The organism is Pseudoalteromonas sp. BSi20439, from assembly GCF_000241165.1.
GTDB lineage: Bacteria > Pseudomonadota > Gammaproteobacteria > Enterobacterales > Alteromonadaceae > Pseudoalteromonas.
Genome location: NZ_BADW01000106.1, coordinates 1 through 41,789, shown reverse-complemented (window position 1 = coordinate 41,789; position 41,789 = coordinate 1). Strand labels below are relative to the sequence as shown.

The window sequence follows — 41,789 nt, the reverse complement described above, 5'->3', positions numbered from 1 at the left end:
ATTTAAGTAATCAGTAAATGCAAACAGTACACCCGACACAACAAAGGTCACGTGTATCAGCACTTTCCAGAGTAATTCATCATTTGAATGAGATGCAGAGCTTATAAACACCTTTAGTAGCTCAACGGCTGAAATGGCGACTATTGCACTAATCAGTTTCATTTTTAAACCAGAAAACCCTACTTTTCCCATCCATACGGGACGGTCCTCATGATTTTCGATATTAAGCTTAGAGACAAAGTTTTCGTAGCCACTGAATATAATAATTAATAAAAGTCCAGCTAACAAAGCGGTATCAACCAAAGTTAATATACCCACCAACAACTCTTGATTACTGGCAGTAAACGTTGCGATCCCCATCAAATACAGCTGTTTAAAAAATTTTATTAGTAATAAAACCACAGCAAATAGTAAACCGACAAAAAATGGGGCTAATAACCAGCGTCCTTTGAATATAAACGACTCAAGAGCATGCTCTACTTTATGAACAGGTTGTATTTTTTTATTTATATTATTTGTATCTGGCTCTGGCATAAGAACACCTAAAAATTAAAACGCGACATTAGCCTAAATTTAGCTGTAACACAATTAGTTAAGGTTAAACACTTTTACGTGATACGCTCATCTTGACGATAAAAATATTTCGTTTCCCTTTATTTTATATTCGATTAAAAATCAATATACCAACAGAGATGTTCTGGCTTGGTTACACTTGTTTTATGTAGGCATTGTATGAATACATAACTCGATTGTTACTCCATTTTTAGGAATAAGAAAATGAATAAAGCATTACTCGCGTTAATCGTTGCACCATTTTTCGTTTTATCTGCTGCTAATGCAGTGGCAAACGATGCTACAGACGCTTCAACTGAGACGATTCAAGAATTCACAGAAATGTGTGTTAGTTGGGCTAAAGAAGACGACGTAAGCAATGAAGAGCTTTATAACTATGTTTTAAAGTGTGTGAATGATGAACTAACATCTGAAGGCTATAACAAAGTCACTGCTGTTAAGATTTAATGAATAATTGAGTGAATTGAACCTAAATTGGTTACATTTTTTAATCCTGTAAAGTAAAAAATCAGATTAGAAATGCCATTGCGATAGGTTTGATTTGACAAAAAAACCGGAACTGTCACAGGCTGTGCGTTCCGGTTTTTTATTACTTAAAGCGGTGAATAATTAATTATTTATCGTCTTTTTTTACTTTTGCTTTCGCTTTACTTTTAGCAGGCGCTTTTTTAGCGGCGGCTTTCTTTTTAGGCGCGGCTTTTTTCTTAGCCTCTTCTACCCATTTGCCACCTTCGTAGTGTGCCGTCCAACCAGTTGCTTTGCCATCAACCTCAGTCATTACATACTGTGATTTATTCTTACGACTGTAACGCACAACAGCAAGATTACCATCAGGATCTTTAGCTGGTGCATCAGCTAGGTAGTAAAACTTAGGCGAAATACGATCTCTAAAACGCTGTAACTCTTCTACTTTGGGGGCGCGTGTTTCTCGTGATTTAGGGAACGTATTTGCTGCTAAGAAAATACCTGCAGCACCGTCACGTAATACAAAATAGGCTTCAGACTTTTCACATTCTAATTCAGGAATATGAACGGGATCTTCTTTTGGTGGCGCGGCTTCGCCATTTTTTAATAACTTACGGGTATTTTTACACTCGTCATTGTTACAGCCAAAATACTTACCAAATCGACCTGATTTTAATTCCATATCAGCGCCACATTTATCACATTCAATAATAGGGCCGTCGTAACCTTTAATTTTAAACGTACCCTCTTCAACCACATGCCCATGACACGCTGGGTTATTACCACACACGTGTAGTTTACGGGTTTCATCGATAAGGTATGAATCCATCGCTGTTTCACAAATTGGACAACGCTTCATTTGCATTAATGTTTCTGTTTCAACGTCTTCAACATCAGCTGCAACCGCTTCATCACCCGACACTAAGTTCATAGTGGTAGTACAGCGCTCTTTAGGTGGCAGGTTATAACCAGTACATCCTAAGAATACGCCCGTTGAAGCAGTACGAATACCCATTTTTCTGCCACACGTTGGGCAGTCAATGTCGGTTTCTACCATTTGATTAAGACGCATACCGCCTTCATCGGGTTCACCTTTGGCAATATTCAATTGCGTTGAAAAATCAGCGTAAAACTTATCGAGAACTTGCGTCCAAACACGCTCACCTTCGGCGATATCATCTAAACGGCCTTCCATTTTAGCGGTAAAATCGAAGTTCATTAAATCGGTAAAGTTTTCAACAAGGCGATCGGTGACAATCTCCCCCATTTTTTCAGCGAAAAAGCGACGATTCTCTACTCGTACATAACCACGGTCTTGTATCGTTGATATAATAGAAGCATACGTGGAAGGACGACCAATCCCACGTTTCTCAAGCTCTTTAACTAAGCTTGCTTCACTAAAACGAGCCGGTGGCTTAGTAAAGTGCTGCTTAGGATCAAGCTCAACTAACGTGAGCACCTCGCCTTGCTTAACAGCAGGCAGCGATTGATCTTCTTCATTCTTTTTACGTACTGCCGGTTGCACTTTAGTCCAACCATCAAAGCGAAGCACACGCCCTTTTGCCTTTAATGTAAAATCATTGGCGGCAACGGTTAATGTAGTTAAGTCGTACTCAGCAGGCACCATTTGACAGGCCACAAACTGACGCCAAATAAGCTCATAAAGCTTTTTCGCATCGGCATCCACACCTTCAACATGCCCAGAAAGCACTGATACGCTAGAAGGACGAATCGCTTCGTGCGCCTCTTGTGCATTACCTTTAGAGCTATAGTTAATCGGATCAGCAGGTAAATACTTGGCACCAAACTCATTGGTTACGTATTCGCGACACATTTCAACCGCATCTTTCGATAAATTAGTTGAATCGGTACGCATATAAGTAATATAACCCCCCTCGTATAAACGCTGGGCAAGCATCATGGTCTTTTTAACGCCATAACCTAATCGGGTACTTGCTGCTTGTTGCATTGTTGAAGTAATAAATGGCGCACTTGGACGGCTCTTACTTGGTTTCTCTTCAACGCTGACAACTTTATATTCGGCATTCTCAAGGCTTTTAACTGCTGCACTAGCCTGAGCTTCATTTACTGGCTTAAATGGCTTGTCTGCTTGTTTAGTGACTTCTAAACGTAGGTCAGACTCGCTATTTTTAACATCGGCATGAATGTCCCAAAATTCTTCAGGAATAAATGCTTTAATTTCACGTTCGCGTTCAACTAATAAACGCACTGCAACAGATTGCACTCGTCCTGCCGATAAACCTCGTGCAACTTTAGCCCACAATAAAGGCGAAACCATAAAACCTACAACACGGTCTAGGAAACGACGGGTCTGCTGTGCATAAACCATATCGGTGTTCAATTCACCCGGAGTTTCAAACGCTTGTTGAATTGCATTTTTAGTGATTTCGTTAAACACAACGCGCTTATACTTTTCAGGCTCACCGCCTATCAGCTCTTGAAGGTGCCAAGCAATTGCTTCCCCTTCTCTATCCAAATCCGTTGCGAGATAGATTTGATCAGCATTTTGGGCAAGCTTTTGTAATTCTTGAACAACCTTTTCTTTACCCGGCAATACTTCGTAATGTGGTTCCCACCCTTTTTCAGGATCGATGCCCATACGCGCGACTAAGTTAGAATAGTCACGTTGCTGTTTATACGCTGCTTTCTCATCAGGTGGCATTTTACGAACCTCAGCAGGTGTTTTGCTTGCTGGTACTTTGTTTTTGCCCGATCCTGATGTAGGTAAATCTCGTACGTGTCCAATACTGGACTTAACGATAAAATCATTACCTAAGTATTTATTAATTGTTTTAGCCTTAGCAGGTGACTCTACAATTACTAGCGATTTGCCCATAGTTGCCTATTTCTAACCTAGTTTTTTAAATGTGTTTAGCCGACTCATGCGGCGCGAATATTTATAGGTATATCTACAAACACTAGTTCTTACAAGCTTTTAATACAAACTTTTCAGTATTTACTGAATAAACAAACAATTTCTGTTGTTAATTTAAACAAACCAGCGTTTTTTGAATAATTGATGTGGAATATATAGAATAGAAACAAAAATGCCAACCTTATTGGTTGGCATTTAGCTGATTAAATATTATTTGTCGTCAAATATGGCTATCCCTTTTTTGACAGTTTTAGTCACTCCAGTCTGAGTGGTGAACTCAAATGTAACAGATAAAACACCATCCACTTTATCGTTACCTTCAGCTTCACGTGATATTCGCACATCAGAATACATTGGTTTATCTCTATTGGTATTTGGTATCACATCATTTGTTTCAATAATAGATAAATCACCATTAGAGGTTGAAAGAGTCACTGTCGTCCCGGCAGGTAAAGGGTTACCAAATTCATCGGTGTAATGTATGCGGATACCAATACCAGTCAACCCTATATCAATTGTTGCGGGTATAGTTAGATCTGAACCATCATATGCTGGATTAGCAACATTCTCAGCCGATAAATCAATTGAGTTTACATCACAACGATTGTTTGTGTCAGATATCTCAAATACACCAGCAAAAGTGCTTGAACAATCAGCGGGAACAAAAACCTGATAAGGGACAGGTAAAAGCTCCGTCGTTTTTAGCACTGAGAATCTGAGGTATGGGTCGTCTCCTGACATAACAAGCTCAAAGTTTTTTCTAACTTCAATTAATTCACGAGAACACTCATCAATAGCTTCTGCAGCCGCACTACACAATAAACCATTGTATTTTCCATCGGCGCTATCATAGATGCCATTGTTGTTCAGATCACGCCATGTTTCATCATGTCCACCTCTTGAATTTAGTTCGGAACATGCATCTGTTGCTGGATCGTTCGCATCACCACAGTTTGCCTTATCAAATGCAGCATTTTCATTGTGATCAATAAACGCCTCAGGCAAGTCATAGCTTGCATAATATTCGCCGATATCAAATAGCCCATTGCGACGTTGAACATCGGTAGTTGACTGTTCATCAACAAAGTTTTCTTGGCCTTTAGTAATAGCTAGAATACTCACGCGCGCCCCCATAACAACCCCATCTGGGTCATTTTTAGCACGCTTAATTCCGTTAATACACGGTGCAGCCAAGCCAAAATATGGGTCACAGTTTACATCACCAGTTTTGGGGTTTACCCCTTCGGTTGTAGTAGGATCACCGTCAATTTCACCTATCCGGTTACCCCATTTTTTATCATAAAATGGGCGTTCACCTTGCGATCGCCAAGTGACTGTACATGTTGCATTTGTGGTTTTACATGTCTCTTCTCGGTTAGCGGTACCTATAACACCTGCCTCAGCTAAGATAGTCGATTCAACACCATCACCATTGTAGTTATTAAATTGATCACCAAAGTAAACCGATATGTTAGTTGTTACTCCGTTATAATTAAGCGAATTTGTATTGTAAGTAACAGGGCTTGCGTCAAAACTATTTTGATCAGTAACACCTGATGCTAACGTTAATTGAGAAGATACTGAGCTAATTTGCTCTGATAACGGAACTAAACTGAGAGTTCCAGTTGGACAACGAGCATTTAACGGGTTAGTTTGACAAAAATCGAATTCATCAACCCAACAAGTTAAATCATCACCAGCAGGGAGACTGTCTAAGTCTTCTTTTGGTATAAAACATGCCTTAACTACCAATGGGCCAGGTACAATTCCTGATGTAACCGTTGTTTGTACAAAGCCACTGCTATCAGTACTTGCACTAGAAGATGTTAATTTTGCTAAGCCTGTTGAATCAGTTAATTTGAAGTCTATACGCTGCTGGGTTGCTGCAATACCATCGGCATCTAACAATTTGAATCTTACGATTGATTGAGTTGGTGCACCACCTTCACCTGGTGGAAGCGCAATAAACGTTTCACTTACATCAACAAATTGAATTGATTGAACGGCTGACGTTTCAACTGGAATAATAGTTGATTCAGTGAAGTTCTTTCCACCCGTTTCAACGGTAATATTTATATCATCATCGATACCACAACCTGTTGCTCGGTATGTTGAGGTTGCAATACCACCTGAAGATTTAACAGAGGCATCTATTACAGATTGGTTGCTACTAACACAGGTAGAAGTAAACTCTACATCAGTAGGTGTTAAGTATAGATTGCCATCCTCATCGCGAAGCGTGACTTCAATAACGGTACTTCCACCTGCTTTTAGTGGGATTATATTGCCGTTACTGTCGGTATTTAATCCATTGTCAACTTCAAGTGTTAAATCGGCAATACCAACAGCAAAATTGGTAGCACCGCTGATACCTAAAGCAGATACTGAAATAGTGCCCGCCCCACCTGTATTACCAGGCTGTAATTTTAGCAAGGCAATACCAAAATTATCTGTCAAAGACGTACCTGATGAGGGTAAAACAGAGCCAAGATTAGTTTGCGTATTAACGAGCGCATTTTTTACGCCTACACCGTTTTGCTCATCAATTACTTCAATAAACACTTCACCAAGTTCTGATGAAGAAATCGTATTGGTAACAGTACATCCTGTATTTGGATCTGTTGGATCTAACGCTATATTATTTCGATTACTATCCCAACCAGCATTACATCCCGTTAATAAACTTACTGAAAGTGAGTATTGGGCAAGATCGGTCGGTGCAGAATCACCTGAAGAATAAAAGACACCTGTGTTACTCAGCTGCTGTGAATTAGCTTGAGCATAAGTTGCAACAACTTGCCCTGCCCCTTTAAAGTTACCACTTGAAAGTGTTACACGCGCTTCACCAGCAGTATTTGTAATAGCCGTTCCAAGCTCTGGGGTAATTTTACCCGTAAAGTTTGTTTTAAATGTAATTAGCTCCTCGCTAAGCGCAACACCATCTTTTTTCAAAGTAGCTACAACCGTTCCCGGGTTGATAGACGTGACAGGGTTTGCTTCGGTAAACTTTTCACCCATTTTATCTGTAATAGTCACTGATAAAGTAGTTGAACCAGAAATGCCTGAGTCTCCGCCTTGGCCACCCGTTGATTGAAATGCGAACGACGCTTCGTAACTATCACCATCAAGAGTGTAAGTAGCGGTGACAACTCCAGCACCAGCATCTGTTCCTGCCCCTAACTCTACAGTGGCAACACCATCGGTTTGAGTCAATGCTGAAAGCGGTGATAATTCTCCAATTTCATCTACTAGTGAAAAAGTAATACGTTCACCCGCTACGATAGCATCATCTTTTTTCAAAGTAGCTTTTATATCTAAAGGAGATTCGGCTGTAACTTCGTTAGATTGTGTTCCATCAAGTTGTGTATAGCCTTTAATCGTTAAGATGTATGAAGGTGTATCAGGTGTTGTTCCACCATTGTTACCACCGACGCTGCCCTCTTTCTCAAGTGAGCCACCACCGCCACAAGCGATGAGTAATGAGCTGAGCAATATAATGCTGAGCAAACGGGTTAAAGGCATAGGTTTCTCCACTGGACAGTTACTAAGTTAAACTTATTTACTTAATGTTAACCTATAACTTAGTCTAAAATCTCAGATTTTTACTCTTTTTTGCGATAAAAATTTTTAAAAAGTTGACGTTTTTTCTGTAAAAAAAATTACATGCTGTTAGTCTATGCCAAATTTATAAAAAATAGATTGGAAATATGTCTAAAATCCGTTCAATGAGTTTAACCACTCGCATCATGATTGGTATGGTGCTTGGTGTTGCAGTAGGCTTTATATTTCAGGCTATATTAGCTGGTGAAGACGATTACCTAATCCCTCTTGGGTTATTCTCTTTGCCAATTAAAGCTTTTTTTGTTGATGGCCTATTTCATGTAGGTGGGCAAATATTTATAGCTAGTTTAAAAATGCTAGTTGTTCCCTTGGTATTTGTATCTCTTGTGTGTGGTACTTGTAGTTTAAGCGATCCTAAAAAATTGGGCCGTTTAGGTGGAAAGTCGATTGGTTTATATCTGGTGACCACAGCAATTGCTATTACAGTGGCAATTACATTAGCGCTATTATTTAACCCAGGTGAAGGTATTGGTTTACCCTCTCAAGCAAGCTACGACGCAAAAGAAGCGCCTACTTTAGCTCGTGTTATCATTGATATGTTCCCTACCAACCCATTTGAAGCAATGGCAAAAGGAAACATGCTACAAGTTATTGTGTTTGCTTTGTTATTTGGTATTGCAATGGCGCTTAGCGGTAAAGCTGGTAAACGTGTAGCAACGGTATTTGAAGACTTAAACACGGTTATCTTAAAACTAGTTACTTTGCTAATGAATATTGCTCCTTACGGTGTATTCTTCCTAATGGCTAAGTTATTTACGACTATTGAACTTAACTTAATTGTAAGCTTAGCTAAGTACTTTGGCGTCGTTGTTTTAGCCCTGTTATTGCATGCATTCGTAAACTACACACTGCTGTTAAAAGTGCTGACTGGATTAAACCCACTTACTTTCTTAGCTAAAATGAAGCACACCTGTTTATTTGCTTTTAGCACCTCAAGTTCAAGCGCTACGATGCCTATCACACTTGAAACTGCGACTAAGAAGCTCGGTGCTAATAACTCAGTGGCCTCATTTACTATTCCATTAGGCGCAACCATTAATATGGATGGCACTGCAATTATGCAAGGTGTCGCTACGGTATTTATTGCTCAAGTATTTAGTGTTGATTTAACTATTTCTGATTACTTAATGGTGATACTAACGGCAACGCTTGCCTCGGTTGGCACAGCAGGTGTTCCTGGCGTTGGCTTGATAATGCTGGCTATGGTATTAAACCAAGTAGGCCTACCTGTTGAAGGCATAGCAATTATAATAGGTGTTGATAGACTGCTTGATATGACCCGCACCGCAGTAAATGTAACCGGTGACTGTATGGTAACTTGTGTTGTCGCTAAAAGTGAGGGTGAACTAGATGAAAATATCTTTAACGACCCAAATGCAGCTAAAGATTTAGAAGACTATCACAAGTCAATTGACTAACAGCTTCTATCGTTAGTTATAAAAAAAGCCTTGCTTACTTTTTAAGTAACAAGGCTTTTTTATTGTCTATAAGCTATCAAAGTATTAAGGGTTTAACGCCTTGAATTTTGACATTAAGCTCACACCTGCTTTATTCACGCTATGGCTAAGTCCTATTGCAAACTTATCACTTAGCCCTTTTTTAATTTTGTATTGCACCTTGTATATCTGATGCTGATGTTGCTGCTCTAATAAGGCATCATCACTGGTTTTAATGGTATCAACTAACCCTTTCTCAATAGCTTGTGTTGCAAACCAGTGCTCACCCGTGGCTACTAAATCCATATTCAAACTTGGGCGCTGCGTGCTAACAAAGGTTTTAAATAACACATGGGTTTGCTCTATCTCTTCGCGGAATTTTTCGCGGGCTTTATCTGTATTTTCACCAAAGAGTGTGAGTGTACGTTTAAATTCGCCCGCCGTAATTTGTTCAAAATCTACGTCATTCTTCTTTAAAATTTTATTAAAGTTTGGAATTTGTGCAATCACACCGATAGAGCCAACAATTGCAAACGGTGCGGCAATAATATGATCTGCAACACAAGCCATCATGTAACCACCACTGGCGGCGACTTTGTCTATCGATACTGTTAACTCAATACCAGCTGACTTAAACCGTTGTAGTTGTGATGCAGCTAACCCATAACCATGTACCACGCCACCACCACTTTCAAGGCGAACTAACACCTTATCTTTTTCGGGATCCGCGATTGAAATAATCGCAGTCACTTCTTCACGTAAACTCTCTACTTCATGTGCATCCATACTACCATTAAAATCAATAACGTAGAGTCGTGATTTAGGGGCTTCTTTTTCAGCTTTTTTTTGTTCTACTTTTTGTTGTTTTTGATAGGCTTTTAACTCTTTTTTACCTAGCGTATTATTTAAAAAACTTTCTTTTATATTGGTAAGTTGCTCTGATAAGTCATCTATTTCTATCTCACCTTTTTTTGCTTTTGGCTTAACAGCCGAGCTTACAATTAAGGTTAAAATAACAGCGATAGCAATAACAAAGGTAATGGTTTTAGCAAAAAACAAACCGTACTCGTATAAAAATTCCAACAGTGTTCTCCATTTATAAATTTCAGCCAATTTAGCATGCTTTAAAAATAAAAAAAAGCCACTATACAGTGGCTTTTAGTACTTAATTGAATGGTTGATTATTAATTCGTCACAATCTCAGTGTTTTGCACCATTAAAAGGCGACCTCTTGAAGCTAGGTAAGTAGCAACCTGCAATTGCATTTCAGCATTCGCAGCTGCACTACCCGCAACTGTAGACGACTCACCTTCATCTTGTGCTGGCGTTAATATTGACCCATGATGACCTTGAGTAAATTTAACTAAATAGCTAGAGCCCATTTCTGTTGGCGCTTGAGTGGTACTCACCGTGTCTAACCCCATAAAGTTAGCCAAAGGGACGGTACCTGCAATTGGGTTATTGGCAGTCATCGGCGGAATAACTTGATCTGGCTTGTTATTATCTGTGCCATCACCTACCACTACGTTCATGTATACAGGTGTTTCTAGTGCTTTAACCGTTGCTGCATAGTTGGTTGGGTCGCCACTATCTAATGCTGTTTGAGCTGCAAATACAAACTGCGTCATCACGCCCTTGATATTAGCAAGTTTATCAGTTTCTCCCGCCATCGTTAGCGATGTTGCAAACTCATTAAAACCACAGCTTAAGAAGTCCTGCATATCCGGTAACAAAGCGCCACAGTTTGATAGCGCACCAGCGTTTAAGAATGCATTAAATTCGTCTGATTCAGCAGTACCTGCTTGAGAAAGTACAGAGCCTTGAATAAATGGACCGAATGCAGCGGATTCTAGTAAGAAGCTTGCAATACCGCCACCACCACTTGCTAATGCTACAGCGTTAACCTTAAATAATGGGTCTACTTGGTCGGCCAATGGGCTATTAGTTTGTGCAATAAACGCAGGCGCTACAATTGATCCCAGAGAGTGTCCAATGTAAGACACATCTTGTGAATTCATTGCGCTATCACCGCTGAAGTTTAGACCTAAACGTAAACCAAGTAAGTCAGCACTTGACTGGCGTAGGCTATCTCTAGCTACTAATAATGAGCTCAAGTTCATGTAACTAAGTACAGAGCCTGTCGTTGCGTTAAAGTCATCGTTGCCATCAACATCAACATCTACACCACGTTCTCCATGGCGAGGATGGTCAATTGCAACCGTAGCAAAACCTTGCAGTGAAAGCTGCGCTGTTAGCGTTAGCATGCTTTCTTTTTGTGTGGTAATACCATGTTGCATAATAACGACTGGCCAACCACCTGCTGGCATAGCTGCAAAAGGCTCTAAACCTAAGCCTGAACGGTACGCATTAACGACCGGTAAAATAGGTTTAGTAATTTGCACTGGCACATTAGCCATACTCTGCATTTTAGGAATAGAATTATACTTCGTTAGGTGACGCGTACTGTCTAAACCTAGATCACGAAGCTGTCCACCACTTAAAGCGGCACATGTTGCATCGTTTACACTTATAGGATCAGTAGGGAATGCTTCACCAGCTTGAGCTTTATACCCTAAAATAGCGACAGCGTTATCACACATACCTTGCCAGTAGGTATCATTTAAATCACTGATCTCTTTACCTGTAGGCGTACCTAAATACATAGGTAGCTGAATGCTGCCCTTTTGATACTGTGCTACTTGGAATACGTCAGGCACCGTTATGCCTTGTAATGCAAAAGCTTGTTGTACGTTAGCCATAGGCTGAGTTGGAATTTGCAACGCAGGCGTTGGAATTGTTGGCTCTGTTAAGCTTGCTGCTAAAATCTTTTTAATCGTGCCAAGCACTGGTCCTGCTGATTGCATAGTCATGGCAGCAGAAAAAATAATATCGTCTTTTGTGATATCGCCTGAGCTAACCACTACATTTTCGTAACTATTAACTGCACCTTGTAGCGCAAGTTGTGATGGCGTCACTAAAGGGGCTTCTTGTTTAACTGTTGCATAGGTAGATGAAGGCTCAATTGCACGCCCTTCTGAATCTTTTAGCCCAGTCGTTAATACATTAATATATGAGCTACCTGCTTTAAATGGTTTAAGTGGAATAATGGCCACCGCATCGCCTGAAGCTTGGGTCACAAAATCAACACCAAAGGTTAATTCGCCCACTAATTTACATGCAGCACCGGCTGGTGCTTGTGAACATTCGGCATCTGTTAAGCTTGCACCCATTATAACTTCAAAAATACGAACAGAACCTGGGGTGCCCGCTGATGTAGCATCTAGGCTTACATTAGGTGGAAAAGTTAAATCAATTTTAAATGGAACTTGGGTAGACCAACCATCAAGCGCGCCTAAGGCTAATTGTGGATCGGCATAGGCTGCGCGAGGGATTGAAACGTTTTCGTCATTTAATTCCCCAGGAATATTCAATGTGCCATCGCGCGTACCGCTCATTAATAAGTCATTAGGAACCGAAATTACACCGTTAGCAGGGTCAAATTTTACCGTAGCTTTTGGAATAACTGTAACCGAGTCATTTTTTACATCTTCTAACGTTTCTCCGCCGCCACAGCCTGCTAGAGCAGCTGCAACAGAGAGCGAGAGTAGCATTTTTTTCATATTGTTCTCCGCACAAATCTTATTTTTATAGTGTGTTTATAGTCAGTGTAATTAAGTTAAAACAATGTAACCAGTATATTAATGAGACATTAGACCAGTTAAACTTAACGTAAAGTTTCTAGTTTCGCCACCTATATTTGCAATAAATTCGATTACTTGTCGATTTGCTATGTTAAAATCAAAAAAATCTAAACATTGGTACTTTTATGCATACCTATCAAGCAACTGAAAACGCACTCAAAGACAAAGTGATTTTGATCACAGGCGCAGGTGATGGTATTGGCCGTGTCGCAGCTATTACCTATGCTAAACATGGTGCAACCGTTATTTTATTAGGAAAAACAACTAATAAACTAGAATGTGTATATGACGAAATCGTCAATGCAGGCTACCCGCAGCCAGCTATTGTGCCTATGGACTTAAAAGGTGCAACCAAGCAGAACTATCGTGATTTAGCCGCAACTATCGAAAGTCAGTTTGGTCGCTTAGATGGGTTATTAAATAATGCGGGTATTTTAGGTACTTTAGGCCCATTGGAACATTTTTGTTCATCAACATTTGAAAACGTCATGAAAGTAAACGTGACGGCACAAGCCATGATCACAAAAGCATTGTTTCCTGTTATGCGCAAATCAAAGAGTGCCTCAGTGGTATTTACTTCTTCGGGTGTTGGTCGTAAAGGAAGAGAGTTTTGGGGACCATACGCTATTTCTAAATTTGCGGTAGAAGGTATGATGCAAACGTGGGCGTGTGAAGTCGAAAAAACGCCAATTCGTGTTAACTGTATCAACCCAGGCGCAACGCGCACATCAATGCGAGCAAGTGCCTTCCCGGGCGAAGACCGAGATTTACTTGCGACTCCTGAAGATCTAATGCCAACATACCTGTATTTAATGAGCGATGACTCGGCAGATATCAATGGCCAATCTTTGGATGCACAAGCTAAAAAATAACGCTTAGTTATTTAAATATGTTAAAAAGCCGCTATTAAAGCGGCTTTTTGTTTTTCATAATGATTTAACCAAAATCTCGCTTACTTGCGTTTAGTCGGTTTTACACGTTGGTTGTGCTTTTTAACTGCTTTACGAATTTGATTTATTTTCGCGCGCTTATCTTTACGCTTTTCAGGGATAACCGACAGCTTAGTTTGCGTTTCTTTACCAAGTTTAACTGTTTTACGTAAATAGTTAACTGTATCCAAATCGTACTCAATCCAGCCACCCTGTGGTACACGCTTATCAAGCTCTAATTTACCGTAACGAATACGAATAAGACGTGATACTTCCACATCTTGTGATTGCCATAAACGACGAACTTCACGGTTACGGCCTTCGTTAAGTGTTACGTTGTACCAACGGTTAATGCCTTCACCGCCCATAGGCTTAATACCGGTAAATTTAGCCGGACCATCTTCAAGCTCTACACCACGAAGTAAGTTTTTCATTGTTTCGTCAGTCACTTCACCAAATACACGTGCTGAATATTCGCGTTCAACCTCGTAACTTGGGTGCATCAAACGATTTGCTAATTCACCGTCATTGGTAAAAAGCATCAACCCTGACGTATTCACATCTAATCGCCCTACCGCTATCCAACGATCGCCATCTATGCGTGGCAAACGGTCAAATACAGTTCGACGACCTTCTGGATCTTTACGGGTACTTAGTTCGCCCTCTGGCTTGTTGTACATAATTACGCGACAAATTCTGTCAGCTTTTTCTTCAATTTTAACAGTGTGACCGTCAACACGAATTAAATCAGTTTCTTCAACCCTGTCGCCTAATTTTGCTACTTTACCGTTTACACTCACGCGATTAGCGTCAATGTATTTTTCCATTTCGCGGCGTGAACCTACCCCTGCGCGGGCTAGGACTTTTTGTAACTTTTCACCTTGTATACTCATTTGGATGGTTCTCTCACAGAAGGATCACTTAATAACTGGGTAATTTTACTTTGCTGTTGCTCTGGCAATGCGGGTAAATCATGAAGTCCGGTTATCGAAAAATAATCTAAAAATTGTTTAGTCGTTGCATAAAGTGCCGGTTTACCGGGTACTTCTTTATGCCCAACTACTTTAACCCACTCTCTTTCAAGCAGAGTTTTAATAATATTTGAGCCAGTTGCTACGCCCCGCACTTGCTCAATTTCACCACGGGTAATGGGTTGCTTATATGCAATTAGCGACAGGGTTTCGAGTAAGGCTCGAGAGTACTTAGGGGCACGTTCTTGCCATAAATTACTCAGCCATGGGCTTAAACTACTACACGCTTGAAAACGATAACCACTGCCTACCTCAACTAAACGTATTCCACGCGTTTGATAGTGAACTTGAATGGCCTCTACAGCATCATTAATGCGCGCCATAGAAATTGCTAAGTCGTTTAAAACCGTGTCCTTAAGATGACGTTTTGATACGGGCTTATCTGCCACAAAAATCGCCGCTTCAATGATTTCAATTAATTGTTCATCACTAATTCGCCGACCTACCATAATCACTCTTAAGTTAATAAAAACACACAGCCATCTATTATGACAGAACAACCGCAAACTAGGAAAACATATTGTGTAAATAACTCAATAATGGATGAAACATACGCTATTAGAGCACCATTAAAATATTAAATACCCACAGTTTGTATTAAACCAAGATGCACTCTAACTTTTAGCAACTTCACTCTTTTTACTTCAGCAAAACATTATAATCTCAGCGCAAAAAGCCCAGCATAGGCTGGGCTTCAGTCAGTGTATCTAACACTTAAATTTAGATTGCAGCGTTTTGGTAACGCTTAACGAAGTCAGTAACGTTTTGGCCATTACACTTTAATGTGTTTAGGTTACCAATTTGCTTACGTACTGGTTGTAAGCCTTGCTTTAATGCAGTTATACATAACTGTGTTTCTTGATGTGTATCTTTTGCAAATATTTCAACTTTTGATGCTGCAGGTTGTACTGCAGTTTGCTCTTTTGCAATATCGCGAATGTCTTGACCGTTACATAGGATACTTTTTGAATAACGAGATAAGTATATACCATGCTTTGCTGCCATTTTACGTGCAGCTGAAAAACCTTCATTGGCGCTTACTACACATAAGTTTGACTCTAATTTTTTGTCTTTGCTGTAATACGCATTGCTTTGTGCAGAAGCGGTAACAGAAACAAAAAGAGAGGCAGCTAAAAGTAATTGAGTTTTCATCAGGTAGTCCTATTTGAACGAGTTAAACAAACGATTTTTGCGCATTATATAGACAACTTTTAACATATCAATTGAATATTTTATTTATTTTATTATTTAATAATGCATTTACAATGTTTAAACATTAAACAGTAATTGATCAACAATTGTGCAGTTATTTTCTCATTTCAGTCATGTTATGTCGCTCTAAATGCTGATACAATTTGACGAATAGAAAAAATAAATTTGAAGGTTAACTTTATGAAAGTGATTTCTTTTAATATCAATGGTCTGCGTGCTCGACTACACCAGCTACAAGCTATTATTGATAAACACCAACCAGATATTATTGGTCTTCAAGAGATCAAGGTACATGATGAAGCGTTTCCGCTAGACGATGTACAAAAGATGGGTTACCACGTTTATTTTCATGGGCAAAAAGCGCATTACGGTGTGGCAATGTTATGCAAAAAAGAGCCTAAATCGGTATTAAAAGGCTTCACTACTGACACCGATGACTCGCAAAAGCGTATGATTAGCGTCACTGTAGAACAAGAAAATGGCCGTGACCTACATGTAATGAATGGTTATTTCCCTCAAGGCGACAACATTAATCACGAAACCAAGTTCCCGTACAAGCGTCAATTTTATCAAGATTTAATGACTCACCTAAATAGCCATTTCACCCCTGATCAAGATGTAATTGTCATGGGAGACATAAATATCTCACCAACCGATTTAGATATTGGTATTGGCGAGGTAAACGCAAAACGTTGGTTAAAAACGGGGAAATGTTCATTTCAACCCGTTGAACGCGAGTGGCTTGCTACCCTATTAAACTGGGGTTTCAAAGACACCTTCAGAGAACAAAATCCAGAAACTAACGACCAATACTCTTGGTTTGACTATCGTTCAAAAGGGTTTGTTGATAACCGCGGTCTTCGAATTGATGTGGTACTGGCAACGCACGACTTAGCAGCTCGCTGTATCGACACTGGTATAGATTACGAATTACGTGCTATTGATAAACCGTCAGATCATGCGCCTATTTGGTCAGAGTTTAATTAACGATTATGTTGAGCGCGCAATTACAAGGGTTACTGTGGATTGTTGTCATCGTTATCGGCTTTTTAAGCGTTAACAAATCAACATACAGTAATTTATTTAATACCCCAGCAAGACAATCAGGTGTGTTTGCCTGTGCACTGGTTCTCGCTTTGTTATGGCGTATAAAGGCCGGTATTTTACCCGGTCTCGATCTGCATATTTTAGGCATTACCGCAGTTACCCTAACATTAGGTTGGCGTCTTGCTATATTAAGTTGTGTACTCGCAACAGCGCTTTTAACTGCTTTTGGACAAATAACACCTGAATTAGTCGCGTTAAAACTCATTATTAGTGCCTTTATACCGGTGTTATTCACCTATTTAGTTTTTATTGTCTGTTATCACTATTTAGCACGGCATTTTTTTATCTATATATTTGTTTGTAGCTTTTTAACGGCAGGTGTTGTTGCCTGCGTTAACATTATACTCGGTGGTGCTTTTTATTATGCAATAGGTGAATACAGTTGGCATCAGCTGAGCGAGAATTATATTTACCTAAGTCCTATTTTGGCCTTTCCTGAAGCTATGCTAAACGGTATGGCAATCACTGTACTGATCACCTATCGCCCACATTGGGTAAAAACTTTTTTTGATAAGGACTATTTAGGCTCATGAGTCTTCATTACCATTGCCCTATTTGTAAACAGCCACTAGCGCTCAATGATAAAACATTACGATGCGATAATAATCACAGCTTCGATTTTGCCAAAGAAGGCTACGTAAACTTACTCCCTGTGCAAAACAAAAATTCTAAACAGCCTGGCGATTCGTTAGAAATGGTACAGGCTAGGCGCTCATTTTTAGAACAAGGTTATTATGGCTTTTTACAAACGGCTTTAGCCAATATCGTTAAGCCACTTAATGCTGAAATAGTGATTGATTTGGGGTGTGGTGAAGGGTTTTATACTCATGCTATTGCCAACAGCAGCCAAGCCAGCGTATATGGTGTTGATATATCAAAGTCGGCAGTAAAGTATGCTGCAAAACGTTACAAACAATGCCATTTTAGCGTTGCTTCAATCAGCCAAGCGCCTTTTGATGATCAGCTTGCTGACGTATTAGTTAGTGTGTTTGCGCCTTTATTTGACAGTGAACTTGCGCGTCTGATTAAAAATAACGGTCGCTTAATTGTGGCAAGCCCAGGCCCAACGCATTTGAAAGAATTAAAAGATTATATTTATAGCAACGTAAACGAACACACTGAAATAGCAGCACCTGCGGGCTTTGAAAATACATCGCAACAATTAATCACAGAGCAGGTATCGCTTAGATTTAACGATGTTAAAAACTTAATTATGATGACACCATTTGCGTGGAAGTTCAGGCCAGAACATTGGCAAGCACTTGAGCAAAAACAACAGCATAGCGTCACATTGTCATTTTATGTCACGCAATTTACTAAAACTGCTCTTTAGTAAACGTTTTATCCATTTTATCGAACATATCTTTTAGTAATTCGGCAAGCTCCAAATAGCGGGGCTTGTTTTTCCCCATTTGCGCGTCATAACCGTTAGCAACCATTTTTGCAAATAACTCGTTATACCATTGCAGCATAGCGGGCTCTAATTCAGTTTGTGCACGTTTACCCAACCATAAAAGCCCTTGCAATGGCAACGAGATAAAAAACAGACTACTGGCAATCGCTTGGGGCAGAAAATCCGAGCCTAAATAATTAATCTGAAAAAACAGGGTCAGCATGGCTAATATTGGCATTACTGTAATCGCAAGCTCAGTGGCTCTGATCACTTTAAATTCTGCAAATAATGGCGCAACCTCTTTACGCATTGGCCACGTTTTAGCATAAGAACGCCCTAATTGAACTTGCGACATCACACTTTTTTGCATTAATAAATCCTCACCGTCACGGTTTGTAACACTTCAACAAACGTAATACTTATAAAAGTGTAACACAATTATAGCTGCTTTCACTTTATCGGTAAAAATGCTTAATTTCATAAGTAAAACTCACAAAAAGCATAAATTATCGAAAGAATTTCACAAAGCCCTTTCAATAAAGTCAACTACACTTTAGTCTACACTCATTTGAGCCTACAGGGCTTATACATCAACCAAGTGTACTGATTAATACTTAAATGGAAAATGAATCTATGCCAACACTCCCAAATAATCCAAACCATGTTTTGGTACTCAATTGTGGAAGCTCAAGTCTGAAGTTTGCGATTATTGATGCAAACACAGGAAACGACATTATTTCAGGTTTAGCTGAGCGCCTAGGTGATGATGCTCCCTCAATCAAATATAAGTTTAAGGGAGAAAAAACCACTATCAAGCTTGCTGCTAATCAAGCACATGCTCATGCAATTGATACGCTGGTTGATTTAATAAAAGATCACAACCTAGACGAGCAATTAGTGGCAGTGGGTCATCGTGTAGTTCATGGCGGCGAGCATTTTACCCAATCTGTGTTAATCGACGAAAGCGTCATTGCAGGTATTACCCAAGCAGCCACATTAGCTCCTTTACATGGCCATGCTAATTTACTGGGTATTTCATCTGCACAAGCATCATTTAAAAATTTACCGCAAATAGCCGTGTTTGATACCGCATTTCATCAGACCATGGGTGAAGTTGCTTACCTATATGCTCTGCCTTATAAGCTTTATAAAGACTTTGGGGTTAGACGCTATGGATTTCATGGCACTAGCCATTTTTATGTAGCAGGTCAAACCGCTAAAATGTTGTCTATACCTGTTGAAGAAAGTAACTTTATTAGCGCCCACTTAGGCAATGGCTGCTCTGTGTGTGCGATCAAAAATGGTAAAAGTGTCGATACCAGCATGGGCTTAACCCCGCTTGAAGGACTTGTGATGGGTACCCGTTGTGGCGACATTGACCCAGGGCTATTTAACTTTTTAACTACGCAGCTTGATTACACTTCGCAGCAAATTGATGACCTGCTAAATCAAAAAAGTGGCTTATTAGGAATAAGCGAGCTATCAAACGATTGCCGTACTATTGAAGAGGCTGCCATTGCTGGCAACTCGCAAGCCATGCTGGCACTTAATATGTTTTGCTACCGCTTAGCAAAACAAATAGCCGCCTATATGGTACCGCTGCAAAAATTAGATGCGCTTATTTTTACCGGTGGGATTGGCGAGAATTCCGATATCATTCGCGAAAAAGTACTCACACAGTTAGCCTTTTTAGGTATCAATTTAGACCCTCAAGCAAACCTTGATGCACGGTTTGGCCAAGCTGGATTAATTAGTACCACCAATTCAACAAGCAAAGCGGTGGTTATGCCAACCAACGAAGAATGGGTTATTGCACTTGATGCCGCAAACATCAGCAAGGAGTTATAATATGGCTCGTCGTATTATGTTGGTTCCTATCTCTACAGGGGTAGGTTTAACCTCAGTATCAGTTGGTTTAGTAAGAGCACTGGAACAAAAGACGGTTAAAGTTAATTTTTTTAAACCTATCGCCCAACCGCGCGCAGGCGAAACTGGCCCTGAAAAGTCTACTCAAATTGTCACTCAAGGCTCACCAATTAACCCGCCAACACCGTTTGCACTCGATTACGCAGAGCAAATGATTGGCGATGGTAAAGGTGATGATTTATTAGAGGAAATTGTTGAGCGTTTTCAAAGTAAAATAAACGATGATGAAGTGGCCATAATCGAAGGAATGGTGCCTACTCGTCGCCAACCTTATGCGGGTCGCATAAACCGTGAAATTGCACAAACCTTAGGGGCCGATATTGTATTTGTGCTTACTCCTGGAAATTACAGTATTACGCAAATTGAAGATCGCCTTGAAATTGCTGCCGGAAATTACGGTGGCATAGATCACCCTCGTGTTCTGGGTTGTATTTTCAACAAAGTAAATGCCCCTCTAGATGAAGAAGGTCGCGCTCGCGCTGATTTAGTCGATACTTACAGGCCAGAAGCACTTGATAACGAGCTTAATCGCCTAGCCTCTTTACCTATTTTTAGAAAAAATCCTTTTATGTTACTTGGCGCAATTCCATGGGACTTTGAGCTAGTAGCGCCGCGCGTTAAAGATTTAAGTGCTTATTTAAAAGCCACTATTATTAACGAAGGCGATATGGTGCACCGTCGTCTTAGACGCATTACTTTTTGTGCACGCACAGTATCAAATATTCTAAATTACTTTACTCCAGGTGCATTGCTGGTTACCCCAGGTGATCGTTCAGATATACTGGTTGCAGCCTGTTTGTCTGCTATGAACGGTACCAAACTAGGTGCTATTTTGCTCACAGGTGGCTTTGAGCCTGAGCCGCGTATTATGGCGTTGTGCGAACAGGCCATGCAAACAGGTCTGCCTATTTTAGCAACCGAAGGCGATACTTGGCGTACCTCATTATTGCTGCATAACTTTAACCTAGAAGTGCCAAGCGATGATGAACAACGCATTGAAAAAGTAAAAGATCATAATGCAGAATATATAGATTCTGATTGGTTAGACAGCTTAGCTAAAAGTGTTGGGAAAACGCGTAAACTATCTCCTCCTGCTTTTAGATACTTATTAACTGAAAAAGCTCGCAAAGCCGATAAAACAATTGTACTACCTGAAGGTAACGAACCCAGAACCATTAAAGCAGCCGCTATTTGTGGCCAGCGCGGCATTGCTAAAACTATTTTATTGGGTGACCGTGATGAAATATTACGTATTGCAGAGCAACAAGGCATTGAGCTTAACGATCATGTAACTGTAATTGAGCCAAGCAGTATCATAAATGATTACGTAGCACCTATGGTGGAAATTCGTAAAAATAAGGGTCTTACCGAAGTAGTCGCCCAAGAGCAGCTTCAAGATCATGTGGTACTTGGTACTATGATGCTAGAGCAAGGTAAAGTCGATGGCCTGGTATCAGGTGCGGTAAACACCACTGCCAATACCATTCGCCCACCGTTACAGTTAATTAAAACCGCGCCAGGTTCATCATTAGTGTCATCTGTATTCTTTATGCTATTGCCTGATCAGGTTTTGGTTTATGGTGATTGCGCTATTAATCCCGATCCTAATGCCGAACAACTGGCCGACATTGCAATTCAATCTGCCGACTCAGCAGCGGCATTTGGCATTGAGCCTCGCGTAGCCATGATAAGTTACAGTACGGGTGATTCAGGCAGTGGGGCTGATGTAGAAAAAGTGCGAGCGGCAACTAAGCTTGCCCAGCAAAAGCGCCCTGATCTAATTATAGATGGGCCACTACAGTACGATGCGGCAATTATGGAAAGTGTAGCAATTAAAAAAGCACCAAACAGCCCTGTTGCGGGCAAAGCAACGGTGTTTATATTCCCTGATTTAAATACCGGCAACACCACGTATAAAGCGGTACAACGAAGCGCTGATTTAATCAGTATCGGTCCTATGTTACAAGGGATGCGTAAACCGGTTAACGACTTAAGCCGTGGCGCATTAGTCGATGACATAGTGTACACCATTGCTTTGACAGCCATACAAGCAGCACAAGTTGAGGCACTTAATTAACCCCTTTCATTTACATGTGCCTTTTATAGCCTAGCCAATTTTTAATTAATTATTAATAGGTTAGGCTATTTATACCTTACAACCCCCAAGCTTATCCACAGAAATTGTGGACAATTATTTTTTAATTATTAAAAACTTTAGCAACGGCTAAGTTTGAGCCTTTAATTTAGATTCAATACTCTATACTATAAAGCTATTATATTGCTGCTAGCGATGGGTTTTATGTCAAAACAAACACTACAACTACACAGTACTGTTTTATCAATTCATAGTTTAGCGCTTGATGCTGACATTCCCCCTGCACTGTTAAAACAACCATTGTTTTTTATTTCAAAAACGCACGATGAACTGTCGGTTGTCTGCCCTGATGAGTTTATAATTGACAGCCAAGATACAGAGTCAAATTGGCAAGCACTGGAAGTAATTGGCCCCTTAGGGTTTTCGTTAACCGGTATCATGGCAAATATTTCAGGGGTGTTAGCAAGAGCTGGCGTGTCAATTTTTTCAATTTCAACCTATGACACCGACTATATTTTAGTAAAAAAGCAAACAGTCAACAAAGCGATGGCTGCTCTTAGAGCCGATGGCTACAATGTGGTAACTTAATTAATAATGAAATCTGAAGACGTTAGCTATTTAACTAAAAATAAAATTGGCCGAAGCGCGATACAAATAACTAGCCCATTCAGTGGCAAAGTTATGCAGATGGACGCCCACCCTGAAGCTTTTTTCCGCTTTGGAACTTTGGGGCCTGGGATTATTGTCAGCTTAACCAGCCATAAAGTGTTAGCGCCATTTAATGGCACTTTATTGCAAGTTAAAAGCGGCGGGTGCGAATTTATTCTAAAAGCTAAAAATGGCTTAAAAGTATTAATAAACTTAGCCGTACCTGATTCTCAAACTCTCACACATACTCATATTGCTCAGCTTAATGGCAGCAAAATAACCAAAGGCCAACGGCTTGCTTATTTTGATTTGCGTGAACTCGATGCGCCTATTTTAGCCAGCCTTATCATACTCAATGGCCACGATTTAGGCACTTTTCATTATTCTCACCCGCAGGTCAATGCAGGTGTAGATACCTTATTAACTATTATCAAAAAGAAGTAGATTTATGATCACTCTCTATGGCATTAGCAACTGCGACACTATTAAAAAAGCAAAAAAATACTTAAGCGATAATGACATCGTATTCACTTTTCATGACTATCGTAAAGACGGCGTTAATCACAGTATGGTCAGCGATTTTGCAGAGCATATTGACTGGGAGCAACTTGTTAATAAACGTGGTACAACGTATAGAGCATTGTCAGATGAGCAAAAGCAAAGCTTAACTAAGCAAACTGCTATCGATTTATTGGTTGAACAACCGGCGATAATTAAACGCCCTGTTCTTATTAATAACGGGCAATACCATTTAGGCTTTAAAGCAGCCCAGTACGATGAGATCTTTAAATAATGACTCACCCAGTAATTACCCTAGCCCAAGCTTTAATCCAGCGTGAATCCGTTACCCCTGAAGATGCAGGCTGCCAACATATGATGAATGAGCGTCTAAGCGCAATTGGCTTTGACATCGAATCGCTGTTTTTTACCGACACCCTCAACACTTGGGCACGAAAAGGGTCGCAATCACCACACTTTTGTTTTGCCGGTCATACCGATGTGGTGCCCACTGGGCCTGAAAAAAATTGGCAGCACCCCCCTTTTGCTGGGCTAATTGAAGACGGATTATTACATGGCCGTGGCGCAGCCGACATGAAAGGCTCACTAGCTGCCATGGTTGTAGCAACAGAGCGTTTTGTAACCAAGCACCCTGATCACAAAGGCTCTATCTCGTTTTTGATCACCTCAGATGAAGAGGGCCCTTTTATCAACGGCACTACCCGCGTAATAGATACTTTAGAAGAGCGCGGAGAAAAAATTGATATGTGTCTTGTTGGCGAGCCTTCATCGCGCGATGTGCTCGGAGATGTGGTTAAAAATGGCCGTCGTGGTTCACTCACTGGTTTTTTAACTATAGCCGGTGTACAAGGGCATGTGGCTTACCCACACTTAGCGCAAAACCCAATTCATTTATCCACGCCAGCTTTAACCGAATTAAGCCAAACTGTGTGGGATATGGGTAACGACTTCTTTCCTGCCACCAGCTTTCAAATCTCTAACATTAATGGCGGCACAGGTGCCGGTAATGTGATCCCTGGTGAGCTTGAAGTACAATTTAACTTTAGGTTTAGCACCGAAGTTACTCATCAGCAGCTGCAACAAAAAGTGAACGCGATTTTACAAAAACACAATTTGAATTACGAACTAAATTGGATTGTAAACGGCCTACCGTTTTTAACCGATCACGGTCCGTTAGTTGATGCTACAGTCGCTGCCATTAAATCAGTAACTGGCTTAACCACTAACTTAGAAACAACAGGTGGAACATCAGATGGCCGCTTTATTGCCCAAACAGGCGCTAAAGTAATCGAGCTGGGGCCACGTAACGCCACAATTCATAAAGTGGATGAGTGTGTCAGTACAGACGACCTAATCGCGCTGGCGGATATTTACGAGCAAATATTAGAACAACTGTTAACTTAATGAATGCAAATAAAGAACTCATACAATGCATCACCGGGCAAAGTGATGCACACCTAGTTGCTATACAAAACCATTATTTGCATGCCAATATTGTCAACGACTTTATTGCACTGCAATCAGCGGCCGCATCCGCTGGCTTTGATTTATGTATTGCATCAAGCTTTCGGGATTTTAATCGTCAATCGGCTATTTGGAATGCTAAATTTTCAAATAAGCGCGTGGTGTTAAACAAAGCGCAACAAGCCGTTGAACTAAATTCACTGAGTGATATTGAAAAATGTACCGCCATAATGCTTTACTCTGCACTGCCAGGTGCAAGTCGCCATCATTTAGGCACTGACTTAGATATTTTTGATAAAAGCGCAGTGAGTGACGATTATGAGTTGCAACTAACCCCCGATGAATATCAGCATGGCGGACCTTTTGCCGAACTGAGTCAATGGCTAGACACTCACCTAGCAGAATTTGGATTTTATCGGCCTTATCAGCACGATTTAGGCGGTGTTGCCCCTGAGCTTTGGCATATTAGCCACATTGCGCAGTCAGAGCAGCTTATGAGCCATTTATCACTTGAGGTATTACACAATTGTATTAAAGAGAGTGATTTATTAGGTAAAGACGCTATTTTAACCCACTTACCTGCTTTATATGAGCGCTTTGTGATCAATGTCAGTCCACCAGCTAAGCAGTATTAGTTAGTTTTTTATTTAACGTAAAAACCAATATCGCTAATAAAATGATACTGCTGGAGAGCATAAATTGCAGAGTTAATGTTTCCGATAAAAATACCGCTCCTGCAATAGCCGCCAAAACGGGCACGCATAACTGCACTATAGCTGCATGCGTGCTTTTTAATAATGGCATAGCCACATACCAAATACTGTAACCAACACCCGATGCTATCGCACCTGAGCCGATGGCAAGTAACACCCCTTCCATACGAATATTCTTAAGCTGGCTCATGCCCACCACAATCAAAATAGGTAGCACCAATAAGCTGCGAATAAAGTTATAAGTAGTGGCCCTAAGTGGTGACACACAAGCTTTGCCTCTAATGCTATAAATTCCCCATGCCACGCCACTTATGCTCATTAATAATGCCGCCATTAACGGTGGTGCTGTTTGCGAGGGTAGCATTAAGTAAACAAAAGCCGCAAACGCCACAATAAATGCAAGCCATTGCACAGCAGATAAGCGCTCTTGTTTATATATACCCCAACTAATCATGGTAAATTGCACCGCAGAAAATAAAATAAGCGCGCCCATGCCGGTATCTAGCTCTATATAGGCAACAGAAAAACACAGCGCGTATATCAGCAAGCTCGCACTGCTTCGCCAACTTCCGGTATCATTAATAACGGGGCTACTTAATTGTGCTTTTTTATTTAACTGCCTTGTATAGAGCAGCATAATAATAGCCAAACACACTGCCCCGCTGAGTAGCCGTATAACAGTAAAATTCCACGCATCAATATAACCTTGGGCTAACGCTAAACGACACAATAACGAATTGGCAGCAAAAGCAACTAACGCGATAATAGTAAACAGAGTGGCTTTCAAATGAATTCCTAACCTAAAAAATAGCACCGCTTTAGACACGGTTACGTTAATTATTAACCTTTAGACGTTAACATGATTATTTTTTAATAATAAAGGGTTTTTAATCTATGTTTATACACTACGCTTTTTTACAATCTTTCACACCTACATTTATAAGCCATGTGTTAACCTTATAAGATAGATAAAAGGAGTGCGTGTGCATCACATTTTAATTTTCAGTTTTTGCTTTATTGTAAGTGGTTGCAGCACTATAGGCTTTGACGATCTGTTTAATGATTATGCCACAAACACCACCCCTGTTAGGCAAGCTATTAGTAATAATAATATTGAAAATGCACGCGCCCTTATAAAAACCAACAGTAAAGCACATAGTAATTATTTACTGAACCAATTAGAGCAAGGCCGTATTGCTGATTTAGCGAATAACCCAGACAGTGCGCAAACATATTTTGAAACTGTCTACCAACAAATGCAAGCTAAGCGCCAAGCAGCCCAAATACAAGTAAGTGCAGGGCTTGAGCAAAGTAATGCGCTGTTAACCAACGACTCAGCGATAGGTTATATCCCCCCTGCTTACGAAATGAGTATGTTGCATAGCTACAAAGCACTTAATTATGTTTATAAACGCGATATTGAGAGCGCGTTAGTTGAAGTACGCCGTGCCAATAAAGTACAAGTTGATGCACTACTTGATAATCAAAGCGAGTTTGATAATGCCATTGCCCAAGCACAGCAACACTACCCAGATATGGATAATTTAATTCGCTCGGTAAAAAATGGCTTTCAAAATGCGTACACGTTTTACTTATCAGGGTTGTTATATGAAACGGCAAAGCAAGGCGATGATGCCTACATAGACTATAAAAAAGCGCTCGAAATACAACCTAACAATCCTTATTTACAGCAAGATATATTGCGCCTTGCTAAGCAGCAAGGTTTTGCGGATGACTACCAGCAATTTAAGCGACAGTTTGGTGAAGTAAACGCCATAGATAAAAATCAAGGCGAAGTAGTTATATTATTTGAACAAGGCCTGATACCAAAACAGCACGAGTTTAAGTTGCGATTGCCTATTTATACTTCGCAGGGAGATGCCCGCTTTTATAGCCTAGCAATGCCCGTTTATATAAATACGGCCTACAGCAGCGCCGTAAATAATATAAAAGTTAATAATCAAGTATTAGCATTAAGTCCGTTAGTGCATTTAGAAGCACTGGCTGCTAAAACGTTAGAGCAGCAAGTAGCTGGACGTGTTTCAAGGCAAATATTACGCCTTGTCGCTAAAGAAAAAATGCGTGCAGAGCTTGCGCGCAGTGCCGGTGATGTGGGGAACATTTTAGCAAATTTATATAATCTTGCATCTGAGCAAGCAGATACGCGCAGTTGGCTTACACTGCCTAATCAGATCAGCCTTGCTCGCAGTGCCGTAAAAGCAGGCGAACATACTTTAAATGTTGGCTCACAACCGCCAATAAATTTTACCGTTAGTAAGCAAGGGTTAACGTTAATCTACCTAACCTCTGTTAATAACTATTTTAACTCCCATGTAGTGCAACTTTAGGAGCCATCATGAAATACATACTTCCCGTTATTGCGTTAATTATGCTCAGCGCATGTAGCAGCCGACCTGTAACCTCAGGTATTGGGGTTGAGCAAACTGCCGACGCTTACAAAGAGCAGCTCAACGTTAATAACCCGCAATTAGCTAAAAAGCTTTTAATTAGTGATGTAAAAACGCGTCAAACAAATAACCTGACCGATGTAGTGGTTACTTTAGCGAGTACCTATAAAAAGTCGCAATACTTACAGTATCAATTTAACTGGTTTGATAAAGATGGCTTTGTTATTAAAGGCAACCACTCACCGTGGCAAGCCCTAACATTATTTGGCTTTGCTAAAACTCAGCTTGCAGGACTAGCACCTAGCTCTGATGCCGTTACTTTCTCATTAGCTGTAAGAGAAGTTTCAACCGACGCACAAGAATTTAAAGATTAAAGGAAATCATGATGATCAATAAACAATTTAAATCACTGTCTAGTTATGCAATTTTAGGCCTAGCGGCACTGACACTGTCAGGCTGTGCCAACAAAGCGGTTGTCAGCTATGGTGATGCCCAAGCCGTAGAAACCACAGATATAAACTTTGGCTCTACTGACTTACAAAAAGTTGCCTCGCAAATGACCGACTCTCTGCTTAGTTCGCCTGTGGTTGGTACTATGACCGCCAATACACGCCCTGTGGTATTTGTAGAGCGTATTAAAAATAAAACCAGTGAACACATAGATACAGAATCAATCACCGACTCAATCTCTACTCAATTACTGCGTAGCGGCAAATTTAGATTTGTTGATATGACCCGTGTAGAGGCGGTTCGTGAGCAAATTACATTTCAAAACGAAGACGCCTTAGTCAACCCAAGTACTGCGGTGGCTTTTGGTAAGCAAATTGGTGCGCAATATATGCTGTACGGTAACCTATCAAGCATTGTTAAATCTAATGCAGATAAAGCCGATGTGTACTACAAATTTACAATGCGTTTAATGGATATGCAAAGCGGCCTTGTTGAATGGGCTGACGAAACTGAAATTCGTAAAACGCGTGAAAAATCAACGTTTGGTTGGTAATAACAGGAGCGAATTATGAAAACGCTTAGCTTAATTTTATGCGCTTTATTAGTAGTAAGTACCCCAACGTTTGCCAAGTACGAACGCAATAAAGCCGTTCCTGTACAGCAAGTACTATTTGGTAAAGTAAAGTCGGTTCGCACTATTACTGAGCAACAATTAGTACAAGACAAAAGTAACGGCTGGAAAACCTTTGGCGGTGCCTTACTAGGCGGTGTTATTGGTAACCAGTTTGGCGGCGGCAGTGGTCGAACTGTAGCGACTATTTTAGGATCGGTGATTGGTGGTAACGTTGCTCATAATCAGCAGCAAACACAGCGCTATGAAAACACACAGCTCGTTGAATTACTGATACAAGTAGAAAGTGGTGAGCAATTTATGGTGGTACAAGACAACGATCCCGCTATGCGTTTTCACCAAGGGGATAATGTTCGCCTGATCTACTTAACCAATAACACGGTGCGAGTAGATAGCGCGTATTAATATTCTTTTGACGGCATAGCTGAAAAAACCTAACTTAGGTAACTAAGTTAGGTTTTTTAAAGGTTAATTACGCTTATTTTTAAGTCTGGTTCTTTTGCCCAAAGCTGCTCATTTTCATGCATTTCATATAAGCCATGAGCACGGTTTATAAGTAAGTTTGCAAAGTCGGCTTGGGTTTTATCTCGTGCACCCGCGGTAATAATTTGGTCGGCCTTTAACTGCCACTGCAATGAAAAATAACGCATGGCATCACGTGCATCTTTTGCTGCAGACGCTTCAGCGTGATCAGTTGGTAAACGACCGGTGATCACCCAGTAGCTTTTACCGTTTTGCGCTTTAAATTTCCAAAGCGCGCATAAAGGCGCTAAAAAACGGCTTTCTTTTTCAAGCAAGGTTTTAGGCATAATGCCTTTTTCAGCTAAATGTTTTTGCGCATTTTGAAAACATTCGCGCTGCCATTGAATTTCTTGTTGCTGAAGTTCAGCTTGCTGCTCTGGTGTTAATGGTTTTTGTTCTTGTTGCTGCATTTTAATAACCTTTTTACTTCTTTGTTTACACTTTAAGGGCATAACAAATAAGGCGCAAGCATAAATAGCGTGCTTAACACCTTATTCACAGCTGTTTGCTGGGTTTTTAAGCAAAGTACACTTACTTTATGTTGTGATCAAACGAACCCACAGCACCTGGGAATACCACTGGCGACTCAATACCCTGTTTATTCACGCTAGCAACTCCAAAATAGTAGTTATCAATAACCACATTTTTTAGGGTAAATTCACTGACCTTATCAACCCATTGACTGTATTGCCATTGTGGTTCACTAGTATATCGCCAGTATATACGATAGCCTGCTACATTTTTATCCTCTGTTGGCTGCCAAGAAAGAGTGGTACTGGCGCGTACGGCACCACTAATTTTCACCTCTTTTGGTGGCGCAGGAGCCCACGCCATTGACGCAAGGCTTACCGCATTTAACGAGGTAAGTTTTGCGGCGTAATCAAAATCCACCCCATCAATAGTATCACCGTACACTACCCCATTTTCGATGCGCAGGTCTTGATGTTGGCGATCATAATGCTCGTTGGTTTCCATAATGCGCACAGCCGCAAAACCCGCATCATTAAACGGACGATGATGCCCGCCTCGTGCAAAACGGTCGAGTCTGTATACCAGCATGGTATCTAAGTTCTCAATGTATTTATCAGCAATGGTGTCTATGTAACGCGCTAAATTACGGCTCGCTGAGTCAACTTCGCCGCCAGTAAAACGACGAGTACGGGCTTGTTCCTTAGTTTCAACTACACGCGTACCTTCAGAAAAAATACGTGCAGTGGTGTTATCGGTTACGCCATTAATGCCGGTAATGTTACCAATCATGTCGTTATTTAAAACACCATGAACCTGCCAGTTATTTTTTTGTGCATAAGCAGTTAAAATTTTACCGCCAAATAAACCTTGCTCTTCACCTGAGAGTGCTGCATATACCACTGAGCCATTAAATGTATATTGCGATAACACCCGTGCCGCTTCAATCACACCGGCAACCCCTGATGCATTATCGTTTGCCCCAGGTGAATCGCTAGTAAAATCCATAACATCACTAACGCGTGAGTCTATATCTCCCGACATCATCACCATACGGTTAGGATCGGTGTTACCGCGCTGAATCGCAATTATGTTAACCACTTCCACGGGTTCAGGAATGCGCTTTTCACCCGAGATGGTTTGTTTTACTTCTAGTATCTCTAAACAGCCACCACACTGTGCCGAAATTGCTTCAAATTCTTTTTTTATCCAGCGTCTTGCCGCGCCAATACCACGGGTATCCGATTTAGTTTCAGATAAAGTATGGCGGGTACCAAAATCCACTAACGTTTGAATATCATCTCCAATACGCTGCGCTGAAATTTGATCTGCAATATTGTGCAATGATGCTTGTTGTGTGGTTTGTGCAGCCACACTATAAAATGACGCGCTACAAACAGATGCAACCGCACTATACTTAATAATCCGAGTAACTAACTTTAAAGGTGAAATTGACATAGCAGTTTAATCCTTATTGTTGATGTTTTTAAAATGACAGCTCTGCAGGTATACAGCAATGCATTTGAGATAGACGTTAAAAACCTCAGGTTAAATTACATTTAATTAACACGCTTAGTTTAGCTATCGCTTGCTCAGTTTCTAGTTTAATAAAAATAATCACTTATGCTGTTTTGTACGTATATTAAAGAGAGAAACACGATTAATCAGCTATCATTTTATATACCCAGTTTAAAAATAATAAGGTGCTGTAAAAATATGAAGAAACACGAAGAATTACCTGAGGATCATGTTGACCCGCTTATGCAGTATTTACATCATGCGATTCGCTTTGCTATTAAAATATTAGCGGTGCTCATGGTGCTAGTTATTTTTTGGAGTATTGCTGATGTAGTATATGTTTTATATATGCGATTGAGCTCTCCCCCTTACTTTTTATTAAACATTGAAGACATTCTGCAAACCTTTGGTGCTTTTATGGTGGTGCTTATTGCGGTAGAAATATTTACCAATATTCGTTTATATTTAGGCTCCAGTTCACTTCCGGTTGAGCTGGTCATTGCCACCGCACTAATGGCTGTGGCGCGTAAAATTATTGTTTTAGATTTAAAATTAGTGACCTCAGAGCAAATTATTGGCCTTGCATTAGTGACTTTAGCCTTAGGTATATCTTACTGGCTGGTAAAAAATAAAACCGGTCATACAAAACTGTAAATCGTTAACTTAACTTAAGATAACAGCTAAATACCTCATTCCCACTGCGCCTTTGCGCTTTACAATGGTATAGTGGGATACCTCTATAAATACTTAATAAGCTTCTAATATGTATCGATTATTTGAACGGATGACTAAACCGTTCCCGGAGCGTTCTCCATCTCAGCCTCCTAATACCTTATTTGCCTTTTGCCGCCATTACACCAAAGGCATGGAACTGTCGTTAGTGCTTATGTCGCTCAGTGCCGCATTATTAGCTATTTTAGAAGTGTCTTTATTTAGTTACATGGGGCAACTGGTTGACTGGCTCGGCGAGTACACCCCTAACGAGCTATTTTCACAGCAACAATCCGAATTAATAAAGATGGGGTTAATGCTCTTGGTCGTGATGCCCATGGTAGTCTTTTTTAGGTCGGCTATTTTACACCAAGCACTGCTGGGCAACTATCCGATGTCGATACGTTGGTTAGCGCACCGTTATTTATTACGCCAAAGTGTTAGCTTTTATCAAAATGAATTTGCCGGAAGAATAGCTACTGAAGTGCTGCAAACCTCATTGGCCGTGCGTGAGTCAGTCACTAAGTTACTTGACGTATTGATGTACATTGCCGTTTATTTTGGCTCAATGGTGTTTTTAGTAGCCGCCTCAGATTGGCGCTTAATGCTGCCGTTATTAGTGTGGTTAGCATTATATATTTGCGTGCAAATTTACTTTGTACCACGGTTAAAAAGCATTGCTAGCTCACAAGCTGATGCACGCTCAGAAATGACTGGCCGTATTGTTGATAGCTACACCAATATTTCAACCATTAAGCTGTTTTCTTATACTCAACGCGAAGAGCAATATGCTAAACAAAGCATGGATGTATTTTTACAGCCTGTATATAAACAAATGCGTTTGGTAACCAGCCTTAACGTGGTTATTCAAAGCTTGAACTATTTACTGGTATTTTCGGTGGCAGCAGTGTCTTTGTATTTATGGTCGTTAAGTGCCATTAGTGCGGGGGCTATTGCAGTAGCATTGAGTTTGTCGTTAAGGCTTAATGGTATGGCCCAATGGATCATGTGGGAAATTAGCAGCTTATTTGAAAACATTGGTACCGTAGCCGATGGCATGCGCACCCTTTCAAACCCGATTGCGGTTGATGACAAGCCAAAAGCCGATAGTTTAAAAGTAACTCAAGGTTCAATCGACTTTAACAATGTACACTTTAATTATGGTAAAGCCGCTAATGAAAATAACCGAGGTCCAGTAATTAACGGTTTAAACTTAAATATTAAACCGGGCGAAAAATTGGCTTAGTGGGTCGCTCTGGCGCGGGTAAATCCACATTAGTTAACTTGTTGCTACGTTTTTACGATACAGACAAAGGCTGTATTAGTATTGATGGCCAAAATATAACTGATGTAAGCCAAGAAAGCCTTCGCCGCTATATCGCTATGGTCACCCAAGACACCTCACTACTGCACCGCTCAGTAAAAGACAACATCTTATACGGCAGACCTGATGCAACCGAAGCGGAAATGCTCGATGCGACCAAACAAGCCAAAGCTCTCGATTTTATAAACGATTTAGAAGACAGCAAAGGCAATAAAGGCTTTGAGGCACAAGTGGGCGAACGAGGAGTAACCCTCTCGGGCGGGCAACGCCAGCGGATTGCGATTGCTCGGGTGTTACTTAAAAACGCGCCTATTCTTATACTTGATGAAGCCACCAGCGCTTTAGACTCAGAGGTAGAAGCAGCTATTCAAGCAAGCTTAGATGATTTAATGACAGGCAAAACGGTTATTGCTATTGCACACCGATTATCAACCATTGCACAAATGGACAGGCTTATTGTGCTTGATGAAGGTGGCGTTGTAGAGCAAGGCAGTCACGATGAGTTAATTGCCCAAGGCGGCATTTACGCTGCACTGTGGGCACATCAAACTGGCGGCTTTATTGGTATTGAATAAAAAAACCATCTCAGAGTAGGTCATCATTTGGCCTGCTCTTGTTTACTAAAATTTAACTTTATTATTGATTTTAAACGCTATTTATAGCCTTTTAGTCGAATTTTATAGCCCACCTCTTGCCTCACTGTTTTTATAATGTCACATTCGCGACTGACTTTTTTATCATTCATCAGGCAATTCACCATGTCTTTATTAAGCAAACATAAATACACCCTTTATGGAGTGCTCGCTATTTTACTTTGGAGCAGTTTAACTGCCTTTATTCGTGATTTATCAGAATTATTTAGCCCAATTGGCGGTGCCGCTTTAATTTATAGCGTCAGTGCGATTTTTTTAATGTTAGTCATGGGTGTACCAAAGCTAAGCAATTATCCAAAACGCTATTTAGTCTTTGGTGGCAGCTTATTTGTTATTTACGAAATATGTTTGGCTTTATCGCTTGGCTTTGCAAATAGTCGCCAGCAAGCGTTGGAAATGGCGATTATTAACTACCTTTGGCCAGCGTTAACCATTTTATTATCGATTATTGTTAACCGCATTAAAGTAAGCGTATTAGTCTACCCGAGCATACTGATTGCGTTTTTAGGGGTTGCATGGTGCATTGCAGGTAATAGTGGTTTATCTGTAGGAGTATTAACCGCTAATATTAGTGACAATCCATTACCCTACTCCATGGCGTTTGCAGCGGCGTTTATTTGGGCTGTGTATTGCAGTGTAACGGTAAAACTTAGCGAGGGTAAAAATGCCATTAGTGTATTTTTTGCAGCCACGGCAATCTCTTTATGGATAAGTTACGGATTGAGTAATGAACCCAGCTTTGAGTTTAGCCTAGATTCTAGCTTTACCTTAGTATTGGCAGGCGTGGTTATTGGTGGAGGTTACGCACTGTGGAACCAAGCAATCATTGGCGGTAACCTAGTGTTGTTAGGCACCTTGTCTTACTTTATCCCTGTGTTATCAACACTATTTGCTGCAATTTACTTATCAGTATCGCTCACCAGCGCATTCTGGCAAGGCGTTGTGTTAGTGACATTAGGCTCATTAATGTGTTTTATTGTGACCCGAAAAACAAAGCCAGCCCAATAAAATATGTAAGCGAAAAGCTAGAGGCTGTCTGCTTTTCGCTTTAATCATTTACTTAACTGGCTAATCGCAGTCCTAACAGCACTAACATCACAATGTTTGCTATCACACTGATTAAAAAGAAGTAACTACGCGGGCTGGGGTTTTTCTCGGTGGCAATTGCGTAATACAGTGCCATATGAATTAAACGTGCAATCACATATACCCAAATACATATTGCAAATACCGAGCTGTGGTAATTCATCACAAAAGCAAATAAAACCGTTCCTATAAACAACGCGCTGTTTTCTAGGGTGTTATGAAAAGTACGATGAGCCCTAAACATAAAGCTCTCATGAGATAGCTCTTTATCTATTTTTCCTGGCACTGCACCGGGCTGTTTAGCCTTACTAAACGTCGCCACAGCCCACTGAACTAACATCATAATTAAGTATAAATAAAATGCTACAAACGCAGAATGTGCAATATCGGTCATTGTTTTTTCCTTTGTGTTGTTATTAGAGTAATAGTTACAGCAACTATTAAGCCAAATTTAAACCACTGATATGTATATAAATTATTTTATAAAATATACATTTTTTGTAATAGATTCCTGCTTTATATAAAAATTACGGTGTTTATGTAATGTATATCAAACCGCAAGCCAACATTAATACTAATTACGTATTTTATAAATTTAACTTGAGCATTTATTCTAATTATTGTTTTATAGTGTTACTAGAAACGGAACGGCGGAATTTGTATGAAAAATAAAATAACCAAATCTTTAGCTACAGCGGCATTATTGAACTTTATATCAGTACCTGCTTTTTCAGCTCAAGCTCATATTGAAAATGCAGAAAACTTGGTACAGCAAGCTCAATACAAAAACGTAGCAACTATTAAGCGTAATTTCGCAAAGCAAGTAGCGCTTAATTATTCAGTATTGAATGCTGATTTAAAACAATCAGTAAATAAATATAACTTAGTTTTAAATGCTGATCAGTTATCAACTGTAGCACGGCATACAAAGCGTAATATAAGTCAGGCAAATAGCGCCTTACAACAACTTAAAGGCTTACCAAACAATACAGGAAGCTTGTTACAAGTTCGTTTGGCAAGTGAGTCCATGCTTACTGATTGGCAACAAGGAGAAAGCCCTTTATTCGCATTTGCACCCGCTGGTGACGATAGCCAATGGAGCGAGATTGAAGCGTTCGATCAGTTTGGTGACATTCATTATCTGAGCGTTGACCAAATGCCAACCCAACCTGTTTTTATTGTGGAGTTAGATCAACAAAAAGTACAGGATGCGGGTATTGCAGTAATGAAAGGAATTTTGTCTGCTAACAAGTTCAGCAAAAACATGGTTAGCCCACAAAATCAATTAAGTAATGAGCAGCCATTACAAACTAGCGTGCTAAAAAAAATACATTTAGAGGATGATAAAGAACCTTGGATTTCAGGAAAGGCAGAAGTTTATGCCATCGTAACGGGGATTAATCCTAGCAGAGATGAACCAATATTAGATATTGTTGATTTACCTTATTTAGATCATGACCAAACCACTTACAGCCCTAATCAGGTTTTAATTCATTGGCAACGTTATCGTTGGCAAGCGGTCGATTTGCTTTTAATGGAGCAAGATGACAACACTAATTATAAAACCTTAGCAATGAAATTATTAGAAATATCAGAGCAAGTAATGGCAAGTATCCCTGATTTACAAGCACAGGGCTATACTATTATTCCTAAACTTACTAATGAATTGCTTAAAGCAATGCCTGATGAATGGTTTACCAATAATGATGATTATGTTGATGTTTTTTACACGCTATTTGAAAACAAAGACTATCAAGAATATAAAGGGGCCAGCAGTAATGCTACTATTACCTTGTCACCTTTAGAGATTAACCCTCGTCAGTAAATAGCGACTCGCCACTGTTTGGCTTGGTAACTAAACAGTGGTGAGTTAATCATTACTCCCGCAGTTTAAGCGTGATACATACAACGCCGTGATCGGTACTTAAATCGTCGCGCTCAAACTCGGGGTTAATTAAATGACGATCGTAAGTATGATAATCGCTTACTTCAAAAAAACTGTCGTCATAGCCAGAATCAAACTCACAAGACAGCAAAATATAATCAAGTACTGAACTGCTTGCGCCAAAGTAATGTGTTGCTTTTCGTAATGGTTTTAAACATCGATTATCTTTATCGGTAATACCTTGTATTGACTCATTAGCTACTTCATCAAGCTCGCAATCATCGTGTAACTTCGTAAACAACTGCCACGCATCGTTAAGACAATATTTTGCAAGGTAGGTTTTACTATCAAACGCGGGGGCAAAACGCAGTGTATTGGTTAGTAAATGGCTTAAAACGCCATCAGCTAGGTCGTTATTAAAATCTCCCATTAGTATCATAGGCTGTTGCGTGGCCTCACGACGACTTATCATTTCTATCATCAGCAATGTTGCTTCACTACCGCGCTGAATAGTTGAGCCCCAGCCACCCGCTACATTTGCTTTTAAAATTTCAATAATGTTTTTTTCAGCGGTTAGTTCTTTATTAGTTTCATCAATCTCAATTGATGGCCGTTTAGATTTAAAATGCACCACATAGCAATCGGTATTGCCGATATGCGGCAAACTTATTGTGGCTCTAAGTACTCTACGGCTAAAGGCAAAATCTTCAGTTAAACCTAAAGTACTGGCAAGCTCATAGTCGTGTTTAACGCTTGCTACTTCAACGATGGGGTATTTTGCTGCTATTGCCACAACGGGGCGTTTATAAATAAAATCATCTATTACCTGTGGCTCATCCACCACAGCAAAGTGCGCATAACCTTGCTGCTTTACTAATTCTCTAAGCGACTCAATGCTAAACACTTCCTGAAAGCCAATTACATCGGGCTGATGCTCGGTTAAATAATCAATAATCCAGCGCTGTTTTTTTGCCCATTGCTCTGCGGTATATATCCGCTCAAACTCATAATAAGCATTAGGTGGCTCAATATAATTAAACAGGTTAAATGTGGCTATTTTTAATGTTGAATTGGTTATCATCATCTCAGGGGATTGTTCTGAGTTATCAGTTAAAGGTGATGTATTACAGTCACTAATAATGGTCGCCTTTGAAAGTTTATATTGTGTGCTATTGTCAACATCATATAAGATTTTTGCTGAGTGCCAAAGCTTGATAACAACTAAAACCAATTAAATCGTTTAAAGTTTAAGCAAACGAAACCTATCCCCTTTAAATTTATATACAAGTTGGTATGCTACGCGACCTTTTTTAACATATGGTTATCAAAAAAGGCAAAGCCAAGGGGCGGCTAATGCTGCAAGGCACTTAGTATAAGTGGCAGCAATATTACAGGCATCACGTTAAACAAACGTTAGGTGTAACTTTAAATAGCAATATAAAAAGCACTATTAGGGTCAAACTATGCGATTAGGACCAGGACTACTCGTCACCGCTGCCTTCATTGGACCAGGGACTATTACCACCGCGAGCGTAGCGGGTGCAAACTTTGGTTTTGCACTAATATGGACATTACTATTTTCAGTAATTGCCACCATATTATTACAATCTATGGCGGCGCGCCTAGGCGTAGCCACTGGGCAAGACTTAGCACAAGCACTAAGAGCCCATATTGAAACTCCCCTATTTAAATCTCTCGCTATATTTTTAGTGATCAGCGCCATTGGTGTTGGCAGTGCCGCCTACGAGGCTGGTAATTTAAGCGGTGCCAGCATGGGATTAATTGAAATATTCCCTCAGGTAAATGCCCAACTTTGGACGCCACTGATTGCATTTTTAAGTGCCATACTACTTTATAGCGGTAAACACAAAGTTGTTGAAAATGCGCTTATTTTACTAGTGATTTTAATGAGCCTAGTGTTTATCTCTACGCTTGTTATGGCGGCTCCCTCGCTTAGTGATGTGTTAGCAGGCTTTATTCCTAGCATGCCAGAGGGCTCAGTCACCACAGTCTTAGCATTGGTAGGTACGACCATAGTGCCATACAACTTATTTTTGCATTCGGGTGTACTGGCTGCTCGCCACGACAGCGAAAGTGACAAACAAAAAGTAATTAAAGAAACCAATATAGATACGGGCGTGTCTATCACCTTAGGTGGCGTGATCACGCTAGCTATTTTATCAACCGCGTCAGTGGCATTTTATGGCACAGATGCAGGGCAAATTAGCGCTGCTAATATGGCGGTGCAGCTTGAACCCTTACTAGGTGATGCCGCCCATTACTTTTTTGTCTATTGGTTTATTTGCCGCAGGTTTAACCAGCGCAATAACTGCTCCCCTTGCCGGCGCTTACGCCGTATGTGGCATGTTAGGTTGGTCAAATAAAATGGATAACGTTCGCTTTAAAAGCGTTGCCATTGTTATTTTATTATTTGGTGCGGCGGTGGCCTCACTGGGTTTAGACCCTGTTGCCGTGATAATTTTTGCCCAAGCCGCTAATGGTTTACTATTGCCAATTGTAACCGCCTACCTAGTGTGGCTGGTTAACCAAAAAACAGTAATGGGTAAATACACTAACTCAGTATTGGTAAACCTACTTACTTTACCAGTGTTGGTACTTATTTTTGGCCTAAGTAGTTACAAGCTCTTTAGTTTGATTTTTTAATACTACTCTGCGATTTATGAACACACAAAAGCCGCTGTATTAATAGCGGCTTTTTACATTGCATTGCAAACCAATACTCACTTAAAAACCGTGATGCTCTGTCTTTTGCTTATTTGCCTTAATGAGTTTTGCAAATACATAACCCCCTACTGCACCTGCACATAATTGCGCATAAAACCCCCAGCCTCTTGCACCCGCAATAATAGTAATATTCATAATAGATTCAATAGCAATTAACGCTGTTGCAAACGCTACAATACCCGCAGTTACAAATAATTGTACCCCCTGATTTTTAAGCTTTTTCGCGATAAACCAAGTCACTAAAAATGCAATACTCAATGCAATGGCTATAATAGCGCCGTAAGTGGGTAGTAATCCGAGCCAATCATCAAAGGTTAAATTAACACGATCATTAAATCCTACCACTACACCTACATTAACTAATTGATTGACAACGTATTGGCTATGAAACAAGCTAGCAAGAGTGAATGTAAGAAACCAAGAAACTAAAAATGACGGGAGTATACGTGTTAAAAACTGCATGGTTATCTCAACTTAAAATGAAACTTTTTCCTTACACTAGCAAAGGCTTGCAGGGTAAACAATCTCTACGTTGTATTACGCTACTCTCGCTTTTAGTGTTTTCGTGTAACGCCAGTGCCGAGCTCCCAAAACAGCAATACACTACCAGCACATTAGCAACAGGTCTCAATTCACCTTGGAGCATGGTTAAACTCCCAAACAATACCTGGTTAATCACCGAACGTGATGGCCATGTTGTCATCATTAAAAACAACCAACAAACCCGAGTTAAACTAGATTTCGAGGGCTTGTACGTTGCAGGGCAAGGCGGTTTACTCGATATCGTGCTTTCGCCAAATTACAGTGAATCAAAAGAAATTATATTCACTTATGCTCAAGGTGAGCTTGATGCAAACAGGCTCGTTATTGCCAAAGCTAAGTTTGATGGCGAGCAATTTTCAGCACCAAAAATTATTTATAAAGTTGCCACCGATAAGGGCACACCGCAGCATTACTCTGGCCGCGCGCTTGTACTGCCCGATAATAGCTTATTATTTTCAAGTGGTGATGGCTTTGACTACCGCGAGCAAGCACAAGTTATAACCAGCCAATTAGGTAAAGTGCTACGAATTAATTTAAATGGCACTATTCCAACCGATAACCCGTTTATTAAACATGAAAACTCTAACGCGCATGCCATTTATTCACTTGGCCATCGGAACCTACAAGGTTTAGTATACGATGATGATACCAAGCAAATTATTAGTCACGAACACGGCCCCGCAGGCGGCGACGAGCTCAACTATTTAACAGCTGGCACCAATTACGGCTGGCCGGTAATCACTAACGGCGACGATTATTCACAAGCACGTATTTCCCCCTTTAGAGACTACCCCGGAATGGCTAAACCAACCGTAGATTGGACGCCTTCAATTGCGCCATCAGGCATGGCATATTATGGTTCTATGCATACAGCCTTCCCTTCACTGCAACGTCACGTGCTTATTACTACATTAGTCGATAAAAAGCTCTACAGTGTTAATTTAGCAGATGGTGAATACACCCAGTCGCATATTTTCCCAGAGGCTACAGGTAGGCTCAGAGATGTATTTGTTACTGCTGAAGGTAATGTAGCGATATTAACGGATGGCAAAGAGGCAAAGCTGATGCTGGTAACGCCAAATTAGTCATTTATTTAAAATTATGAAACTCAAAAAA

The 41,789-nt window shown here is 40.3% G+C and carries 36 protein-coding genes and 2 pseudogenes; 23 read left to right on the top strand and 15 right to left on the bottom strand.

Annotated elements, in window-relative coordinates; genetic code table 11:
• Positions 1 to 534: TIGR00645 family protein (locus P20439_RS10110; protein WP_036933550.1), on the bottom strand; the 534-nt coding region annotated here is incomplete at its 3' end.
• Positions 535 to 777: 243 nt separating this feature from the next.
• Between P20439_RS10110 and P20439_RS10105 the strand changes: the two genes are divergently transcribed.
• Positions 778 to 1,020 carry a hypothetical protein gene (locus P20439_RS10105; RefSeq protein WP_008111436.1) on the top strand — a complete coding sequence of 81 codons (243 nt, stop codon included), beginning with the start codon at positions 778 to 780 and terminating at the stop codon, positions 1,018 to 1,020.
• 166 nt (positions 1,021 to 1,186) lie between these two features.
• Here the strand turns inward: P20439_RS10105 and topA are convergent, their stop codons facing one another.
• Together topA and P20439_RS10095 are read right to left on the bottom strand one after the other, a co-directional pair.
• Positions 1,187 to 3,895, bottom strand: coding sequence for a type I DNA topoisomerase (gene topA / locus P20439_RS10100; protein WP_008466614.1), 2,709 nt, complete (start codon positions 3,893 to 3,895; stop codon positions 1,187 to 1,189).
• A 249-nt stretch (positions 3,896 to 4,144) separates the two neighbouring features.
• Entirely contained in the window at positions 4,145 to 7,456 is a 3,312-nt protein-coding gene (locus P20439_RS10095; RefSeq protein ID WP_008466612.1) for a hypothetical protein, read from the bottom strand.
• A 185-nt stretch (positions 7,457 to 7,641) separates the two neighbouring features.
• On the opposite strand from P20439_RS10095, the gene P20439_RS10090 reads away from it, so the two are divergent.
• Positions 7,642 to 8,973 carry a dicarboxylate/amino acid:cation symporter gene (locus P20439_RS10090; protein ID WP_008466610.1) on the top strand — a complete coding sequence of 444 codons (1,332 nt, stop codon included), beginning with the start codon at positions 7,642 to 7,644 and terminating at the stop codon, positions 8,971 to 8,973.
• A gap of 84 nt (positions 8,974 to 9,057) precedes the next feature.
• On the opposite strand, the gene sohB is transcribed toward P20439_RS10090, so the two are convergent.
• Together sohB and P20439_RS10080 are read right to left on the bottom strand one after the other, a co-directional pair.
• On the bottom strand, positions 9,058 to 10,074 hold the full coding sequence (gene sohB / locus P20439_RS10085; protein ID WP_008466608.1) for a protease SohB: 1,017 nt from the start codon (positions 10,072 to 10,074) through the stop codon (positions 9,058 to 9,060).
• A 101-nt stretch (positions 10,075 to 10,175) separates the two neighbouring features.
• Entirely contained in the window at positions 10,176 to 12,611 is a 2,436-nt protein-coding gene (locus tag P20439_RS10080; RefSeq protein ID WP_008466606.1) for a VolA/Pla-1 family phospholipase, read from the bottom strand.
• A 206-nt stretch (positions 12,612 to 12,817) separates the two neighbouring features.
• Between P20439_RS10080 and P20439_RS10075 the strand changes: the two genes are divergently transcribed.
• Positions 12,818 to 13,564: a YciK family oxidoreductase gene (locus P20439_RS10075; protein WP_008110000.1), complete on the top strand. Its 747-nt coding sequence runs from the start codon at positions 12,818 to 12,820 to the stop codon at positions 13,562 to 13,564.
• Between the two features lie 80 nt (positions 13,565 to 13,644).
• Here the strand turns inward: P20439_RS10075 and rluB are convergent, their stop codons facing one another.
• The 3 genes from rluB to P20439_RS10060 all read right to left on the bottom strand — a co-directional run bounded on the left by rluB (position 13,645) and on the right by P20439_RS10060 (position 15,804).
• Positions 13,645 to 14,514, bottom strand: a complete 870-nt coding sequence (rluB, locus tag P20439_RS10070) for a 23S rRNA pseudouridine(2605) synthase RluB (protein WP_008110001.1) — start codon at positions 14,512 to 14,514, stop codon at positions 13,645 to 13,647.
• Positions 14,511 to 15,101, bottom strand: coding sequence for an SMC-Scp complex subunit ScpB (gene scpB, locus P20439_RS10065; RefSeq protein WP_008110002.1), 591 nt, complete (start codon positions 15,099 to 15,101; stop codon positions 14,511 to 14,513). Before scpB ends, rluB begins: the two co-directional genes overlap by 4 nt.
• A gap of 271 nt (positions 15,102 to 15,372) precedes the next feature.
• Positions 15,373 to 15,804: a hypothetical protein gene (locus P20439_RS10060; protein ID WP_008466604.1), complete on the bottom strand. Its 432-nt coding sequence runs from the start codon at positions 15,802 to 15,804 to the stop codon at positions 15,373 to 15,375.
• 240 nt (positions 15,805 to 16,044) lie between these two features.
• Between P20439_RS10060 and xthA the strand changes: the two genes are divergently transcribed.
• Genes xthA through rlmA form a run of 3 tightly spaced genes read left to right on the top strand, consistent with a single transcriptional unit; the run spans position 16,045 to position 18,304 of the window.
• Positions 16,045 to 16,851 (top strand): exodeoxyribonuclease III, encoded by an 807-nt coding sequence (gene xthA / locus P20439_RS10055; RefSeq protein WP_008110004.1) that lies wholly within the window; start codon positions 16,045 to 16,047, stop codon positions 16,849 to 16,851.
• Positions 16,852 to 16,856: 5 nt separating this feature from the next.
• Positions 16,857 to 17,504 carry an energy-coupling factor ABC transporter permease gene (locus tag P20439_RS10050; protein ID WP_008110005.1) on the top strand — a complete coding sequence of 216 codons (648 nt, stop codon included), beginning with the start codon at positions 16,857 to 16,859 and terminating at the stop codon, positions 17,502 to 17,504.
• Positions 17,501 to 18,304, top strand: coding sequence for a 23S rRNA (guanine(745)-N(1))-methyltransferase (rlmA, locus tag P20439_RS10045; protein WP_008110006.1), 804 nt, complete (start codon positions 17,501 to 17,503; stop codon positions 18,302 to 18,304). Before P20439_RS10050 ends, rlmA begins: the two co-directional genes overlap by 4 nt.
• Here the strand turns inward: rlmA and yfbV are convergent.
• Positions 18,288 to 18,734 carry a terminus macrodomain insulation protein YfbV gene (gene yfbV / locus P20439_RS10040; RefSeq protein WP_008110007.1) on the bottom strand — a complete coding sequence of 149 codons (447 nt, stop codon included), beginning with the start codon at positions 18,732 to 18,734 and terminating at the stop codon, positions 18,288 to 18,290. The genes rlmA and yfbV overlap by 17 nt on opposite strands.
• 263 nt (positions 18,735 to 18,997) lie before the next feature.
• Between yfbV and P20439_RS10035 the strand changes: the two genes are divergently transcribed.
• From P20439_RS10035 to P20439_RS10005, 7 genes are all read left to right on the top strand, one after another.
• Positions 18,998 to 20,212 (top strand): acetate kinase, encoded by a 1,215-nt coding sequence (locus tag P20439_RS10035; RefSeq protein ID WP_008110008.1) that lies wholly within the window; start codon positions 18,998 to 19,000, stop codon positions 20,210 to 20,212.
• A 1-nt stretch (position 20,213) separates the two neighbouring features.
• Positions 20,214 to 22,367, top strand: coding sequence for a phosphate acetyltransferase (pta, locus tag P20439_RS10030; protein WP_008110009.1), 2,154 nt, complete (start codon positions 20,214 to 20,216; stop codon positions 22,365 to 22,367).
• Positions 22,368 to 22,589: 222 nt separating this feature from the next.
• Positions 22,590 to 22,973, top strand: coding sequence for an ACT domain-containing protein (locus P20439_RS10025; protein ID WP_193371759.1), 384 nt, complete (start codon positions 22,590 to 22,592; stop codon positions 22,971 to 22,973).
• A 6-nt stretch (positions 22,974 to 22,979) separates the two neighbouring features.
• Positions 22,980 to 23,477 (top strand): PTS glucose transporter subunit IIA, encoded by a 498-nt coding sequence (locus P20439_RS10020; RefSeq protein WP_008110014.1) that lies wholly within the window; start codon positions 22,980 to 22,982, stop codon positions 23,475 to 23,477.
• 4 nt (positions 23,478 to 23,481) lie between these two features.
• Entirely contained in the window at positions 23,482 to 23,826 is a 345-nt protein-coding gene (locus tag P20439_RS10015; RefSeq protein ID WP_008110016.1) for an ArsC family reductase, read from the top strand.
• Complete coding sequence (dapE, locus tag P20439_RS10010) at positions 23,826 to 24,956, top strand: succinyl-diaminopimelate desuccinylase (RefSeq protein WP_008110018.1); 1,131 nt, start codon at positions 23,826 to 23,828, stop codon at positions 24,954 to 24,956. The genes P20439_RS10015 and dapE overlap by 1 nt, the downstream gene beginning before the upstream one ends.
• Complete coding sequence (locus P20439_RS10005) at positions 24,956 to 25,651, top strand: M15 family metallopeptidase (RefSeq protein ID WP_008110020.1); 696 nt, start codon at positions 24,956 to 24,958, stop codon at positions 25,649 to 25,651. The genes dapE and P20439_RS10005 overlap by 1 nt, the downstream gene beginning before the upstream one ends.
• Here P20439_RS10005 and P20439_RS10000 read toward each other — a convergent pair.
• A complete protein-coding gene (locus tag P20439_RS10000; RefSeq protein ID WP_008466600.1) occupies positions 25,638 to 26,516 on the bottom strand; it encodes a DMT family transporter in 879 nt (292 codons plus the stop codon). The two genes, P20439_RS10005 and P20439_RS10000, sit on opposite strands and share 14 nt — an antisense overlap.
• 196 nt (positions 26,517 to 26,712) lie before the next feature.
• On the opposite strand from P20439_RS10000, the gene P20439_RS09995 reads away from it, so the two are divergent.
• The 4 genes from P20439_RS09995 to P20439_RS09980 are packed head-to-tail and all read left to right on the top strand — an operon-like array spanning position 26,713 to position 29,623.
• On the top strand, positions 26,713 to 28,077 hold the full coding sequence (locus tag P20439_RS09995) for a COG3014 family protein (protein WP_008110023.1): 1,365 nt from the start codon (positions 26,713 to 26,715) through the stop codon (positions 28,075 to 28,077).
• A gap of 8 nt (positions 28,078 to 28,085) precedes the next feature.
• On the top strand, positions 28,086 to 28,511 hold the full coding sequence (locus P20439_RS09990; protein WP_008110025.1) for a YcfL family protein: 426 nt from the start codon (positions 28,086 to 28,088) through the stop codon (positions 28,509 to 28,511).
• A gap of 11 nt (positions 28,512 to 28,522) precedes the next feature.
• Positions 28,523 to 29,140 (top strand): penicillin-binding protein activator LpoB, encoded by a 618-nt coding sequence (gene lpoB, locus P20439_RS09985; RefSeq protein WP_008110027.1) that lies wholly within the window; start codon positions 28,523 to 28,525, stop codon positions 29,138 to 29,140.
• Between the two features lie 15 nt (positions 29,141 to 29,155).
• Positions 29,156 to 29,623 carry a glycine zipper 2TM domain-containing protein gene (locus P20439_RS09980; protein ID WP_008110029.1) on the top strand — a complete coding sequence of 156 codons (468 nt, stop codon included), beginning with the start codon at positions 29,156 to 29,158 and terminating at the stop codon, positions 29,621 to 29,623.
• A gap of 56 nt (positions 29,624 to 29,679) precedes the next feature.
• On the opposite strand, the gene P20439_RS09975 is transcribed toward P20439_RS09980, so the two are convergent.
• Entirely contained in the window at positions 29,680 to 30,150 is a 471-nt protein-coding gene (locus P20439_RS09975; RefSeq protein WP_008466595.1) for a DUF4826 family protein, read from the bottom strand.
• A gap of 121 nt (positions 30,151 to 30,271) precedes the next feature.
• A complete protein-coding gene (locus P20439_RS09970; protein ID WP_008110034.1) occupies positions 30,272 to 31,666 on the bottom strand; it encodes a M28 family peptidase in 1,395 nt (464 codons plus the stop codon).
• 258 nt (positions 31,667 to 31,924) lie between these two features.
• Here P20439_RS09970 and P20439_RS09965 point away from each other — a divergent pair, with 258 nt between their 5' ends.
• From P20439_RS09965 to yddG, 3 genes and pseudogenes are all read left to right on the top strand, one after another.
• A complete protein-coding gene (locus tag P20439_RS09965; protein WP_008110035.1) occupies positions 31,925 to 32,380 on the top strand; it encodes a phosphate-starvation-inducible PsiE family protein in 456 nt (151 codons plus the stop codon).
• Between the two features lie 109 nt (positions 32,381 to 32,489).
• Positions 32,490 to 34,336, top strand: a pseudogene (locus P20439_RS09960) (ABC transporter ATP-binding protein).
• Between the two features lie 183 nt (positions 34,337 to 34,519).
• Positions 34,520 to 35,422 carry an aromatic amino acid DMT transporter YddG gene (gene yddG / locus P20439_RS09955; protein ID WP_008110042.1) on the top strand — a complete coding sequence of 301 codons (903 nt, stop codon included), beginning with the start codon at positions 34,520 to 34,522 and terminating at the stop codon, positions 35,420 to 35,422.
• Between the two features lie 52 nt (positions 35,423 to 35,474).
• Here yddG and P20439_RS09950 read toward each other — a convergent pair whose 3' ends face one another.
• Positions 35,475 to 35,894, bottom strand: coding sequence for an MAPEG family protein (locus P20439_RS09950; RefSeq protein ID WP_008110044.1), 420 nt, complete (start codon positions 35,892 to 35,894; stop codon positions 35,475 to 35,477).
• Between the two features lie 267 nt (positions 35,895 to 36,161).
• Here P20439_RS09950 and P20439_RS09945 point away from each other — a divergent pair, with 267 nt between their 5' ends.
• Positions 36,162 to 37,325 (top strand): DUF3103 family protein, encoded by a 1,164-nt coding sequence (locus P20439_RS09945; RefSeq protein WP_008110046.1) that lies wholly within the window; start codon positions 36,162 to 36,164, stop codon positions 37,323 to 37,325.
• A 52-nt stretch (positions 37,326 to 37,377) separates the two neighbouring features.
• Here P20439_RS09945 and P20439_RS09940 read toward each other — a convergent pair whose 3' ends face one another.
• Complete coding sequence (locus P20439_RS09940) at positions 37,378 to 38,427, bottom strand: endonuclease/exonuclease/phosphatase family protein (protein WP_036933553.1); 1,050 nt, start codon at positions 38,425 to 38,427, stop codon at positions 37,378 to 37,380.
• Positions 38,428 to 38,848: 421 nt separating this feature from the next.
• On the opposite strand from P20439_RS09940, the pseudogene P20439_RS09935 reads away from it, so the two are divergent.
• Positions 38,849 to 40,049: pseudogene (locus P20439_RS09935) on the top strand (Nramp family divalent metal transporter).
• An 81-nt stretch (positions 40,050 to 40,130) separates the two neighbouring features.
• Here P20439_RS09935 and P20439_RS09930 read toward each other — a convergent pair.
• Entirely contained in the window at positions 40,131 to 40,592 is a 462-nt protein-coding gene (locus P20439_RS09930; protein WP_008110052.1) for a hypothetical protein, read from the bottom strand.
• On the opposite strand from P20439_RS09930, the gene P20439_RS09925 reads away from it, so the two are divergent.
• On the top strand, positions 40,577 to 41,758 hold the full coding sequence (locus P20439_RS09925) for a PQQ-dependent sugar dehydrogenase (RefSeq protein ID WP_083830211.1): 1,182 nt from the start codon (positions 40,577 to 40,579) through the stop codon (positions 41,756 to 41,758). The two genes, P20439_RS09930 and P20439_RS09925, sit on opposite strands and share 16 nt — an antisense overlap.
• Positions 41,759 to 41,789: the final 31 nt, after the last annotated feature.

Excerpts from the sequence above, each read along its gene's own strand:
- P20439_RS10105 (WP_008111436.1), top strand. The coding sequence starts at position 778 with ATGAATAAAGCATTACTCGCGTTAATCGTTGCACCATTTTTCGTTTTA.
- topA (WP_008466614.1), bottom strand. The coding sequence starts at position 3,895 with ATGGGCAAATCGCTAGTAATTGTAGAGTCACCTGCTAAGGCTAAAACA.
- P20439_RS10095 (WP_008466612.1), bottom strand. The coding sequence starts at position 7,456 with ATGCCTTTAACCCGTTTGCTCAGCATTATATTGCTCAGCTCATTACTC.
- P20439_RS10090 (WP_008466610.1), top strand. The coding sequence starts at position 7,642 with ATGTCTAAAATCCGTTCAATGAGTTTAACCACTCGCATCATGATTGGT.
- P20439_RS10080 (WP_008466606.1), bottom strand. The coding sequence starts at position 12,611 with ATGAAAAAAATGCTACTCTCGCTCTCTGTTGCAGCTGCTCTAGCAGGC.
- P20439_RS10075 (WP_008110000.1), top strand. The coding sequence starts at position 12,818 with ATGCATACCTATCAAGCAACTGAAAACGCACTCAAAGACAAAGTGATT.
- rluB (WP_008110001.1), bottom strand. The coding sequence starts at position 14,514 with ATGAGTATACAAGGTGAAAAGTTACAAAAAGTCCTAGCCCGCGCAGGG.
- scpB (WP_008110002.1), bottom strand. The coding sequence starts at position 15,101 with ATGGTAGGTCGGCGAATTAGTGATGAACAATTAATTGAAATCATTGAA.
- P20439_RS10060 (WP_008466604.1), bottom strand. The coding sequence starts at position 15,804 with ATGAAAACTCAATTACTTTTAGCTGCCTCTCTTTTTGTTTCTGTTACC.
- xthA (WP_008110004.1), top strand. The coding sequence starts at position 16,045 with ATGAAAGTGATTTCTTTTAATATCAATGGTCTGCGTGCTCGACTACAC.
- P20439_RS10050 (WP_008110005.1), top strand. The coding sequence starts at position 16,857 with ATGTTGAGCGCGCAATTACAAGGGTTACTGTGGATTGTTGTCATCGTT.
- rlmA (WP_008110006.1), top strand. The coding sequence starts at position 17,501 with ATGAGTCTTCATTACCATTGCCCTATTTGTAAACAGCCACTAGCGCTC.
- yfbV (WP_008110007.1), bottom strand. The coding sequence starts at position 18,734 with ATGCAAAAAAGTGTGATGTCGCAAGTTCAATTAGGGCGTTCTTATGCT.
- P20439_RS10035 (WP_008110008.1), top strand. The coding sequence starts at position 18,998 with ATGCCAACACTCCCAAATAATCCAAACCATGTTTTGGTACTCAATTGT.
- pta (WP_008110009.1), top strand. The coding sequence starts at position 20,214 with ATGGCTCGTCGTATTATGTTGGTTCCTATCTCTACAGGGGTAGGTTTA.
- P20439_RS10025 (WP_193371759.1), top strand. The coding sequence starts at position 22,590 with ATGTCAAAACAAACACTACAACTACACAGTACTGTTTTATCAATTCAT.
- P20439_RS10020 (WP_008110014.1), top strand. The coding sequence starts at position 22,980 with ATGAAATCTGAAGACGTTAGCTATTTAACTAAAAATAAAATTGGCCGA.
- P20439_RS10015 (WP_008110016.1), top strand. The coding sequence starts at position 23,482 with ATGATCACTCTCTATGGCATTAGCAACTGCGACACTATTAAAAAAGCA.
- dapE (WP_008110018.1), top strand. The coding sequence starts at position 23,826 with ATGACTCACCCAGTAATTACCCTAGCCCAAGCTTTAATCCAGCGTGAA.
- P20439_RS10005 (WP_008110020.1), top strand. The coding sequence starts at position 24,956 with ATGAATGCAAATAAAGAACTCATACAATGCATCACCGGGCAAAGTGAT.
- P20439_RS09990 (WP_008110025.1), top strand. The coding sequence starts at position 28,086 with ATGAAATACATACTTCCCGTTATTGCGTTAATTATGCTCAGCGCATGT.
- lpoB (WP_008110027.1), top strand. The coding sequence starts at position 28,523 with ATGATCAATAAACAATTTAAATCACTGTCTAGTTATGCAATTTTAGGC.
- P20439_RS09980 (WP_008110029.1), top strand. The coding sequence starts at position 29,156 with ATGAAAACGCTTAGCTTAATTTTATGCGCTTTATTAGTAGTAAGTACC.
- P20439_RS09975 (WP_008466595.1), bottom strand. The coding sequence starts at position 30,150 with ATGCAGCAACAAGAACAAAAACCATTAACACCAGAGCAGCAAGCTGAA.
- P20439_RS09970 (WP_008110034.1), bottom strand. The coding sequence starts at position 31,666 with ATGTCAATTTCACCTTTAAAGTTAGTTACTCGGATTATTAAGTATAGT.
- P20439_RS09965 (WP_008110035.1), top strand. The coding sequence starts at position 31,925 with ATGAAGAAACACGAAGAATTACCTGAGGATCATGTTGACCCGCTTATG.
- yddG (WP_008110042.1), top strand. The coding sequence starts at position 34,520 with ATGTCTTTATTAAGCAAACATAAATACACCCTTTATGGAGTGCTCGCT.
- P20439_RS09950 (WP_008110044.1), bottom strand. The coding sequence starts at position 35,894 with ATGACCGATATTGCACATTCTGCGTTTGTAGCATTTTATTTATACTTA.
- P20439_RS09945 (WP_008110046.1), top strand. The coding sequence starts at position 36,162 with ATGAAAAATAAAATAACCAAATCTTTAGCTACAGCGGCATTATTGAAC.
- P20439_RS09930 (WP_008110052.1), bottom strand. The coding sequence starts at position 40,592 with ATGCAGTTTTTAACACGTATACTCCCGTCATTTTTAGTTTCTTGGTTT.